The 57,671-nt window shown below is 43.3% G+C and carries 63 protein-coding genes and 2 other annotated features (1 of these 65 running past the window's edge); of the genes, 3 read left to right on the forward strand and 60 right to left on the reverse strand.

Annotated features, from left to right (window positions below; all coding sequences use genetic code 11):
- From GLW00_RS15015 to GLW00_RS15025, 3 genes are all read right to left on the reverse strand, one after another.
- On the reverse strand, positions 1-332 hold a 332-nt coding region (locus tag GLW00_RS15015; protein WP_160915424.1), incomplete at its 3' end, for a helix-turn-helix domain-containing protein.
- Between the two features lie 203 nt (positions 333-535).
- On the reverse strand, positions 536-1,228 hold the full coding sequence (locus GLW00_RS15020; protein WP_202412525.1) for a DUF421 domain-containing protein: 693 nt from the start codon (positions 1,226-1,228) through the stop codon (positions 536-538).
- 20 nt (positions 1,229-1,248) lie between these two features.
- Positions 1,249-2,535 (reverse strand): ArsB/NhaD family transporter, encoded by a 1,287-nt coding sequence (locus GLW00_RS15025; protein ID WP_160915425.1) that lies wholly within the window; start codon positions 2,533-2,535, stop codon positions 1,249-1,251.
- A gap of 126 nt (positions 2,536-2,661) precedes the next feature.
- On the opposite strand from GLW00_RS15025, the gene GLW00_RS15030 reads away from it, so the two are divergent.
- Positions 2,662-3,045: a TIGR04086 family membrane protein gene (locus tag GLW00_RS15030; protein WP_160915426.1), complete on the forward strand. Its 384-nt coding sequence runs from the start codon at positions 2,662-2,664 to the stop codon at positions 3,043-3,045.
- 48 nt (positions 3,046-3,093) lie between these two features.
- Here GLW00_RS15030 and yajC read toward each other — a convergent pair whose 3' ends face one another.
- The 47 genes from yajC to GLW00_RS15265 form a co-directional block, all read right to left on the reverse strand.
- Complete coding sequence (gene yajC / locus GLW00_RS15035) at positions 3,094-3,351, reverse strand: preprotein translocase subunit YajC (RefSeq protein ID WP_089652641.1); 258 nt, start codon at positions 3,349-3,351, stop codon at positions 3,094-3,096.
- Positions 3,352-3,366: 15 nt separating this feature from the next.
- On the reverse strand, positions 3,367-4,506 hold the full coding sequence (tgt, locus tag GLW00_RS15040; protein ID WP_160915598.1) for a tRNA guanosine(34) transglycosylase Tgt: 1,140 nt from the start codon (positions 4,504-4,506) through the stop codon (positions 3,367-3,369).
- Between the two features lie 31 nt (positions 4,507-4,537).
- Complete coding sequence (queA, locus tag GLW00_RS15045) at positions 4,538-5,563, reverse strand: tRNA preQ1(34) S-adenosylmethionine ribosyltransferase-isomerase QueA (protein ID WP_160915427.1); 1,026 nt, start codon at positions 5,561-5,563, stop codon at positions 4,538-4,540.
- Between the two features lie 28 nt (positions 5,564-5,591).
- Positions 5,592-5,789, reverse strand: a complete 198-nt coding sequence (locus tag GLW00_RS15050) for a DUF2905 domain-containing protein (RefSeq protein ID WP_160915428.1) — start codon at positions 5,787-5,789, stop codon at positions 5,592-5,594.
- The gene (ruvB, locus tag GLW00_RS15055) at positions 5,786-6,787 is read right to left on the reverse strand and encodes a Holliday junction branch migration DNA helicase RuvB (protein WP_160915600.1); all 1,002 of its coding nucleotides are present in this window, start codon (positions 6,785-6,787) and stop codon (positions 5,786-5,788) included. Before ruvB ends, GLW00_RS15050 begins: the two co-directional genes overlap by 4 nt.
- Positions 6,788-6,805: 18 nt before the next feature.
- Positions 6,806-7,423 (reverse strand): Holliday junction branch migration protein RuvA, encoded by a 618-nt coding sequence (gene ruvA, locus GLW00_RS15060; RefSeq protein WP_160915429.1) that lies wholly within the window; start codon positions 7,421-7,423, stop codon positions 6,806-6,808.
- 141 nt (positions 7,424-7,564) lie between these two features.
- Complete coding sequence (locus GLW00_RS15065; RefSeq protein WP_160915430.1) at positions 7,565-8,134, reverse strand: BofC C-terminal domain-containing protein; 570 nt, start codon at positions 8,132-8,134, stop codon at positions 7,565-7,567.
- A 79-nt stretch (positions 8,135-8,213) separates the two neighbouring features.
- Positions 8,214-8,966: a YebC/PmpR family DNA-binding transcriptional regulator gene (locus GLW00_RS15070; RefSeq protein WP_160915431.1), complete on the reverse strand. Its 753-nt coding sequence runs from the start codon at positions 8,964-8,966 to the stop codon at positions 8,214-8,216.
- 123 nt (positions 8,967-9,089) lie between these two features.
- The gene (locus GLW00_RS15075) at positions 9,090-9,635 is read right to left on the reverse strand and encodes a YhcN/YlaJ family sporulation lipoprotein (protein ID WP_160915433.1); all 546 of its coding nucleotides are present in this window, start codon (positions 9,633-9,635) and stop codon (positions 9,090-9,092) included.
- Positions 9,636-9,705: 70 nt separating this feature from the next.
- Positions 9,706-10,443 carry an NAD(+) synthase gene (gene nadE / locus GLW00_RS15080; RefSeq protein ID WP_160915435.1) on the reverse strand — a complete coding sequence of 246 codons (738 nt, stop codon included), beginning with the start codon at positions 10,441-10,443 and terminating at the stop codon, positions 9,706-9,708.
- 35 nt (positions 10,444-10,478) lie between these two features.
- Positions 10,479-11,438, reverse strand: coding sequence for an aminoglycoside phosphotransferase family protein (locus tag GLW00_RS15085; RefSeq protein ID WP_160915437.1), 960 nt, complete (start codon positions 11,436-11,438; stop codon positions 10,479-10,481).
- On the reverse strand, positions 11,428-12,495 hold the full coding sequence (gene safA / locus GLW00_RS20910; protein WP_160915439.1) for a SafA/ExsA family spore coat assembly protein: 1,068 nt from the start codon (positions 12,493-12,495) through the stop codon (positions 11,428-11,430). Before safA ends, GLW00_RS15085 begins: the two co-directional genes overlap by 11 nt.
- A gap of 177 nt (positions 12,496-12,672) precedes the next feature.
- Positions 12,673-13,539, reverse strand: coding sequence for a prephenate dehydratase (gene pheA / locus GLW00_RS15095; protein ID WP_160915441.1), 867 nt, complete (start codon positions 13,537-13,539; stop codon positions 12,673-12,675).
- A 14-nt stretch (positions 13,540-13,553) separates the two neighbouring features.
- Positions 13,554-14,003 carry a transcriptional regulator ThrR gene (thrR, locus tag GLW00_RS15100; protein ID WP_160915442.1) on the reverse strand — a complete coding sequence of 150 codons (450 nt, stop codon included), beginning with the start codon at positions 14,001-14,003 and terminating at the stop codon, positions 13,554-13,556.
- A gap of 15 nt (positions 14,004-14,018) precedes the next feature.
- A complete protein-coding gene (obgE, locus tag GLW00_RS15105; protein WP_160915444.1) occupies positions 14,019-15,302 on the reverse strand; it encodes a GTPase ObgE in 1,284 nt (427 codons plus the stop codon).
- Between the two features lie 14 nt (positions 15,303-15,316).
- Entirely contained in the window at positions 15,317-15,832 is a 516-nt protein-coding gene (locus GLW00_RS15110; protein ID WP_160915446.1) for a Spo0B domain-containing protein, read from the reverse strand.
- A gap of 333 nt (positions 15,833-16,165) precedes the next feature.
- Positions 16,166-16,456, reverse strand: coding sequence for a 50S ribosomal protein L27 (gene rpmA, locus GLW00_RS15115; protein ID WP_035509352.1), 291 nt, complete (start codon positions 16,454-16,456; stop codon positions 16,166-16,168).
- A 14-nt stretch (positions 16,457-16,470) separates the two neighbouring features.
- A complete protein-coding gene (locus GLW00_RS15120) occupies positions 16,471-16,800 on the reverse strand; it encodes a ribosomal-processing cysteine protease Prp (protein WP_160915448.1) in 330 nt (109 codons plus the stop codon).
- 12 nt (positions 16,801-16,812) lie between these two features.
- Positions 16,813-17,121: a 50S ribosomal protein L21 gene (gene rplU, locus GLW00_RS15125; protein ID WP_160915400.1), complete on the reverse strand. Its 309-nt coding sequence runs from the start codon at positions 17,119-17,121 to the stop codon at positions 16,813-16,815.
- A gap of 13 nt (positions 17,122-17,134) precedes the next feature.
- Positions 17,135-17,207, reverse strand: a sequence feature (ribosomal protein L21 leader region).
- 36 nt (positions 17,208-17,243) lie between these two features.
- Positions 17,244-18,671: a ribonuclease E/G gene (locus tag GLW00_RS15130; protein ID WP_160915450.1), complete on the reverse strand. Its 1,428-nt coding sequence runs from the start codon at positions 18,669-18,671 to the stop codon at positions 17,244-17,246.
- 11 nt (positions 18,672-18,682) lie between these two features.
- Positions 18,683-19,540 (reverse strand): site-2 protease family protein, encoded by an 858-nt coding sequence (locus GLW00_RS15135; protein WP_160915452.1) that lies wholly within the window; start codon positions 19,538-19,540, stop codon positions 18,683-18,685.
- Positions 19,527-20,294, reverse strand: coding sequence for a peptidoglycan DD-metalloendopeptidase family protein (locus GLW00_RS15140; RefSeq protein WP_160915454.1), 768 nt, complete (start codon positions 20,292-20,294; stop codon positions 19,527-19,529). Before GLW00_RS15140 ends, GLW00_RS15135 begins: the two co-directional genes overlap by 14 nt.
- Before the next feature lie 108 nt (positions 20,295-20,402).
- Positions 20,403-21,200 (reverse strand): septum site-determining protein MinD, encoded by a 798-nt coding sequence (minD, locus tag GLW00_RS15145; RefSeq protein WP_160915456.1) that lies wholly within the window; start codon positions 21,198-21,200, stop codon positions 20,403-20,405.
- Positions 21,193-21,879 (reverse strand): septum site-determining protein MinC, encoded by a 687-nt coding sequence (gene minC, locus GLW00_RS15150; protein WP_160915458.1) that lies wholly within the window; start codon positions 21,877-21,879, stop codon positions 21,193-21,195. The genes minD and minC overlap by 8 nt, the downstream gene beginning before the upstream one ends.
- Positions 21,880-21,917: 38 nt before the next feature.
- Positions 21,918-22,445: a rod shape-determining protein MreD gene (gene mreD, locus GLW00_RS15155; RefSeq protein WP_160915459.1), complete on the reverse strand. Its 528-nt coding sequence runs from the start codon at positions 22,443-22,445 to the stop codon at positions 21,918-21,920.
- On the reverse strand, positions 22,442-23,293 hold the full coding sequence (gene mreC, locus GLW00_RS15160) for a rod shape-determining protein MreC (protein ID WP_326314080.1): 852 nt from the start codon (positions 23,291-23,293) through the stop codon (positions 22,442-22,444). Before mreC ends, mreD begins: the two co-directional genes overlap by 4 nt.
- Before the next feature lie 41 nt (positions 23,294-23,334).
- Entirely contained in the window at positions 23,335-24,375 is a 1,041-nt protein-coding gene (locus GLW00_RS15165; protein ID WP_202412529.1) for a rod shape-determining protein, read from the reverse strand.
- Between the two features lie 162 nt (positions 24,376-24,537).
- Entirely contained in the window at positions 24,538-25,209 is a 672-nt protein-coding gene (radC, locus tag GLW00_RS15170) for a RadC family protein (protein ID WP_160915604.1), read from the reverse strand.
- A 60-nt stretch (positions 25,210-25,269) separates the two neighbouring features.
- Positions 25,270-25,836, reverse strand: a complete 567-nt coding sequence (locus GLW00_RS15175; protein ID WP_160915461.1) for a Maf family protein — start codon at positions 25,834-25,836, stop codon at positions 25,270-25,272.
- Between the two features lie 162 nt (positions 25,837-25,998).
- Positions 25,999-26,811, reverse strand: a complete 813-nt coding sequence (locus GLW00_RS15180) for an SPOR domain-containing protein (protein WP_160915462.1) — start codon at positions 26,809-26,811, stop codon at positions 25,999-26,001.
- A gap of 93 nt (positions 26,812-26,904) precedes the next feature.
- Positions 26,905-27,759: a hypothetical protein gene (locus GLW00_RS15185; RefSeq protein ID WP_160915463.1), complete on the reverse strand. Its 855-nt coding sequence runs from the start codon at positions 27,757-27,759 to the stop codon at positions 26,905-26,907.
- Positions 27,756-28,334, reverse strand: coding sequence for a PilN family protein (locus GLW00_RS15190; protein WP_160915464.1), 579 nt, complete (start codon positions 28,332-28,334; stop codon positions 27,756-27,758). Before GLW00_RS15190 ends, GLW00_RS15185 begins: the two co-directional genes overlap by 4 nt.
- Positions 28,335-28,358: 24 nt before the next feature.
- A complete protein-coding gene (pilM, locus tag GLW00_RS15195; protein WP_160915465.1) occupies positions 28,359-29,324 on the reverse strand; it encodes a type IV pilus biogenesis protein PilM in 966 nt (321 codons plus the stop codon).
- A complete protein-coding gene (locus GLW00_RS15200) occupies positions 29,308-30,096 on the reverse strand; it encodes a prepilin peptidase (protein WP_160915466.1) in 789 nt (262 codons plus the stop codon). Before GLW00_RS15200 ends, pilM begins: the two co-directional genes overlap by 17 nt.
- A gap of 68 nt (positions 30,097-30,164) precedes the next feature.
- A complete protein-coding gene (locus tag GLW00_RS15205) occupies positions 30,165-30,614 on the reverse strand; it encodes a prepilin-type N-terminal cleavage/methylation domain-containing protein (protein WP_160915467.1) in 450 nt (149 codons plus the stop codon).
- A 138-nt stretch (positions 30,615-30,752) separates the two neighbouring features.
- Complete coding sequence (locus GLW00_RS15210; RefSeq protein WP_160915469.1) at positions 30,753-31,961, reverse strand: type II secretion system F family protein; 1,209 nt, start codon at positions 31,959-31,961, stop codon at positions 30,753-30,755.
- Position 31,962: 1 nt separating this feature from the next.
- On the reverse strand, positions 31,963-33,003 hold the full coding sequence (locus GLW00_RS15215; RefSeq protein WP_160915471.1) for a type IV pilus twitching motility protein PilT: 1,041 nt from the start codon (positions 33,001-33,003) through the stop codon (positions 31,963-31,965).
- A gap of 14 nt (positions 33,004-33,017) precedes the next feature.
- Complete coding sequence (locus tag GLW00_RS15220; RefSeq protein ID WP_160915473.1) at positions 33,018-34,640, reverse strand: GspE/PulE family protein; 1,623 nt, start codon at positions 34,638-34,640, stop codon at positions 33,018-33,020.
- A 23-nt stretch (positions 34,641-34,663) separates the two neighbouring features.
- Positions 34,664-35,974, reverse strand: a complete 1,311-nt coding sequence (locus GLW00_RS15225; RefSeq protein ID WP_160915475.1) for a VanW family protein — start codon at positions 35,972-35,974, stop codon at positions 34,664-34,666.
- A gap of 30 nt (positions 35,975-36,004) precedes the next feature.
- Positions 36,005-36,751: a PRC-barrel domain-containing protein gene (locus tag GLW00_RS15230; protein WP_160915477.1), complete on the reverse strand. Its 747-nt coding sequence runs from the start codon at positions 36,749-36,751 to the stop codon at positions 36,005-36,007.
- Between the two features lie 20 nt (positions 36,752-36,771).
- Entirely contained in the window at positions 36,772-38,118 is a 1,347-nt protein-coding gene (locus GLW00_RS15235; RefSeq protein ID WP_160915479.1) for a hypothetical protein, read from the reverse strand.
- A 17-nt stretch (positions 38,119-38,135) separates the two neighbouring features.
- Positions 38,136-39,839, reverse strand: coding sequence for a polymer-forming cytoskeletal protein (locus tag GLW00_RS15240; protein ID WP_160915480.1), 1,704 nt, complete (start codon positions 39,837-39,839; stop codon positions 38,136-38,138).
- A 5-nt stretch (positions 39,840-39,844) separates the two neighbouring features.
- Complete coding sequence (locus tag GLW00_RS15245) at positions 39,845-40,345, reverse strand: PulJ/GspJ family protein (protein WP_160915482.1); 501 nt, start codon at positions 40,343-40,345, stop codon at positions 39,845-39,847.
- Positions 40,342-40,752 carry a PulJ/GspJ family protein gene (locus tag GLW00_RS15250; protein WP_160915483.1) on the reverse strand — a complete coding sequence of 137 codons (411 nt, stop codon included), beginning with the start codon at positions 40,750-40,752 and terminating at the stop codon, positions 40,342-40,344. The genes GLW00_RS15245 and GLW00_RS15250 overlap by 4 nt, the downstream gene beginning before the upstream one ends.
- Before the next feature lie 117 nt (positions 40,753-40,869).
- Positions 40,870-42,603, reverse strand: a complete 1,734-nt coding sequence (locus GLW00_RS15255; protein ID WP_160915484.1) for a sensor domain-containing diguanylate cyclase — start codon at positions 42,601-42,603, stop codon at positions 40,870-40,872.
- A 75-nt stretch (positions 42,604-42,678) separates the two neighbouring features.
- Positions 42,679-43,983 carry a bifunctional folylpolyglutamate synthase/dihydrofolate synthase gene (locus GLW00_RS15260; protein WP_160915485.1) on the reverse strand — a complete coding sequence of 435 codons (1,305 nt, stop codon included), beginning with the start codon at positions 43,981-43,983 and terminating at the stop codon, positions 42,679-42,681.
- A 51-nt stretch (positions 43,984-44,034) separates the two neighbouring features.
- On the reverse strand, positions 44,035-46,677 hold the full coding sequence (locus tag GLW00_RS15265) for a valine--tRNA ligase (RefSeq protein ID WP_160915486.1): 2,643 nt from the start codon (positions 46,675-46,677) through the stop codon (positions 44,035-44,037).
- A 54-nt stretch (positions 46,678-46,731) separates the two neighbouring features.
- Positions 46,732-46,960: a binding site (T-box leader), on the reverse strand.
- A 130-nt stretch (positions 46,961-47,090) separates the two neighbouring features.
- On the opposite strand from GLW00_RS15265, the gene GLW00_RS15270 reads away from it, so the two are divergent.
- Positions 47,091-47,279 (forward strand): YszA family small membrane protein, encoded by a 189-nt coding sequence (locus GLW00_RS15270; RefSeq protein WP_089652686.1) that lies wholly within the window; start codon positions 47,091-47,093, stop codon positions 47,277-47,279.
- Here the strand turns inward: GLW00_RS15270 and spoVID are convergent.
- From spoVID to hemA, 7 genes are all read right to left on the reverse strand, one after another.
- Complete coding sequence (gene spoVID, locus GLW00_RS15275; RefSeq protein WP_160915487.1) at positions 47,276-48,262, reverse strand: stage VI sporulation protein D; 987 nt, start codon at positions 48,260-48,262, stop codon at positions 47,276-47,278. The genes GLW00_RS15270 and spoVID overlap by 4 nt on opposite strands.
- 110 nt (positions 48,263-48,372) lie before the next feature.
- The gene (gene hemL, locus GLW00_RS15280) at positions 48,373-49,665 is read right to left on the reverse strand and encodes a glutamate-1-semialdehyde 2,1-aminomutase (protein WP_160915488.1); all 1,293 of its coding nucleotides are present in this window, start codon (positions 49,663-49,665) and stop codon (positions 48,373-48,375) included.
- Positions 49,666-49,689: 24 nt separating this feature from the next.
- Complete coding sequence (gene hemB / locus GLW00_RS15285; protein ID WP_160915489.1) at positions 49,690-50,667, reverse strand: porphobilinogen synthase; 978 nt, start codon at positions 50,665-50,667, stop codon at positions 49,690-49,692.
- Positions 50,668-50,669: 2 nt separating this feature from the next.
- The gene (locus tag GLW00_RS15290) at positions 50,670-51,434 is read right to left on the reverse strand and encodes a uroporphyrinogen-III synthase (RefSeq protein ID WP_160915490.1); all 765 of its coding nucleotides are present in this window, start codon (positions 51,432-51,434) and stop codon (positions 50,670-50,672) included.
- Positions 51,434-52,363: a hydroxymethylbilane synthase gene (gene hemC / locus GLW00_RS15295; RefSeq protein ID WP_160915492.1), complete on the reverse strand. Its 930-nt coding sequence runs from the start codon at positions 52,361-52,363 to the stop codon at positions 51,434-51,436. Before hemC ends, GLW00_RS15290 begins: the two co-directional genes overlap by 1 nt.
- An 18-nt stretch (positions 52,364-52,381) precedes the next feature.
- Positions 52,382-53,200 carry a cytochrome c biogenesis protein gene (locus GLW00_RS15300; RefSeq protein ID WP_160915494.1) on the reverse strand — a complete coding sequence of 273 codons (819 nt, stop codon included), beginning with the start codon at positions 53,198-53,200 and terminating at the stop codon, positions 52,382-52,384.
- Between the two features lie 12 nt (positions 53,201-53,212).
- Positions 53,213-54,586: a glutamyl-tRNA reductase gene (hemA, locus tag GLW00_RS15305; protein ID WP_160915496.1), complete on the reverse strand. Its 1,374-nt coding sequence runs from the start codon at positions 54,584-54,586 to the stop codon at positions 53,213-53,215.
- Positions 54,587-54,828: 242 nt separating this feature from the next.
- On the opposite strand from hemA, the gene GLW00_RS15310 reads away from it, so the two are divergent.
- Complete coding sequence (locus GLW00_RS15310) at positions 54,829-55,317, forward strand: LiaI-LiaF-like domain-containing protein (RefSeq protein ID WP_335808488.1); 489 nt, start codon at positions 54,829-54,831, stop codon at positions 55,315-55,317.
- Positions 55,318-55,942: 625 nt separating this feature from the next.
- Here GLW00_RS15310 and GLW00_RS15315 read toward each other — a convergent pair.
- From GLW00_RS15315 to GLW00_RS15325, 3 genes are all read right to left on the reverse strand, one after another.
- Entirely contained in the window at positions 55,943-56,665 is a 723-nt protein-coding gene (locus tag GLW00_RS15315; protein WP_160915610.1) for an amino acid ABC transporter ATP-binding protein, read from the reverse strand.
- A 29-nt stretch (positions 56,666-56,694) separates the two neighbouring features.
- Positions 56,695-57,309 (reverse strand): amino acid ABC transporter permease, encoded by a 615-nt coding sequence (locus GLW00_RS15320; RefSeq protein ID WP_160915608.1) that lies wholly within the window; start codon positions 57,307-57,309, stop codon positions 56,695-56,697.
- 137 nt (positions 57,310-57,446) lie between these two features.
- Positions 57,447-57,671, reverse strand: partial view of a transporter substrate-binding domain-containing protein gene (locus GLW00_RS15325; RefSeq protein ID WP_160915498.1) — the 3' portion only. 606 nt of this gene lie beyond the right edge of the window; the window shows 225 of its 831 coding nt (coding positions 607-831); the start codon falls outside the window, past its right edge — the gene reads right to left on this strand; it ends in the stop codon at positions 57,447-57,449.

The raw sequence follows: 57,671 nt of genomic DNA on the forward strand, positions 1-57,671 counted from the left end.
TTGGACGCAAGGGCTCCCATACCGCCATTCTTCCATTTCCTCATCCACCTTCGAACCATGGAATAATCGGGGATATGGAAGAGAGCTGAGGCCTCACGAATGGAATACCCTTCGTCTTCGATACATGTAATTACCTTCAGTTTAAATTCTGAGGAATAGTTTGTATAGGGAGGCGCAAAAGCTTGATCTCCGTGATACTCATATAATTTCACCCAATAACGTAAAGCAGAGTTGTCTACGCCGATTTCTTTAGCTAGATGACGGTAGCTTATGGTTTCATCAAGATATCGATGGACGGCTTGAAATTTGTCTTCATTCGTAAATTTATTCAAGGTGTATCCCCCTTCGGTCAGAGTTAGAAGGTGTCCAACTCTTGGGGGTCACTTCAACGCAGTCCGAGGAGGCTCACCGCGCTCCCGCGGAAAGCGAGTTATTCCCCGCAGCCCCATCCACTCAAAAACATCTCGAAACTGAGTCTTAAAGAAACCTGCCATTTAGTTGAATAACCCCATTCTCTTCTTTTGAGAGAATGGGGTTATTTAAATTCGTTGTTTTGGTCGATTTGGACTTCGCCCTGGTCGTTAATGGTACATAAGGATATTTCATTGAAAGAATGAAACCCCTGCTTTCGCACTTCATTTACGAGCCATTGTTTATTTTTCCGGATTGTTTGAAGACCACTATATTGCACTTCACCATCAGCAATTAAAACAACGGCATAATCAGAGCTGCCATCGTCTTTCTTTTCAAATACCGAAAGCTTTCCTGATGGTTCCAGAATCGCATAAGCGACATCCCCTACTTGTTGAATGCCATGTTCGCGCAATTGCAACAACAGATCATTGAAGTTATAACGCTGACGCTTCATCTCTTTCTCATCTACTTTTCCGTGTTTAATGATGATGGAAGGCTTGCCGTCGAACCAGTTTCTGAATCGCTGGTTTTTCAATGAAATCCATGCACTACCAATTTGGATGGCAAGGAGAACGGCCATAGGCACGATGGCTTTCCAAATAGCCTCACCCGGATTCTCGATAAGGAAGACGGCAATTTCAGCCAGCATGATAAATACGACCAAGTCCATAACACTAAGTTCACCAATTTCTCTTTTCCCCATGAAGCGGAAAACAAGCAGAATGATTAAATAGGTGATAAGTGTGCGAATGATAATGCTGAATACAAGCACTCCGAGCACAACCTTTCCTAAAGGTTTCCCTTTAGTTAACATCACCTATTTTTCCTGTTTTATTAAAGAAATGGAAGCAAATAGCGGAACCAAATATAAATGGATGATACGATTAAAGAAAGGATCAAAACCGGAAAGCCGTACAGTGAAAATTTAATAAAAGGAATGGGTTTATTATGACTGGCTGCAAGGCCCGCCACAACTACATTGGCGGAAGCCCCGACAAGGGTACCGTTCCCTCCAAGGCAGGCCCCAAGAGCCAATGACCACCAGACAGGATCGACGTTCATCATTCCATATCCCTGCAACTCCTGAACCACAGGGATCATAGCGGCAACGAATGGGATGTTGTCGACAACACCTGAAAGGATTCCTGCACTCCAAAGCATCACCATCGAAGTGATAGGCATATCTCCACCTGAGATCCACACCATTCCTCTTGCTAATTCATCAATCACACCTACCGTCTCTAATCCCCCTACAAGCATGAACAAGCCCATAAAGAAAAACAACGTCACCCATTCGACTTCCTGAAAAACATGTTCAACTTCAAGCTCTTTCTCAGACAAAAAGAGCAGCAATAGTGCTCCGCTGACAGCGATCGTCGTTATATCCATATGAATAAATGGATGCATCATGAAACCGCCGATCGTAAGAAGCATGACGGAGATGGATTGAAAGAGCAACGGCGACATTTTCAAATATTCTTTCGCATCTACACTCATTAAGTCCTCCGCTAAGGCATGATCATACGTAAGCCCTTTGCGGAATAGCAGAATGATGCCTAGCGTGACGAGGACAAAAATAATGAATACTACAGGGCCTAGATGATAAAGGAATGATACAAAACTGAAATGGTCCACCGCTTGTCCGATCATAATGTTCGGCGGGTCACCGATGAGCGTAGCCGTACCACCAATATTAGAGCTGAAAATCGTCATGATCAAATAAGGAAATGCGGGAAGTTTCAAACGATCGACGAGAGTCAAAAGGACAGGTACAAATAAGAGAACCGTTGTAACATTATCTAAAAAAGCAGACCCTACCGCTGTAAACAGCGCTGTTACGAGTAAAAGCGGCACAGGTCTTCCTTTGACAAGCTGTGCTAACCAAATAGCTAAAAAAGTGAAAATCCCTGTCTTTTTCGTGATGGACACTAACACCATCATAGAAAAAAGGAGGGCAACGGTTTCCCAGTCTATAAATCCAAAAGCCTGTTCCCATTCATAAATCTTTGTCATTAAAAGAAGTACGCCACCTGCTACAGCTACCAGTGCACGGTTTAACTTCTCCGTCATTATCAGTACATAGCTAGCTACAAAAATGAGTATTGCAAGTACAGTTGACATAGATCTTCCCCTTTTTGGACGGACTTTATTAATACTTATTCAAGTCCAGAGGAAAATATCTGCTTCTATCTATAGAGTTTTCATGCATATAGATAAAAGTGACAAGCATATCAAGGGGGGGATGGGATGAAAAAGTTATTGTCAGGGGTCCTGGGGTATGGAGTCGGATCTATTTTTATCCTAATGATTGTATTTGCAGGCGTGTTAGCACTTTTATTAAGGTTTACTGGAATGGAATATGAAACACTCAATCAGTTAGCTCTAGTTGCAGGGATAAGCATTCTCGCCATCGGTGGCATGCTGGCAGCTTATAAGGGAGAACAGAAAGGCTGGCTCTCTGGAGGGATGACCGGGCTGATCTTCGTCAGTGCGATGATTTTATTTCAAGTCATTTTTGAAAACTCATGGGTATCTCTGCCTCAATTAAGCTATTTCGGAGGGTTGGTTCTTGCGGCCTGGCTTGGTGGAATGATAGGAGTCAACCTGCCACGTAAAACGGTGAGGAGATGACGGTACGTAAAATCCCGCTACAAGATGATGTAGCGGGATTGCATTTGATTAGCTCAATTTTTCACGCACGGATGAACGATCGAATTTAAGTTGAGTACCATCTTGTACAGAAATCACAAGCGTACCTTCATCAATCGCATGAATCGTTCCGTGAAGTCCTCCGATTGTTATAACTCTATCGCCTTTTTGGAGGTCCGACTGCATTTGTTGTACTTGCTTCTGTTTCTTTTGCTGCGGTCGAATCAATAGGAAATAGAAAATGACAAACATTAGAATAATTGGAAGTAAACCTACTAATGTATCCATTTATTTTCCCCCTTTCTAAAAGTTCTTTGCGTTTGGTTTGTTGAAACCATACATTTCAAAGAATTCTTCTCTAAAGTCACCGAGTCGATCTTCTCTAATGGCTTCACGCACTTGCCTCATTAAGTTTAACAGAAAATAAAGATTATGATAAGTCGTAAGTCTGAAACCGAATGTTTCGTTAGCTTTGACTAAATGGCGGATATAAGCACGGCTGTAATTTCTACATGTGTGGCAATCACAATTCTCGTCAATGGGACGGAAATCACGTGCATATTTCGCATTTCTCACAACTAGTCTTCCCTCAGAAGTCATCAGAGTCCCGTTCCTTGCAATTCGTGTTGGGAGCACACAGTCAAACATATCAATCCCCCGAATGCTGCCGTCAATCAAAGAGTCCGGCGAACCGACTCCCATGAGATAACGAGGTTTTTGATCAGGCATCAGAGGTGTGGTGAATTCGAGAACACGATTCATAACATCCTTCGGTTCACCAACAGAAAGCCCTCCGATTGCATAACCCGGAAAGTCCATGGATGTCAGGTCACGAGCACTCTGACGACGTAAATCTTCATACTCTCCACCCTGGATGATTCCAAACAACCCCTGATCATGCGGACGCTTGTGTGCTTCCAAGCAACGCTCAGCCCAACGGCTTGTACGCTCTACCGAGTCCTTCATGTATTTATGCTCGGCTGGATATGGGGGACATTCGTCAAAGGCCATCATAATATCCGGACCAAGGGAGTTTTGGATGTGCATTGCTTTTTCTGGAGATAAGAAAAGCTTCTCTCCACTAATATGGTTCCGGAAATGGACACCCTCTTCTTCAATCTTTCTAAGATCACTCAAACTGAAGACCTGAAAGCCCCCGGAGTCCGTTAAAATAGATCCGTTCCAGTTCATGAACTTGTGGAGACCACCTGCTTCTTCAATGATGTCTTCTCCTGGACGGAGCCACAAGTGGTACGTATTTGAGAGAATGATTTGTGCACCCATCCGCTCCAACTCTTCCGGACTCATTGTCTTAACGGTTGCTAGTGTACCGACAGGCATAAACATCGGTGTTTCAAAAGATCCGTGTGGTGTATGGACCTTTCCCAGACGTGCGCCAGTCTGCTTACATGTTTTAATCAATTCATATGTGATTGCCATGATTTCTACCCTTTCTCACTGTTGATCCTAAAGATCATTTTATGAACATCGCATCTCCAAAACTAAAGAAACGATACCTTTCTTCTACCGCCTGTTTGTAAGCTTCCAAAATAAAGTCTCGTCCTGCAAAGGCACTGACAAGCATGATTAAGGTGGACTTAGGCAAATGGAAGTTAGTAATTAATCCATCGATGGCTTTCAACTTCTGAGGCGGATAAATGAAGATGTCCGTCCAACCGCTTGCCTCTTTAAAAGTCCCGTAATCACGGATGATGGTTTCAAGAGTTCTCGTAGAAGTGGTTCCTACCGATATGATCCTTCGGCCTCGTTCTTTAACTGCATTGAGCTGATTCGCTGTGTCTTCACTCAACTGGTAGAACTCTGCATGCATATCATGTTCCTCCACTTGATCAACACTGACCGGACGGAAAGTACCAAGCCCTACGTGGAGTGTCAAATACGCAAGTTCAATCCCCTTCGACTGCAAATCCTTTAACAGTTCTTCTGTAAAGTGTAATCCAGCGGTTGGGGCAGCGGCTGAACCTTCTTCCTTTGCATAGACAGTCTGATACCGGTTTCTATCTGACAATTGCTCTTTGATATATGGCGGCAAAGGCATCTCTCCCAGAGATTCCAGTACTTCAAGGAAAATACCTTCGTAACTGAATTTCACCTTGCGTCCTCCGTGCTCTTGCAATTCGGTACATTCGGCTACAAGCTTCCCTTCTCCGAATATGATCTTTGTACCAAATTTTACCTTTTTCGCAGGTTTGACCAGCACTTCCCATTCATCCTGGGCTGTTTGATGAAGAAGCAGGACCTCTACTTTCCCACCGGTCCCGTCTTTGGAACCGTACAGCCGTGCAGGCAAAACCTTAGTGTCATTCAAGACAAGGCAGTCACCTTTTTCTAAGTAATCGGTGATTTGAGAAAAATGCTGATGTTCAATGGTTTGTTCTGAACGATCACAAACCATGAGCCGGGAAGCCGTGCGATCTTCTAATGGAACTTGGGCGATCAGCTCCTCCGGTAAATCAAAATCGTATTGCTTAATATCCATGTGAATCCCCTATTCTATGTGTAATCGGTCAAAATTTTCTTATGAAATAGAAAATTAACGAAAGGACAATGCTCACAATAATGGAAGTCATAATGGGAAAATAAAACGTGACGTTTCCTTTTTTAAAGCTGAGATCGCCTGGCAATTTTCCAAATATGCTCCATACTATACCAATCAGTATGAACACAATCCCTATTACAATAAAGATTTTACCAAACCCCGTCAAGAGCCAGGCACCTCCCTGTTGAAGTGAGCGTAGGCTTTAGGTGTGACCACCCGGCCTCTTGGCGTGCGTTGGATATAACCAATTTGCAGCAGGAACGGCTCATAAACATCCTCAATCGTTTGAGGTTCTTCCCCAATGGTTGCGGCTATCGTATCCAATCCCACAGGTCCTCCCTGGAAGCTGTCCATGATCCCTTTCAGCAATTTGTGGTCGATAAAATCAAGACCTTCTGCATCTACTTGAAGCATTTCCAATGCTTCCTGTGTCGTTGCTTTGCTGATGACTGTCTCCCCTTTTACCTGAGCAATATCGCGGACACGCTTCAACAGGCGATTGGCAATCCTCGGTGTTCCTCTCGAACGACGCGCGATTTCAACAGCCGCCGCCCCGTCGATTTCAACAGAAAAGATTTCTGCTGTCCGTTCTACGATGGAACAAAGCGCTTTCGTATCGTAATATTCCAGACGGCTGTGCACACCGAAACGATCTCTGAGAGGCGCGGAAAGCAAACCGGCCCGCGTTGTAGCTCCGACCAGCGTGAAAGGTGGAAGATCAAGTCTTACAGAGCGCGCGCTCGGCCCCGTTCCTACGACAATATCAAGACAGAAATCTTCCATAGCAGGATAGAGAACTTCTTCGACAGAACGTGGAAGGCGATGGATTTCATCAATGAAGAGGACATCCCCTGGTTCCAAAGAAGATAAAATAGCCGCTAAATCCCCGGCTCGCTCAATGGCTGGACCAGCCGTCGTTCGAAACTGGACCCCCATCTCATTAGCAATGATCGAAGCAAGTGTTGTTTTACCTAAACCGGGCGGCCCATACAACAGTGCATGGTCAAGGGGCTCATTCCGCATCTTTGCCGCTTCGATGAAGATGCTAAGGTTATTTTTCACTTGATCCTGACCAATATACTGTTTCAGAGTTTCCGGCCGTAAACTAAGCTCAATCTCCTGGTCGGCGTTCTGTTGTTCTCCGGATATCATGCGATCTTCCAACATTCATCCCTCCTTCCCTTAAGATTTCATAAGTAACTGCAGCCCTTGTCTGACATAATCATCCACGCTGCCATGGTTGGCTTTTTCAAGTTCTGTACGAACCATCTTCACTTCTTTTTCTGTATAACCCAGGGCTTTTAATGCTTCAACCGCGTCGTCCACGAATGCCCGCTTCTCTTTCGAGGTCAGATCATCCTGATAGAATAGAGTGTCCTCATTGTCTTCATCAGGAAGCCAGACAATCAGCTTCCCTTTTAAATCAAGGATCATCTGACGAGCAGTCTTCTTACCGACTCCCGGAAATTTCGTTAAGTATTTATCGTCTTCCTGCTCAATAGCCGATACGAATTCTGGTACACTCACTGTTCCAAGGATTGCAAGTGCTCCTTTTGGTCCAATGCCAGAAACGTTTAGTAACTGAGCAAAAAGCTGTTTGTCTTCTTTTTTCTTGAAACCGAAAAGTGATTGATTATCTTCTCTTATATAGTGGTACGTATGTACTTTGACTTCCTTGCTCATTGAATCTTGAAAATGATATGGATTCGCGCACAGCACTTCGTATCCTATGCCGCCTGTTTCTATAGTGATCGACCCTTCATCGAGTGTCGTCAACTGACCTTTCACGTAACTAATCATTGTAAAATTCCCTCTCTACCCTTTATTGCTATCCTTCCTATTGTAACATACAAGCACATGTTCGCCCATGCTAAAAAGCCGTGGATCCCCTTTGAAACGGCATAAAACAGCCACAATGATTTGTGGCTGTTTTAACGTCTTTCATACTTCATCTTGTTTGGAAAATTGACGTACGACTTGCTCAAAGTGTCGATGATCCTTGATTTTTATGCCCTGTTTTAATTCATTCTCTCTTTTTGTTTCTAACGGCTTTATGGGTACTGGTTTAAAGGATTCTATCACCTTCCCTTGATCAGGAAGACCTTGAAAGACGGCTAGCTCGCCATCCTCTGTCAATCCGAAATACCCCGTCTGTTTTGTCAAAGGAGAGATATCATCGACTTCTCTCTGAAAAACCACCCTGTCCAACTGCTGTTCTTCAACCGTCCATCCCTCGTACGAAGCCCAAAAATCCATCATAGACCATATGGTTTCTTCTTTTTTTGTTGTTTCTGTCACACCATCTATATAATGCTCCTTTAGAATGACCGTCAGTTTCAAAGGTTCCGGCTTCACCAATGTCTCCACGGATTCTATTTGCTCCTGCTTACCCTGGATGACTCTTTGAGGCGTGTTATCTTTAAAGGTTTTCTGTTGAGTTTGATCAATCATCGACCAACTCAATACGGCAACGCCTATGGTTAATCCAACAATCCAGGCCCATCGTTTCATAACAGGATCCCCCCTAAATAAAATAACTTCTGTTTCTAGTGTGTCCAGAAACAGAAGTTATTATCATAGCAAAGGGAGATCACGATAATTTTTCTAGGATCGCTTCATCAGCATCAAGATTGTGATAGACTTCTTGAACATCATCGTTATCCTCCAACATATCAATCAGCTTCAACATTTTTTCTACGCCTTCTTCGCCAAGTTCCGTATAGGTTTCAGGAATCATGGTCACTTCACTTGTAGTAAAGGCATACCCATTTGCTTCCAGGGCCTGTTTCACATCAGAAAAAGATTCAGGATCCGTATAAATTTCAAATTGTTCTTCTGAAGTTTCCATTTCCTCTCCACCGGCTTCAATGACTTCAAGCATCAGTTCTTCTTCATCCGCCTCTGTTGTTTCCCTGTCGATCACAAGATAACCTGAGCGATTGAACATGAAGGAGACACACCCATTCTCCCCTAAGTTTCCATCATTTTTATTGAAAGCATGTCTGACATCTGCAGCTGTACGATTCTTATTGTCCGTCAATACTTTCACCATAACTGCTACCCCGCCAGGACCATATCCTTCATACGTATATTCTTCATAATTGACCCCTTCAAGGTCCCCGGTCGCTTTTTTAATGGCTCGATCAATGTTATCTTTCGGCATATTGTTTGATCTTGCTTTATCTACAGCTATACGCAGCGCAGGATTGGTTTCTTGATCCCCGCCTCCTTGTTTCGCCGCCATGAAAATCTCACGAGCAAGCTTCATGAAGAGTTTTCCGCGTTTCGCATCTTGAGCACCTTTTCGATGCTTGATATTACTCCATTTTGAATGGCCAGCCATTGGACATTCTCCTCTCCCAAACAAATCTTTATCGTCCCTTAGCGTAAGTTTAATCAGCATTGGACTCTACATTCTAATATATCACAATCCCCTTTTTTCTTGAAAGCGAACCGTTATCCCCTGTTATTGATTAAAAAAGTTTTTAAACCTTTCTCTGATTTTATCAGGTGCTTCCCTGTCTCTTGAGTTAAAGTTTTTCATTTCATCCCAGCTGTTGTTATTCGTATAGACAACCAAATCTTTATCCGACACTTGCTTCACCTTAGCTTCTATCTTTTCCGGAATCGTTTCATCTCTCAGATCATATGGATTGATCATGACCGCCACATACATGCGATCATCAGTCGAATAAGCTTGAGCCATCGTGATTTCCTTCAATTCATTCACTTTTTCTACGACAGCCATGGCATCTTCGTTATTGAAATCATTGTCGTGGGAACGGTTGGTTTCACCATACTTCGCATTTCTGAATTCTTCCTCTGCTGTACGTTTAAAGTAACTATCTTTCCCTGTAGGAATTTGCCCTCGGCGTTCAATCGCTCCATCTTGAGCATAACCAAGAGGTTGGTAAGGGGGTGATTCTTCTTCCTTCGGTTCAGCCGTTTCATCCGCCTGACACGCAAACATGAATAAAGTGGTCAACATAAGCATACTAACGATTTTCCACATAAAAACATTCTCCTTTTACCCTTACTATGGGTTCAAGAAGAATGTTTTAGTCTGTCAATATTCGCCAGGCTTATTTCGGTGGTGCAGGAGGCAGCTGGCGCTTGTGGGCGGAACGTTTATGCATCGCTTCGATGATATTACGATCTTCTTCAGGAATTTCCTCACCCTTCAAGTGGCGATCGATCATATCATAACTTGTGCCCATTTCGTTCTCATCTGTCTGGCCTTCCCACAACCCTGCACTCGGTTGTTTATGGATGACTTCATCCGGTACACCTAAATATTCAGCCATTTCCCGCACTTCACCTTTAGTAAGGTTTGCGATTGGTACCAGATCAACGCCTCCATCTCCAAACTTCGTGAAGTAACCTGTGTACCATTCTGCTGCATTATCTGTTCCGACAACTAAGTATTTATGATTAGTGGCGATGGTATAGAGGGTACTCATGCGTAAACGGGCTCTTAAATTAGCATCGGCTAATTTTTCCTGTTCTTCATTGAAAGATCCAGCATCGTTCAATTGCTGTTTAATGGTTGAGAACATAACCTTATGTGTTTCCGTCAAATCAACTGTCATAACCGGTAAGTCACACGCTTCCACAACACTCTTTGCATGGATTTGGTCATCGGATTGACTTTTACAAGGCATGATGACTCCCAGGGAGCGATCAGGGAATGCTTTCTTAATAAGATTAGCTACGACAGCGGAATCGATTCCACCACTGACTCCAACGACTAATCCTTCCACTTTTGCTTCTTTCACTTGTTCCTGAAGCCAGGACACGATTTTTTCAACTTTTTGTTCCACCGGATTGTTCATCCTTTCACACATATGATATCTAATCATAGCATATGCTCAGCATATCGGACAAACTTCTTCCGGTTTTCCCATGCTTTTTCCAACTTTCTCATATGTCGGGTCATTGATGCTTCTTCCCTTAAGCTAAGCCGATATCCATAAAGCCACTCCCTCAAAAGATCAGCGGGGACGAGGACTCCTTTCCACCAGATGTCCTTATCTGAAACGTGAGGAAAATATGGCAGCAAAGTAGATTTCCTAAGTTCCACGTATGGTAAAAAACGTTGAGCTAGTTGAATGTGGTCATATAGACGAGGCCCGGTATGCAAAAGATCAAAATCAATCATTTTTATATTCTTATCCGTGCCTACAATGAAATTATGATGAGCCACATCTCCATGCAGCCATTCGTGTCGGTCCCAGGCTTTCTCCTCCACCTCTCCCCAGGGATGATCAGTAAAGTCTTCTAACCGTTTGCTCATGCAAGCGTGGAGTTCCTGAAACATTTCCCGCTTCCGTAACTCAGTGAATAAATCTTTCGTTTCTTCAAATTGTTCTAAGCGCCTTTCCCATTTGACATATAAAGGGTCCTTAGGAATGGATAATACACCAATACCTTTCGTCGTTCGATGAAAATGGTGCAGAATACGTACCGCTTGTTTTCGATCCTTATGCCGGTTGAAATCTGCGTGCCTTCCTTCCACTCGTTCAAATAAAGCCCAATCACAACCAAGTTTACTGATCGTATAGACACGATCATAAAAAGAATACGGGCTTGCAGCTATTTTGTAGGCATAGTTCCAGTGTTCAAAAAACTCCACTTGTTTTTCAATCACATGAAACCTCCGATACCCCTTCAAAATAAATGGCATGCCTTCATACCTTACTTTGTACACCTTCGGTTTGATGGTCTGTTCATATTCAATGGGAAGCTTTTCCTCTGTTTGCATCCATTGAAAAAGGCGATCCGTGTATGAATCGCCCATTCGGTGTTCAGCTTTCATCTAAATCATCTTCCCTCCAAGGCTGTTGATATCCTTGGCCCATCTGTTGGGGATCCCACTGTCCCATTTGCTGTGGGTATGGTTGGCCCCACCCTTGCTGAGGCTGACCCCATCCCATGTGAGGTGGCTGCTGACCATAACCCATCGGCTGCTGCATCCCACCATATGGTGCCTGCTCCCATGGCTGCTGAGCGCCATATGGAGACGGCCCCCATGGCCCCATCATCGGTCCATATGGCTGCGGTCCTTTTTCTCCTCCGCATCCACAGTCCCCACCGGCTTGCACGCCTTGGACCATATCATCGCTTGATTCATCCCCCATCATATGCATAGGCTGATTCATCGGCATTGGTTGTTGGTACATCGGCATATGCATCGGCATCATCACTGGATAAGGAGGGCAGCAATAATAGTCGGTGTGCATCAACTGCGGCTGCATCGGTTGTTGCATTGGCTGTTGCATCGGTTGTTGCATCGGCTGTTGCATTGGCTGCATCGGTTGATAATACGGCTGCTGTGGCATTGGAGCTTGTTCCGGAGACTTCATCCCTTTCACATCTTCCATTTTTTCTCCTTTTACTTCTTCTTTTAGAGCCTCCTTAGGTGATTCTTCTTTCGGCTGCGGCATCGGCATTTGAGGAAGGTGGAAAGTTGTATAATAATTTTGCATCTGTTGATCAATGCTCGGCATTGTAATCGGCATATTCATGTTAATGGGCTGCATCGGCTTCATCGGTTTTTCCATGACACCTTTAGGTGCCGGTTTCTTCTCATCTTCTTTAATTTTCGGAATCGGCTTTGGTGTTGTATCTTTATATGGTGGTTGTGAAGGCATTTCCTTCTTAGGTGCTGGTGCTTGTTGTTTAGGGGCCTCTTTTTTAGGAGCCTCTTTTTTCACTTGTTTTGTACCTTGAGGGACTTTGATCTTCATACCCGGCATAATCATATCAGGATTGGAAAGCTGGGTATTCATGGATTTCAACTGTTCAAAGTCGACCCCATATTTCTTGGCAATGTTCCAGAGTGTATCTCCTTTTTGTACAATGTGAATTCTCACATCTGCAACTCCCTTCCTGTAATTCTGTAAAAACAATAAGGCAATAATAGCTTCATAACACTCTATGCAACACAAGCCAAAACATTGATGAAAAAGCCTATAATAATTTGAAGAAAAATATAAACAAACCCCTGAATCCCTATTAATAAAGGGGTTCAGGGGTTATGAGGGTCAAGCTTATTTCACAGGGGCCGGCACATCGATCTGGTAACTTGGATACGTTCCGAGCACCTTCAGCTGACAACCTAACGCTTCAAGTTCTGCCTGCACACCAGGAAAAAGCACGTGATCGTATGGTTGATCGACATCTATTAAGAAAAAGTAGTTGCCGAGGCCGGTTTTCATCGGCCTTGATTCGATTTTAGATAAGTTCATTTTTCTCCACGCAAAGGCTGCGAGTACTTGATGGAGGGCTCCTACATAATCTTTAGGCAACGTAACCATAACCGTCGTTTTGTGCTTGGTTACAGGATGATCCTTTACTTTCAAAGTGGTAGGGATCTTCTGGACGACCGCAAACCTTGTATGGTTATTGTCATAATCATGGATGTCCGTATCCATAAACCTCAGACCGTTTTGCTCTGCTGCTAAATGGTTGGCAATGGCAGCGACACCCGGGCCTTCACTTGCTACAACTTCAGCCGCTTTTCCTGTCGATGCGGTGTATTCCACTTCAGCGTTCGGGTACTTAGTGTGCAAGTACTGGTGACACTGGGCAATGGCATGGCTGTGAGAATATACCTTCTTAATTTCCCCATCATGATCAGGATGGACGAGAAGGTGCTGTTTGATGGGGACTGTCAGTTCTGCAATAATTGATTGGTTGACGTGATGGACAAGATAATCAACCGTCAAGTGTACAGAACCTTCAATCGCATTTTCAATGGGGACAACGGCCGTACTGATTTCCCCATCCTCCACAGCATCCAGACAGGCAGGAATGTTCTCGTAGCCCACGAACTCTCCACCTTCAAACAAAGCATCCACTGCCATTTTTGTAAACGTACCCTTTGGTCCTAAATATCCAATCCGTTGTTCCGTCATGATTTCCCCTCCAATTAAGCTCCCGTACTTAAGATCTCTACACGATCTACAAAATCTAACTTGTGCAGTTGCTGCAATAGTTTTTCTATGCTGTCTTCCATTCCGGAAGTATTCAATGAGAGCGTCACATTGGCTTTGCCTTGAAGAGGAATGGTCTGATGAATCGTCAAAACATTACAACCGGACTTAGCAACCGTCATTAACAAATTCGACAACGTTCCTTTACGATCTTCAAGGTGGAAGAACAACGTAATCATCTGCTCTTTAACCATCGCTTGAAAAGGAAAAACAGCATCTCTATATTTATAAAAAGCACTGCGGGATAAGCCCACTTGCTGGACTGCTTCGAAAATGGACTCTACTTTCCCCCGCTCCAGCAGCTCTTTGGCATCAATGGTCTTCATCATAGCTTCAGGAAGAATGTCGCTACGGACTAAATAAAATTTCTCATTATAATCCGCCATGAAAAATCCTCCCCTTTAATCGACAAACTCAAATTCATAATCCATCAATCTTACCGTGTCGCCATCTTTCGCCCCGCGTTTTCTGAGCGCTTCATCCACACCCATACTCCGCATCTGACGAGCGAAACGGTTGATGGACTGGTCATGAGAGAAGTCCGTTCTTTTAAAGAGGGATTCAATCTTCTCTCCATATAAGACATAGGCACCGTCATCATCACGCGTAATCTTAAATGGCGCTTCCTCTTTTTCGAATTTGTAGATGACTCGTTCATCCACTTCCTCGACTTGTTCTTCCTGCTTCGGAATTTGATCCAGTTTATCTGCTACGGCATACAACAACTCATCCAACCCATCCCGTGTAACTGTAGAGACCGAATAGATCGGAATGTCATCGTTGCCAAGCTGCTCCTTGAACCGTTCCAGGTTCTCTTTGGAATCAGGAATATCCATTTTATTTGCTACAATGATTTGAGGACGATTTTCCAACCGTTGATCATAAGATGATAGTTCATTATTGATCGTTATATAGTCTTCATAAGGATCGCGGCCTTCCATTCCAGACATATCAATGACATGGAGCAGTAATCGTGTACGTTCTACATGTCGCAGAAATTGATGACCAAGCCCTACCCCTTCATGCGCTCCTTCGATAAGGCCTGGAAGATCGGCCATTACGAAACTACGATGGTCCTGACTTTCCACTACCCCAAGGTTTGGAGAAAGAGTGGTGAAGTGATAATCCGCAATCTTCGGCTTTGCAGCGGTTACCACCGATAAGAATGTTGATTTACCGACACTCGGAAAACCAACTAATCCGACATCTGCTAACAGCTTTAACTCGACGACGACATCGAGTTCTGCACCCGGTTCCCCATTTTCAGCGATTTCAGGCGCCGGGTTCCTGGCCGTAGCGAAACGAGCATTTCCACGTCCTCCGCGACCACCTTTAGCGATGACCGCTCTTTGTTTATGATCCGTTAAATCAGCGATGACTTTATCTGTCTCTGCATCTTTCACCGTTGTCCCAGGAGGAACACTGACAACCAGTGGATCAGCGTTTTTTCCATGCTGCTTCTGATTCATCCCGTTTTCACCTTTGGCCGCTTTAAAGTGGTGTTGATACCTGAAATCCATCAGCGTGTTGAGACCTTCATCGACTTCAAAAATGACATCACCGCCATTTCCACCATCACCACCAGCAGGTCCACCTCTTGGTACAAATTTTTCACGACGGTAAGCCACAAGACCATTTCCACCGTCTCCACCTTTTACAAATACTTTCACCTGATCGACAAACATGTCTATTCACCTCTTCATTCTATTGTCATTTCAATAGAAAGTTCTTTACTGTCAAAAATCGTGGCAATAAATCCTTCTTTATTCAGCGTCTCTTTCAAACGTTCCGGTTTATGAAATAGCCCTTCCCATTCCCAGCTCAATCCAAGCGTATCCTGCCCACCTACATAGATGGTACATGTACCTTCATAAAGTTCTTCATTTCCAATATGTCCATCCATGATTTCAATCATCCGTTTTCCATAAGCGAACAATGTATGATCATGACGGGATAAATCAACTTCTCCCCTTATGAAATACCGTAGCCGGTAAGTCTTATGTACCCAATTAAAAGAAAGCAGCCATAAAGAAAAATGTAGAGAATGACTATTCAATAATTTCCGTTCTTCTTCTGCCTCTTCTTTTATTTCTTCCATTTGTGACAGCAAGCGATCCTGCTTTCCAAGGGTAGCGTAACCTTGAAGCAATTGAATTTGATTCATCCAGTCATGACGCTTATGCCTGAGCAGCTCAATGATTTCTTTTTCTTCCATCGTTTCAGCTCCCTCGTTCAACCCATAGTAATAAAAAGTATAGCAAAAATTCAAGGAAACAAAAAATTTAAAACATAAGATCAGTTTCGAGGATTTCGCGTGATAGGATTAGTGACTGAAAAAATACTGGAAATGATCTTTATAAGTTTTCCGTTCCTATTAGGAATCATTGCTCTCATGCCAAAACGGAATCCAGACGGGCTGCTTGGACGCGTTCCTGAGAAAAGCGACTCATTACTCTCAATTATTTGCTAAACAGCAAATAAAGGATATAAAAAAAGCCGCGCTTATGCGAAAAGCAAAGCGCGGCTTTTTTGCTGATGGACTATTCGCTTACGCTTCCTGTGCTACAGGATAAACGCTGACTTTTTTACGGTTACGTCCGTAACGCTCGAATTTAACAACACCATCCACTTTCGCGAACAATGTGTCGTCTCCACCACGGCCAACGTTCGCACCAGGGTACACCTTTGTACCGCGTTGACGGTAAAGGATGGAACCAGCAGTTGCTTGTTGTCCGTCTGCACGTTTAGCTCCAAGACGTTTGGACTCAGAGTCACGACCGTTTTTTGTACTACCTACACCCTTCTTCTGGGCGAAAAACTGCAAATCAAGACGTAGCATGAGTCTTCACCTCCTTATCGTTGGGATATTTTCATATATTGATCGTATTCTTGTTCAATCGTTTCCAAGGACACCTGCATGCCTTCCAATAAGGTTTGAGCTTTGACATGAATGGATTCATCCAAATCTTCAGGAAGAGTGATTTTTAAATAACCACCTTCACCACCTTGTTCGACATCAGGTTCGAATCCACAAAGGCTGATTACAGCATTGACAGCACCGAACGAAACAGCCGATACGGCAGCGCAGACGAGATCATGACCATAAGGTCCACTTTCTGCATGTCCGGATATTTCAAAGCCTGTAATTTCTCCTTGCGAGCGAAACATCGATACTTGTATCATCCGATACGAACCTTACGCGTTGATTTCTTCAACGACAAGTTTCGTGTACGGCTGACGATGACCTTGTTTGCGCTTGTAGTTCTTTTTAGGCTTGTATTTGAAGACAGTCAATTTCTTCTGAAGACCTTGTTTTTCAACTTTAGCTGTTACAGAAGCACCATCAACGTAAGGAGCACCAACTTTTGTGTTGCCTCCACCTACGAAAAGAACTTTGTCAAAAGTGATAGACTCACCAGCTTCTACGTCCATTTTTTCAACATAGATCTCCTGGCCTTTTTCTACTTTTACCTGCTTACCACCAGTTTCAATAATTGCGTACATACTTGCACCTCCTCAATATACTCAGACTCGCCATTCAGGTACCGGAAATCGGTTTTAAAACCTGTTCTGTGCGGTTGTAGCAACGGAGTGCTACTAGAATAACAAAACAATGTTACCACAGATCAAAACAAGTTGTCAACATGATATCCGCGACGCTGAACAGCTTCCCGGATCATGTCTAAAGACCCTTCAAGCTCTATTTGATAGTCAGAGATGTCAGCATCCTGCCTAACAAACAGCTCCTGTGGAATTTTACTAGAAATCGACTCAGAAAGCAATCGTTTTTTACAATCCACAATCGTCGGATGAACAGCAACCATCAGGGCCTCCGCCTCTCTCCTTTGCAGAAGTTCTCTTTCTAAACGATATACAGCCGTCTCATCCGTGAATTTCACTTCCTTAGGCTTGATGAATAAGGAAGACAGGCTGGGACTTTCCCTTTTTCTCGTCATTTCTAAAAGTCCTAATCTTGTCATTCCAAACACGTTTGTTTTCATGGGGTCCTCTTTCACAAGCTTTCTCATTTCTGAGACGAGTTGTTTCTCTTTGTTCTCATCCTTCATGGAAATGAAGTCAATAAGAATGATTCCAGATAAATTTCTCAAACGGATCTGCTTTTGAATTTCCCTGGCAGCCAGGATATTAACATCAAGCGCTTGAGAATTTGTAAAGGCCCGTCCTTTCACTTTATGGCTATTCACATCAATGACAGTCATCGCTTCCGTTTCTTCGATGACTAAGCTCACACCATTATCCATTTCCACAAGAGGATTGATCATTTGCTCCTGAAGACGTGAAAAGGACACAGGCAGCTTTCCTTCCACATCACTTACCCAGCGGATGCGGTTAGCCAATGAAGGAAATTTTTTCTTCAAACGCTTAGATGTGCTCGCTTCATCAAGGATTACTTCCTGAATCGTTGTCGCCGGAAATTTACGAATGAATGCATCAGGGATACTCGGCTCACTCCATAAAGAGCCGGGTTTATTAATTTCTCTCTTTTCAATCGTTTTCCACTCATTTCGAAGTTCTCTTAATTCTTCCATCATCGTCCCGGGGTCCACGGCTCCCGCTGCTGTTCGTATAATACACCCTTCGGGATTGTTCAATTCCAGTTCCAGCAACGCTTCAAGCTCTGATTTTTTTCCGTCGTCAAGCTTCCGCGAAATCGAAAGTTTCCCTTGAGCAAAAGGCTGATAGATGGTGTACAAGCCAGGGAATGTCACATTTGCGGTCAGTACAGCCCCTTTGTTGCCAACCGGTTCCTTAACGGCTTGTACAATCACTTTCTGCCCTGTACTCAATGCTGTAGATAATTCACCTTCACACCAGGGAACCATTTCCTTCCTAAGAAAACCTGACTTCTCCTCTCCTATGTCAATAAAAGCGGCACCCAAACCCTGATCCACCCGTTCAACTTTCCCCAAAAAAATAGAGCCCGCGAGCTTTTCAGCACCGGGCCGGTCGATAACATATTCATGGATCTCTCCATTTTCAATGACCACTCCCGATTTTTCGGCTGCCTTTGTATGTAAAACTAATTTTCTCATGTCATCCCTCATCATATAGCGATTTCAGCAATGTCCCTTACTTTTAAATGCGGCTTCTTTTGTTCAAAAAAAGCCCGGAGACACTCTTGTTCATCTACTATATAGAAAGGATTCGTATGTTTCAATACATACTTATGGCGCCGGTTGGAGTGGATGTTCTTCAGCACATCACGGACGAGCGTCTCTTGATGAACGTTTACATACTTAGTTTTTAATGATTCCCTGTTCTGATACGTGCAATATAGAAGATAACGCATCATCGTATAAGACTTCCGCTTCCATTCGAGAACGTTTTCAATGAATAAAAAGGCGGTCAGGAGGATGGCGGCTAACGTCCAGCGCCCGCCTGTAAACATCCAAAATCCAGCAAATATCATAAACAGAAGGGATAAACTAAGGGCTACTGCCAGACTCACCCTGAAGGCAAAGAAGCGATTTAAAAGATAAAAAAGCAATTTCCCACCATCTAAAGGCCAAACCGGCAGCATGTTAAACAGAAAGATCACTCCATTATAGAAGAAGGCAGCATCTAATAAAGGATGTACGCCTATTATGGATTGAAGAGTCATGAGCAAAACAAAGATCCATAGATGCTGAAAAGGGCCAGCGATGACCACAAGCATCTGCTCTCGAAAAGGCCTTGTGTTGTGCTCTTCACTCACGACAGCCCCCCCGAACAGCCAAATCTCCATTCTTTCTACACGCCACCCAAACCGTTTTGCCATAAGGAAATGGCCCAGTTCATGAGCAATGACTATGGAAAACAGAACGATGAAATCATAAATAGCCCCGGTCAGCAGAGCGGACAAAGCAAGCAAAAAGAAGAGGGGGTGGATATGGATATGGTCGTGGAATTTAAGGACCTTCATTCACTTTGATCACCTGTACTGGATCTAAAAAAGTATTGTCTTTTTCAATGGCGAAGAAGAATTCCGCTGCCTGCCCCTCTTCCGCTTTCACGGATCCCAAATCCTTTTGCGATTGGACATGTTCATATAAATGGACATCAATGGATGATAAATAACCGTAAGTGGTTTCCGTTCCATCCTCATGCTGTAAAACTACAGCCTTCCCAAACTCAGGATCATTTCCGGCAAATATGACGGTTCCTTCCCGAACCGCTTTTACTTGAGAGCCATTTTCCGTTGTTAAAATAATCCCTTTGCCATCATTTTGAAAAGGAGTCGTCACCGTTCCATTCACAGGCATTGCGAGAGGTTCTTGATCCGTTCTACCCTCAGACTGGATGACCTGTAATGGATCTCCAAAACGGTCACTGTACCAGGCTGTCACTTTAGCAAAAGGGAATTCTTCCTGCATTTGGCTCACTGCCCAATCACTTGGAACTTTCGCAATAGCCAGGTCTGTATTTTTCCCCGCAGCTACGAGGGCAAACAATAAAATAGCGAAGAATACTTGCATGCCTAAACGACTTGTCGCATTTGACTGACTCTCCTTTTTCACTGGTTTATGACCGTAATCATTAACCAGAGGGGGAAAGCCATGCATTTCTTCATCTTGAGGTGGGGAGAAAACTCCAGGAGGGCTCGTCCCCTGACGATGCATCTTTCTTTTTTTTCGATCGGCTATATTCTTGCGTACATCATGAATGTTCTTCTTCACAACCAAACCCCTCTCTACGCCTTTTTCTATCAGTCTATGGGACAAGGAGGAGGTTTATTAATTGAAAATAAAAAAACCTGCCACAGAATGTGGCAGGTGAAACGATGGTTATGTGCGCATGCCGAAGAATTTCTTGACTTTCGCCAGAACGCCCCGGTCTTCATCGAGCTTCATAAGGGGTACCGTTTCGCCAAGAATTCTCCTAGCAATGTTTCTGTATGCGAGAGAAGCTTTTGAATTCGGCTTCATTGCCACAGGCTCACCACTATTGGATGCTTTAATGACCGCATCATCATCAATCACGATTCCCAATAGATCGATAGACAGGACATTGACGATTTCATCAACATCTAGCATGTCCCCATTTTTCATCATATGATTGCGGATGCGGTTAATGACCAGTTTCGGAGATTCCATTTCTTCCTGTTCCAACAGACCAATAATCCGATCCGCATCCCGGACACTTGATTTCTCAGGAGTTGTGACAACAATCGCCTTGTCCGCACCAGCGACCGCATTTTTATACCCTTGCTCGATCCCCGCCGGACAATCGATGACGATATAATCGTACTCTTGCTTCAGCTCCTGCACAATGGCCTTGACCGCTTCCGGGGTCACTTCAGATTTATCAGATGTTTGAGCGGCAGGGAGCAAATGAAGACAATCAAAACGCTTATCCGTAATCAAGGCTTGTTTTGTCTTGCAGCGCTCGTTTACGACATCGACAATGTCATAGATGATGCGGTTTTCAAGCCCCATCACGACATCTAAATTTCTGAGACCGATATCAGTATCAACGAGACACACCTTTTTCTTCTGCAAGGCCAAAGCGGTCCCCAGGTTCGCAGTAGTCGTGGTCTTTCCGACCCCTCCCTTTCCAGAGGTAATCACTATCGCTTCACCCATTGATCATTCTCCTTTCAAAACTAACCAGATCCGGTCTCTTTTTTACAACTTCTTGTATTCGATCAATACGTATTTTTTCCATGGACTCATCAATAAATCCACATTCCATATAGACACCCTCTGATTCATAATCAGGGGAGCGGCTCAACTGATCGGCGATTCTTAGTTGACTCGGCTGCATATAGGAAGAGGCGATCACTGCATTCGTATCCCCTTCAAACCCTGCATGCGCAATTCCACGCAAACTTCCCATGACAAAAATATTGCCTGTGGCTTTGATTTGCCCTCCAGGGTTCACATCACCGATCAAAAGCAGGTCTCCTTTGACTTCAACTAACTGTCCCGACCGCACAGTTTTAGCTACAGGGGTGATTTCCGTATTCTCTTTCCACTCAAGAGCTTCCTTTTTCGTCAAAACATCCGACTCGATCTTTTCAACAACGAGCTTCTGCTTTTCCCGGACAACCTCTGTGAGCTTTTCTTTTTGTTCTTCATTCAAATACCTGTTTCCAAGCTTAATCGTCACACGAATCATCGGATGTTCATCTGTTAATCCGTTCATAGACAATTGATTTTGCAATTCTTTTAAAAGGGCTGAGAAGGAACATTGATCATCCAAATGTAATGTCAGACCGTCCCTCGTTCCTTTAATCATCACCTTTTGAACATTAGCAGCCATAGGCTCTTTCACCTCAAACCTCAAACATTTCCATCAGACTAGATATTGCTCGCTTCTTCACCCCAGGCATACACTTTTTCCTTCACGAGTGGATATAAGAGAATGAAGAAGATCATATTCGCCGCCAGGGTCGGCAGCAGCCTCAATAGAGCGTAATCTCCCCAAGTCATGGATGTAATTTGTACGAATGAATAAATGATATACAACATCGTATCAGCTAAAGCCACACCAACAACCGCCAATAAGGACGCCGCAAGAAAATTGGAATGCAGCCATTTGTTTAAACCATGCACCGTATAAATAATCAGGGTATATGTAATCATATATACCCCGAGCACGCCTGTGTAGACAACATCGATCAATAATCCGAAAGCAAGGCCATACCAGACAGCATTGTACGTATCATCCTTGTCATAGAAAATGGCAATGATTAAAAGGAAGATCAATATCCAATGAGGGGTCATAAGCAAATCAGAGTAAACAAGATTAGCCGGCAGCATACTCATGGCCATCCCCTGCATGATCAAGAAAAACAAACATAGGAGTGCAATGAAGTATCGACTCATGATGCTTCTTCCTCCTGTTCAGCTTCAGGATCCACTGTTTCTGCTGTACGATCGACAACCATCACATGATTGATATCAAACAAATCGGCAAACGGTTCTACATAGGCGGTTTGTGTCAGCCCAAATTGATCATTGACGACTTCTTCAACAGTTCCGATTCTCAAGTTACTCGGGAAAACCCCTCCTAAGCCAGATGAAATGACAGTATCTCCCGGCTTGAGCTCTTCGTCCAACTTGATTTCTTCTAGTAATAAGCGCCCGGTTTCATCGTCATAGCCTTCAATCAGACCGAAGGCTTCATCCTGGTCCTCACGAACGACCCAAGCAGAAATTTTGTTGGAACGATCGAACCCACTTAATAGTTGAACCCTTGAATGAAAGGCACCTACTGACTTAATTTTCCCAATCAGACCATCACTGGTCATGACGGCCATATCTTTTTCAACGCCGTGTTCTTCCCCTTTATTGATCGTCATCTGCTCAAACCAACGGTCTGAACTTCTTGCTATAACTGTTGCCTGAACAGGGGAATAATCACTCAAACTATCGGACTTATCCAACGTTTGCTGGAGTTCGCCAATTTCACTGCGAAGTCTTTGGTTTTCCTGAATGACACCCTTGTATTCAGAAAGCCTCGCTTTCAATACTTCGTTCTGTTCATAAACACCGAACATGTCTTGAATATTTTCATAGGTATTGTCCACAAGACTGACCGGTTTATGGAAGACAGTTTGCATCCAACCGATCGAATCCTGCAGGAATTTTTCAGGTGTGCTTAACGAATCACGGTCACGGATTGAAAAGCCGATTAATGCTACGAGTACGATAAATCCTACTAATACAATCATCAGTCTTTTTCTACGAAATAGCGAAGGCATAACGAGCTAAACTACTCCATTTTCGCCCGGCTTGCTACATTCGGCTGAGAACGGAAATGATGGATATACTCCAAAGACTTTCCTGTTCCAACCGCCACACAATCCAGAGGATTATCGGCAATAAATACGGGCATGTTTGTTTCTTCGCTGATGACTGTATCGATATTCCTTAGCAAGGCTCCTCCCCCGGTAAGGACAATCCCGCGTTCCATGATATCCGCCGCAAGTTCTGGGGGTGTTTTTTCCAAGGTGTTTTTGACCGTTTCAATAATTGAATCAATCGTATCTTTCATAGCACTTACAATTTCGTCACTTTGAATCGTAATGGTTTTAGGCAAACCACTGAGCAAATCTCGTCCCCTGATGTCCATTTCGTCAACTTCAGTGACTTCTCCTGCTCCACCTAATTCCATCTTCACTTCTTCAGCCGTACGCTCACCAATCATCAAATTGTATTTTTTGCGTACATGTTGAATGATGTTGTCGTCCATCTCATCCCCTGCAACGCGAATGGACTGACTTGTAACGATGCCACCAAGAGAGATGATGGCGACTTCTGTTGTTCCTCCACCAATATCAACGACCATGCTTCCCGTTGGTTCCCATACAGGAAGTCCTGCACCGATGGCAGCCGCAAATGGTTCCGCAATCGGATAGGCTTCTTTTGCTCCCGCCTGTTTCGTTGCATCAATGACCGCACGCTCTTCCACCATCGTAATGCCAGAGGGTACACAGACCATGACATTTGGTTTACTTGCAAAAGAGGAACGCGTTTTTAACGCTTTTTTTATATAATATTTCATCATTTGAGCTGTTGTATCGTAATCAGCAATCACGCCATCCTTCATCGGTCGGATAACATTTATGTAACCTGGCGTTCGCCCGATCATGTTCCGCGCATCATTTCCGACAGCTTCAATGTCACCTGTTTGTGTATTTTTGGCAACAACAGAAGGCTCTCGCACAATGACCCCTTTACCTTTCAAAAAGACAAGTGTATTGGCAGTGCCCAAATCAATTCCTAAATCTTGAGAGAATCCAAAAATCCCCAATAATATCTTCCTTTCTAGAACCCGTTTTCCTATCAACGGGGGTTAGGCATCTATATAGAATCATGATTAGAAGAAGCGCCTATTTATAAGGAAATCCTATAAATGGCGCTTTTTCTTTTTCATCTATTCAATTATACGAAAAATCCACAAAAATAGATAGTGTTACAAATAGCCTTTTTCTTTAAGACTAATGAATTTACGATCACCGATGACAAGATGGTCCAGTAATTCGATGCCAATCATCTTCCCGCATTCTTTCAACCTGCGTGTGACTTGAATATCTTCTTGGGATGGAGTGGGATCCCCGGAAGGATGGTTATGGGCACAAATGATAGAGGCGGCAGACCTCTTTACCGCTTCTTTGAACACCTCTCTCGGGTGGACAATCGAAGCATTCAAGCTGCCGATAAAGATGGTTTGTCTATGAAGGACCTGGTTCTTCGTATTCAAAAACAAACAGATGAAGTGCTCCTGCTTTAAATCTCTCATTTCTTCCATGATAAAGTCCGCCCCATCTTCCGGACTTCTGATCATATACCGTTCCACAGGTTTCATCTTCTGCATCCGTTTGCCTAATTCGATCGCTGCCAGGAGCAGAACGGCTTTAGCCGCTCCGATCCCACGAATGGCTGTAAGCTCTTCAATGGTTGCATCCTTAAGAAGCATGATCCCTTCAAAATGGACAAGGAGCCGATTGGAGAGCTCCATCACGGACTCGCGTTTCGTTCCACTTCCTAGCAATATAGCAAACAATTCCTGATTTGATAGATGGGAAGCTCCGAGCTCAATCAAGCGCTCTCTCGGCCGGTCCTCCCTCGGAACATCTTTGATCATTATACTCGTCTGGGTCAATGATTCGCATCCTTTCCTTCTATGTCCCCATGAAAGAAGGAATTAACCAGGGAAGATGCCTAACCTCTTAAGTTCCCGTGCGACTCGTGACAGTGGAAGACCCACGACACTGTAATAGTCTCCATGGATTTTTTCAACGAACAAGGATCCTTTCCCCTGGATGCCGTATCCTCCCGCCTTATCCCAGGCCTCTCCCGTCTCGATATAAGCATCGATCTCCTCTTCTGACAACTTGTAAAAGGTGACTTCTGTTTTAACATGGAACATATCCACCGTCCGGTTTGCCTTTAGGCAAACCCCTGTATAAACCTCGTGGGTCGTATCACTTAAAGAACTTAAATACTTCCTTGCTTCCTGCTCACTTTTCGGTTTCCCAAGGATTCCGCCATTGTTAACTACAACAGTATCCGAAGTAAGAAGCACTTCACTTTCCTCGACCTCTACGTTTTCAGCCTTCATCCTAGCTAAATGGAGGACAGCTTCTTCGGGGGACATCCCTTCCTCAATCACCTCATCAGCGTTGGATGGACGGATATCAAACTCATACCCGGCAAGCTCAAGCAGTTCCTTTCTTCTTGGAGACTGTGATCCTAAAACTAAGCGCATCATTCCAATATCATCCTTTCTAAACATGGGGCTCTTCCTATAGTACAAGATTTTTAATGAGCCGAGGATTATAGAAAACATCATTTTCTATAAGAAAAAGATATAAAAAAAGAGTTTTCAATTAAGAAAACTCTCTTTTTCATAGAATATCACGTGCTGTTTTCCTTATTCTAATGACTGAGCAACTTTTAACCAGTTGATATTCGTATCATCCTGGGATTCCCATTCCTTTAAAGCTTGTCCAAGTAATGTACTCTCGCCGACTTCATCCATAAGATTTTTTCTTTCATTCTCAGACAACCCTGTCATTTCATGTGTTTCAATGGCCGTGGTCAACTCTGTGGGGATTTCTTTATCAATCGTTACAACAAAAGGCTTCACATAAGTATCTATGCTTTTTCCGGCAAGGCGCCCAGCAATCTGATCCGCTTCCTGTTTATTCGGAGCACTCCCAACAAACAAGAAATATTGACCATCCCTTTGCCAGACCATCGAGGGCACAAGCAGAGCCGTTAATTTGCTCTGCCACTCATCAGCCTTCCCCTCAGTTGAAAAGGCACCCGCTTGAACGATATACGTCTCAAACGTTTGTGTAGGACCACTCGGGAGATCCGAAACCGCCTCTTCCTGGGAAGTGACCACTTCCGTGTTTGGATTCGCTTCCCCAGACGCAGGTACGGCTTCGGATCCTGTCGTGGATGAATCCGTTAAAGATACAAACATACGAAGAAGCAGGAAACCTAAACCAAGACTGACAAAAAGGGCAGTCAGAGCTGTAGTGATCAACGGCCTGACTGGAGTTTGAGAAAAGCGTTTCTTTTTAAAAGGAATGTGATACACCCGGGTAGCGGGACGTTCATCTTCCTTATCTTCCTCTACGGCAGCGGCTTGTTCCTTTTGTGTCCGAACAACTTCATTTTTCGTTTCCTGCTGATGTTCGTTTCGAAATGAAATGGAGATCTTATTTTTGGAATCCATGGTTTGATCACTCCTGCAAGGTTTGTTCCAACCCTATCACAGCAGTTTTAAAAAGGACGCTGAAATTTGTCAGTAGCCCTTCGACAATTTTGGCTACAACTGGCTCTCAGCTTCTGAATCAGGTGTTTCCTCCTCTTCTTCATCTACAAAGTGCCGCTGTTCTTCAACCGATGTCTTTTCTTCCTCTGTATTTTTAGACACAGATGGACTCATGTTTTCCCATTGTTCCATAGCAAAAGGATCTACCTTATTCGGACTCCCCCCATAATGGTATTGGGGTGCTTCATTAGCGAGTTCGGCATATAATGGCTGATAATAGCTATTCATGACGATGGAATAGCCAAGTTCATTCTCATTTTCAGGAGCGTCAAACTGCACCGACTCAATCTGTACTACTCGTGATAAAGATTGAATCTCTTTTATAAAACCGAGCATTTCATCATAGTTTTCGGACGTCACATCGACTGTGAACTGAAGGGTATGAAGCCCTTCAATCAGTTGCTCCGCCTCATCGTCTATGGGCTTATCAACCTCTGTATCTAAACCTTCTGCCTCCTCGTTATTTCCACCTTTATCTACGAACTCATCTTCTGGTTCTTTTATCGTTAGAGATGACTCTGAATCAGCAATACTAATACTGTTGATCAAGCTTGTTGAAGCATTCTCTGCCCGGTCAAGACCGATCAACAATTGGTCGATGAGAGGAACGACTGGTAATTGTTGCTGAATCGTTCGTGAAGTGAGGATTTGTTCTCTTTTACTTTCTTCCTTGTTACTCTCTATGGCAGAAAGAATTTTTTGTTCCTGCGCTAAACTGTCTTCCTGCTCTGCCACCTGCTCCTTGTAGGGAGTCAGAAAAACTCTTTGACCGAGTATGTAAAACGCAATGATAAGAAAAAAACCTGCCATGATGATCCATAAAATCCGGCGATTCCATTCAATTTTCATTGGATAGACACCCCCTCAGCTGCAAGCGTAGCTTCTTCGAGAACGATATAATAACTGGCAATATACCGCGGTTGATAATCGTACAGGTCCTCTGTATCGTCCACCACATCCGTTTCCACACCTGCTAATTTAACATCAGAGATGAACGATTGTTGAAGGAGTGTATGGGTATATTTCGCCGCATCCTGAATTGTGTCAAACCTTACATTCACGTTAACTTCCGAGGCACTGGTTAAAGCAAAGGATTCAAAAAAACCTCGCTCAGGAAGCAGCGATACAAGTCCTTCCACAACAGGACCCGTAGGTACAACCGTGCTTTTCAGCTCCTGGAGAGAACTTTTCAACTGTTCCCTTTCCGTCCCGTCACCTTCAGATGGGCCGGCCAAGTTTTCCTGTTCCCTCTGCACCTGCAAAATCTGTTCATCCAATCGAGAAGATTCATTAACCAAAGTTGTCTTTTGTGCATGGAACACGATAGCCATAATGAATAAAAGGAGAGCGAAGAAAGCGACAGCTATGTATGGCAGAATATTTCTCTTTTCTTTTTGTTCCAATAAATTAATTTCCACTATCATTTTCTCATCCCCTGCCTTTGTCCTTTATGGCTTAATCGCTAAACCAATGGCATCCATATATTCAGCACTGGAAGTTTGGTTTGATTCCAGGAAAACGTCTGCATCCTTCAAAGCAGCGACCTGTATCCCTTTTTCTTCAAGCAAATCCTTTACCCGTTCATTCTCCGGCCAATCTCCTGTTAGAAGGACCTTAGAAACCGAGGCTTCACCATTCATCACAGAGAATCGATAAAAGTCCATAATTCTTTCCACTTCGTTTATCTGGTCGTAAGTAAATTCAATTGGACCTTCATCATTTCCCTGCCAAAGATAGTGACCGTTTTCCCTTTTCCATAATGTCATGGATAGCGGACTTCTAGTGTGGTTGATAAATGCTGGTACATGTTCGTTAAAGACCGTCAGTACACACCCATCCAAATTCCAGTCAATCAATAGTAAGTGTTCTCCTTCTGAAGTCAATTCCAAATACTCATACAAACGATAAATAGACAGGGCACTAATATCAGCCGCTTTCGTTTTAAGCTTGGCACCATTGAACACCTGATCCAGCATTCGAATCTGCTCTTCCGGAAAAGAGAACAGAAGCAGCTTTTTATACTCCCCCTTTTCACCAAGGACACTATAATCAAAGGCAGGGTCATCGAAAGGGAGATGGAGGGTTTCCCCCAATTGCATATATAAATACCCTTTGATTTCATCGTCCTTCAGATGAACTGGTACATCATAAGGACGGACAACAACCGAGTGATCCGGCACCGTAAAATAAAGTGTTTTTTTGCTCCAGCCCTTATTCTCAACGAAGTTGTCAACGATTCTAGTAAGCTCACTGGCATCTTTGACTTTCCCGTCCTCCATCACGTGAGGAGGAAGAACAATTTCACCCATATCATCCATTTCACCCGCATGGCCGGACTTCGAATACACATAGCGAATGCAATGATTTTTGATTACAAAATTCACTCGACCACTGGTATTAAAAAAACGAAACAATGGTCTCCCCTCCTCCTAAGAAAAATGTTTCAAAATAAAATTGCAGCAAATCAAATCCAAAAAGGTAACTGATGACCGCAGCCATCACAATCGATGGGCCGAAAGGAAAGGGATCTTTCCTTCCTATAACTTTGAAGCTCAACAATGTCAAGCTGACAACCGTACCAATTAAAGTGGCTAAAAATAAAGTTAGCAACGTTAACTTTAAACCCAAAAGGATCCCTAACGTTCCCAAAAGCTTCATATCTCCCGCTCCCATGCCACCTTTACTAAGGACTATAATCACAAAGATGATCCCAAAGCCGGCTAGAGCGCCATATATGGAGTCATACCATGGCTGCAACGGATGGAGTGTTCGGAAGATGATAAAGCTTGGCGCAAAGAATAACAAAAGTTTATTTGGTATAAGCATGTAGTTTATGTCACTCACTGTTACTACAACCGCTAAAGATATCAATAGAATTGCGCCTGCAAATTCCAATGATAAGCCCAGGTTTATGTATGCTAATAAAAACAGGAAGCCCGTAATCAGCTCAATGAGGGGGTATGTAATTGAGATTGAAAGCTGACAATGTCTACATTTACCTTTGGATATGAGGTAAGAAAATAGAGGGATCAGATCTCTTTCTTGTAAAGGAGTGGTACAGTGTGGGCAAGCTGAGCGCGAGGTTGTGAATGGGATGTTTTTTGGTAAGCGTAGACCGACAACGTTTAAGAATGAACCTAGAATAATACCGGTTACAAATATATTTAATGCTTGCAGTAATTCCATATTTTTCTCCTTAATAAATTTGTTAGAGAAGGCCTCAACATAAATTGAGGCCACTATACCTTATTTAATTAATTTGAGCCATTTTCTCCTTCAGTTTCTTCAATTTCCTCAGAACCACCTGTAATTTCTGCTTTGGTCAAACCAGTGATATCAGTATCACCTAAAGTGACAGAATAAGTTAATGATCCATTACCTGCTTCTGCAATGTTAACTGAAGCACTTGAGTAAGCAGAATCAGTTTCTGGATTCAAGGGTACTTCATCCAAATAACCTGCTGTAACTAATGCACTAGCTTGTACATCACCAGTACCGATATCTCCACTAACATGAGCTAACCTTGCTGATTCAATTAGAGACAAAGCGTTAGCATCGTGTGCATCATCTTCTGTATTAGCTATCAAACTTCCAATAGAAGGAATAGCAATAGCAGCAATAATCCCCAAAATAACAATAACAGCCAAAAGCTCAATCAACGTGAAACCTTTCTCATTCTTCAACATTTCTCTTAACTTCTTCATTTTCCCTCTCCTTTTTGTAGTACTTTCGATTTTCTGCTAATGGATATGTGCTACTTTTTTCACTAGCAAAAGGTCCTATGTTCATTATAAAGGATACTTGGTGATCAAACTAGTATTTTTGCACATTCTTACAAATTCTTAATTAATGGTATCGAAGATCGAAAACATCGGCACCGCGATTGCCGCTACAATCCCTCCGACCACGAGTGCGAGGACTAAGATCATTAGTGGCTCAATCAGCGTCTTTAATCGGTCCGTAGTATATTCGAGCTCTGATTCATAGAATTCAGCTACTTTTGAAAGCATGTAATCAAGCGATCCGGTTTCCTCACCTACAGCCATCATTTGGATGACCAGGGGCGGGAAAATGGGGTATTGCCGCAATGGATCGGAAAGGTTGTTTCCTTTTTCCAGCGATTGATAGCTATTCATGATTGCTCGTTCGACCACTTTATTTTCTACGACGTTTTGTGTCACTTGCAGGGACTTTAAGATAGGGACGGAGCTGTTCATCAACGAACTCAATGTACTTGTCATTCGAACTAGAGCGGCTTTTTGGATCAACGGACCGAAAACAGGAATTTTAAGCTTCATTACATCAACGGTATACTGCAGCTTTGGATTCCTGTCTACGACCAGTTTAAAAGTGACCATGAAAAGCGCAGGTAGAAGGACGGCCACATACCAGAAGCTCTGGAAAAACTGGCTCAGGCCAAGTGTAAGCTGAGTAATCCAGGGCAGCTCTCCTCCCATCGTATCGAACATACCTGCAAACCTTGGTACAACGAAGGTTAATAGAAAAATTACAATCCCAATCGCTATTAGACCGACCACAAGCGGGTAGGTTAGAGCAGATATGATTTTCTGCCTTGTGTCGTATTGTTTTTCGTAATAAACAGCTAAACGTTCCAGGATATCATCAAGATTCCCACCAACTTCACCCGCCCGTACCATATTGATGAATAAGTTTGAAAAGATTTTCGAATGAGAGCTTGCTGCGTCAGAAAAAGAACGTCCACTCTCTAATTGCTCACTGATATCATAGAGCGCTTCACTTAACGCCCGGCTATTGGATTGTTTTGCAAGAATTTTAGTCGATTCAAGCAAGGAAATTCCGGCTCTCATGAGCGTTGAAAACTGCCTCAGATAAATGACAAAATCCTTAGACTTTACCGGACTGCCTATTTGGATGTCCTTCAGAAAGATACTATCGATTTCTTTAATCTCCGTGATCGTCATACCCCGGTCTTTTAATGACTTGACGGCTTCTTTTCTGGAATTTGCACGCAGTCTTCCCTTTTGAACTTTGCCAAGCAGACTGCGCCCTCGATAGGAATAGTAAGGCATGCTATAAGCCCCCTTCTCTTAAATATGGAGCCGCATCCCGTTCATCAATGACTTTCTCTTTCAGCAATTCCTGGATTGACATCTCCAAGGTTTGCATTTGCTGTGCCCGGGATGTCTGCATGACATTTTCAATTTGATGAATCTTTTCATTTCGAATCAAATTTTTGACCGCCGGTGTATTTAGCAGAATCTCAACCGCAGCCCGTCTCCCTTTTTTATCCAAACGGCGGAATAAGCGCTGAGAAACGATCGCTTGCAGAACATTTGCGAGCTGTACCCTCACCTGGCCCTGCTGGTTTGGTGGAAAAACATCAATGATTCGATCGATGGTGTCCGGAGCATTGGTCGTATGTAAGGTGCCGAATACAAGATGACCGGTCTCTGCAGCCGTCAGGGCAGTTGAAATCGTCTCAAAATCCCTCAGTTCTCCAACCAGAATGACATCAGGGTCCTGACGTAAACAAGAGCGTAAACCATTGGCAAAATTCCTCGTATCAAACCCGACTTCACGCTGATCCACAATGCAGTTTTTGTGATTATGGGTGTACTCAATCGGGTCTTCCAGGGTAATGATATGCTTGCGGGCGGATTGGTTAATATAATCAACCATGGAAGCGAGTGTTGTAGACTTCCCTGAACCTGTAGGCCCTGTAACAAGTACCAGCCCCTGCGCATAGCTGCTTATTTTTTTCAACACTTGCGGCATGTGCAGATCTTCGATCGTAGGAATCTCCCGTGGTACAATCCTGACAGCCATCGAGAGACAGTTTCTTTGATAGTAAATATTGATACGAAACCTCGAAACTCCCGCAATCCCGTAGGATACATCCACTTCACGGTTGCTGATCAACTGTTTATGTAAATCCTCAGATAAGATCGCCTCCGCCATCCCGTTTGTATCTGCCGGTTTCAGCGGATTTTTTCCGTACTTCCTTAACTGACCATGTATTCTGAAAATCGGAGGCACCCCGACGGTTAAATGAATATCAGAGGCTTCATATTCGTTGGCAACCGTCAGGAGCTGATCAAATGTTTCTTTCATGTCTTACCACCTCGCTAGTCGACTTTTGCGACGCGAAGCACTTCTTCTAACGTCGTCAATCCCTGCTTCACTTTCAACAAACCATCATCCAATAAGAAAAGCATCCCCTGCTTCAATGCGTACCTCCGGACTTGGTCCATACTTCCGTTGTTCATCATCATCGTACGGATTTCATCATCAATGACTAACACTTCCTGAATAGCCATCCGACCTCGATACCCTGTATTTTGACAGCTGTCACAGCCCGCTCCTTTGTATATTGTGTCTGCCGTCATTCCACGTTTTTGAAACTGTTTTTTCTCCATTTCCGTAATGTCGTGGGACCGTCTGCAATCACGGCATATTTTTCTGACTAACCTTTGAGCAACCACACCTGAGAGAGAAGAAACAACGAGATAAGGTTCCACATCCATATCGAACAAACGAGGAATCGTAGCAATAGCACTGTTCGTATGTAACGTACTTAAAACCAAATGCCCGGTCAAAGAAGCTCGAATGGCAATTTCCGCTGTTTCCGAATCCCTGATCTCACCGACCATGACAACGTTAGGGTCCTGACGTAAAATCGAACGGAGTCCTTTCGAGAAAGACAGGCCGATAGATGTATTCACCTGCACCTGGTTCAGCCCTTCGATTTGATACTCTACAGGGTCTTCTACGGTAATAATATTGACATCGTCTGTATTCAAACGATTCAAGGAGGCATATAAAGTAGAAGATTTCCCAGAACCCGTCGGACCTGTAATCAGGATCAGGCCAGAAGGTTGTTCAATCAATTGTTTATATTTTTGAGCATTCAATTTGTTGAATCCGAGGTCTTCGATTGAACTCAAAGCATTTGAAAGATCAAGAATTCGGATCACGATTTTCTCCCCGTACACCGTAGGAAGGATTGAAATTCTCAAATCAACGGGAGACCGATCGACATTCGTCTTGATACGACCGTCCTGCGGCAGGCGGTTTTCTGTAATATTGAGGTTAGCCATAATTTTCACACGGGCAATCAAACTGTTTTGGAAGGACTTGGGTAATGTTCGTTCTGTTCTTAAAACCCCATCAATTCTGTAACGGATTAAAACCCGCGATTCCTGGGGATCGATATGGATGTCGCTTGATTTCAATTGGACACCTGCCTGAAGTAACTGGTCCACTAGTTTAATGGCAGGCGCTTCTTCCGTATCCTCTGCATTTTCCACAAGACTAGTATCATTCAAATTGTAATGACGGTTAACGGCCTGAAGGATCTCATGCTTCGTCGCAATAACCGGGGAAATTTTGAACCCTGTGGAAATCTTCAAATCATCAATCGAAAAATAGTCCATCGGATCCGCCATAGCTACTGTCAGTGCCTCGCCTTTTCGCTGAATAGGAACCAGGAGGTTACGAATAGCAAAGTCTTTGCTTACGATCGTAATCACATGAGGGTCAATGGGAAAATGAAACAAAGAAACATGCGGAATCCCCAGTTGAAATTCCAAGACTTCAATCAGTTGCTTTTCCGTCACATAACCCTTTTCTACAAGAACATCCCCCAGCTTCTGGTCCGGCTTTTTACTATCCAACGCTTCTTGAATCTGGTTCTCTTCAATAATCCCCGCATCTTTTAACAAATCACCTAATCTTTTTCTCTTAATCATGGCCGGCTCACCCTTTTTGTCCATTACTTAGATTCATCTTTAGGAACAACCTCCCAAATGCCATCCTCATTCTTTTGCAAGGATTCGGGATTTTTGGCGTCCCGTTCACTATCATCTTTGTCGGTATCATTTTTTCCATTTTTTGAATGAGAGCTACTTTCTTCTTTTACAGAGTCTGAATCGTCTCCAAGGCCTTCTTCCATACCAGGCGGGTGTTCCTCCACTCTAGCTACCGGCGGGTAATAGTCTTCAGAAATGAACTCCTTCACTTCTTCGGATAAAGATCGATCCACACGATAGACCGAGACAAGCTCGCCATTTTCACCTTCTTGTAAAAGATTGAATGTCCCCCTTTGGACAAGAGAAGAATATTGGATGATTGTTTTAGGAGATATTTCTTCACGTTCTAACACTTGGACATGGTAATCTGAGGCTGTCGGATATCCCATCCATTGAACCTCCACATTTCCAGCTTCTACACTTACCGAAAGTTGATAGTCTCCTGAAAAAGGGTTGTACACTTTCAAATCCTGATCTTGGTTAAGATCCACATTCGCTTCCATGCCAAGTTCTGCGTATTCTGGTAACCGGTGGCTGATATGTCTTTCCTGGATGATCATCCCGGCATTCACACTAGCTCCATAGATGGCAGAGGCCAGTACATCCAGGGAAACTTCATCGTAAACCCCATCATTATTTAACCAATAGTTGAAGGAAAAGACTGCCCCGTCTTCAAGCTCTTTTCCTTCAAATAACTTCTCAGCTCGGTCCATGCTCGTTTCTTGTGGAACGGCGAGCGTCTGTTCACCTATGCTCTCGTAGAGCGAAGCTGTATCCCCTTTTACAAAATCATAGGCGAGATACTCTAAACGGGAATCACCCAATTGTGCTGCATCCCTTTTCACAGTTTCAATGAATTGTTCCTGAGAAAATTCAGAAGCCAGTAAATCATTCATATGAGACTTCATGTCCGACACATAAGACTCATCAATGGTGATTTGCAGATCTCGATTGGTTGTTTGGATAGCTTGTTCAACCGTTTCAACTACATTAAATTGGAGCATTCCCGGATCAACAGCGAGTTCTTTTCCATCCAGTTTCACAATAATCGATTGGTTATCTTTCCAATGCTGTACTTTTTCATCCAACAGTTGTACCGCTTCTTCTTTACTTTTCTTTGATACATTGACGGAAGCAATAACGGTATTCTCCGGGAGGCGTTCTCCGGTAGTGACATATTGAATAGCCGCTGAACTTCCCATCGTAAAAAGAAACATACTCATCCCAACAGCAACTACCAATGAAATCAATTTAAGGTTCGGTATTTGTTTCAATTAGGAACACCTCCTATAAATCCTAAGGAATCACTTCACATTCATGCTCAATTCAACCATGACACTCGGACCGAACCTCTTCAATTGATCAATTCCGTCTTTAGTTAAAACTGCACCTTCTGTGACAACGGTCTCACCCTGGGAGTTCACGATATCTTTTGTTGCCTGTTTCCCTTCCAATAGTTCATCCTGCTTGCGATCAAGATCATCTATACGCTTCTGGTTAGCCGTTGTAGAGAAATGAATGGTTTTCTTTGTTTCCACTTGTGAGGCCTTTTCCTCCACATCGCCAGTTTCCTCTTTTCTTGTTGAAAACTCTTCGTTCAGAATCAACAGGTTTTCACCATAGGTAATGATATATTCAGAAGAAACTTCAAAGTTATCTTGATTACCTGCTCGCACATCTACAGAAGTAATTTGTCCATTCTTTTCATTCACATCGTACTCTGTAATTTCCCCCACTAACTCTCCGACTCGAGTCATGACTTGAGATCCTATAATAGAAACCTTCTTATTAATCAATTGGTTTGCAATGGGAATCTCATTCAAATCCAAAATGGAATGCGTGCTTTCAACCGTAATCGCAAATTTTCCAATCCCGATTATTTTTTGGAATGGAATCGCCTTCACACTCACTTGCCAATCTTCATGCTCCACCGTCAAAAAATCTACCGATCCTTTTTCCGGATTAATAACCATTGACTTCACTCGGCCAATCTCTTCACCGGCAGAGATACTGATAATCGGAAACCCGATAATTTCTACGCTTTTTTTCATGTCATCCTACACACCCATCATTATTTTGTATATTGAACTTGCTGGTGAAGCACATAACTTAACTCTTCGACGAGCAGAGGGTAAGAGGCGAACTTATTAATCAATTCACCTATAAACAGTTCCAGTTCACCTGTTTTCTCGTATTTGATATAATACTTGACCAGGTACTTGGAGACGGAGTAGTATTCAAGATCCGGTAATTGCTCAGATAGATGAGCTTTCACATAATCCTCATACTCTACTCCTGTCATTTGCCCTTCCATATATTCAATCTTCTCAATCAACAACTGTAGCAGCTTCTTCCTTAACGCTCCATCGGCAAACAATTCATCAACTTGACCTTCCTCAAGTGCAAGGCTATCCTCATCATCTTCCTTATCCGCATCCAAATTTTGATATGTGTGTGGGGATAGGATAACTTCCTGATGATCTACAGACATTCCTTCATCCTGATCGCTCATTTCCCGGGTAATATCATTGTCAGAATTTGTTGATTCGTAAATTTCATTTATGATTTCTTCTTCAGATTCTAAATCATCCTCCACAATGCTTTCTTGTGTATCCTCTTTAACACGTGGAAGCTTTTCAGACTTGGAAACTTTATCTTTTGGACCGTGTTCTTCCATATCCAATTGGAGATTTCTTCCCGCCATTAACTCTTCTTCTGTAACCTCTTCGGAATCCTCAAATTTCTCTCCATCTACTACACTTTGTTCTTCCATTCGTAACCGTGAAAGTTCTTCATCTAATAACAAAGATTCATCATCGCCGGCCCATCCGAACACATCTCCCTGCATTTTTACATCTTCTATATAGAAGCCATCATGCGATTCCTCTTCTTGAATGGGCTCTTCATACTCATCCAAGTTATCTTTAGAATCGCTTGATTTTGAACGTTCCACCTCAGTTGTTTCAGGAACGAGAATTCCTTCTTCTTTCTTTTCAGGATTTTCCTGTGGGAAATTCTCATCCTGAACAGGCCCTTTATCCGTCTGTCTCCCTGATAACTCGTCATCTTCTATAAGGTGTTCGTCATCATTGTCGTTACGGTACCGATTCTCATAGTCTTCCATTTGAGGAGGAATCTTTTTCTCATCTGATGATTCTTCTGTAGTCTCTTGTCCGACTGCAAATGCCCGAGGAGCTTTTTCCTGCAGAAATACGGCAAACACAACCCCAAGGACAAGCGCGGCTAGAATTCCCATCCAGAACGTATAGGTGATCGTAGCTAATAGCGCTAATGAACTAATCAATGATCCTGTGAGCCACACGATCATCCGGCCCTTCATAGGCAGGTTCATAGGAATATACCGCAAAACAATCAATGCGACACCAACCGTTACGAACCATACAAGTAGATCTGTCATTCATTTATTTCCTCCCTTCATGGACTGTAAAAGTGTTGATCGATTTCTTTTACTGTGACTTTATCGACCGTAGGTATACCTTCAGGCGGGTTAAGAATAAGCTCCTGAGCATACTCTATGGTCAACCTGGATGATTGAGGACTTAGAGAATCCTGATTCTTCTCTACATACAAGGGGTCACTACTACTTGAGAAATTAGTAGAACCAGCAAAATACTCATCACTGGTGGAACCTTTAACGGCATTTAACGTTACATTCCTTCCATATACACCTCCACGAATTTTCAAGTTAGAGCCAACCCCATAGATATCCAAGTCACTATTCGTATAAAAGAATGCATTGATAACTTTCGGTTCACTGTTATACAAATTATTGTTGGCAATTCTTAATTCTCCTTCACTTACCACAACGAGTGTACCGCCGCTTTCATTAGACAAGTTTTCTATTCGTCCACCCAAACGAGTATAAAGAGTCCCGTTCATATTCAAATCTTCCCTTATATCAACTTCATGATTTGTGTAAAGACTTCCCTGAAAGGTGAGATCACTTATGTAAACCCCGCATTTATTGTTGTGAGAGTTATTTCCATTGCAATTCCCGTTTTTAGGATAGCCATTAATATACATGAATCGATCTTCTGGCAATGTAACCGTTCCAGTTAAGTCCGCATTCTCATGGACATAAATGGAACCATCAACGGTGATAGAAGAATCCTCGTTTCCTTGGGGTTCAATAGTGAGATTACCGTCCACGATTAAATTTCCATCTACCTTCAAATGGGACCCGTGTAATTTCAAATCCCCACGTATATAGGTATCGCCATAAAACCGATCAGGAGCTTTTGGAGATTTCCCCTGTCTTTCATAACCTTTTTTAATAACCTGATAACCATCAATCTCTTTCATGTTGCCAGGATACGCTCTTGATGTGATATCGCCCATTGGATCGTTTCTTTTTCCCCTGATGTAGTCTAATACTTCTAACGGGGCCACATCAGGGTGTTCATCTACTATTCTAGGTTTAATCTCAAAGTAAGAGTCCAAGTCCTGTTCTGATAGTCTCCAATTCCAAAACCACCCCGGGCTCTCATACCGTCCCTTTACCGACAAGTCCCCCTGGATCGATGGGTAGGAGGTATTCGCCCATCGACCATACCCAGAAATGAAATATGCTTGATTATGTAACCTTAAATCATTTCCAACAAATACATCCCCTTTAATAAAAGGAGCTCCGTTTAAGCGCATATTTCCTGGAGTTACAGCTCCGTACCTGAATACATCAGCAATCGTAGAAACCGTAAAAGTGCGGACCAGCGTTTTACTTGAATCTTCTACAGGAACCTCTAGATCAATCCTTTGTAGAAAAACACCGTTCTCGCCATCTTTGAGAATCCTTTTCCTAATAATCCCTTCCTCACCTAACTCGTTCTCAACCTGATGAATCACACGATTAATTCTGCTGATCACTCCACCTAGACCAGGGGTCGCTTCAGTCAAATCATCATTGATTTCATCGATACCTTTCATAATCTGAGCCTTTGATTCCTGCACGGTCATTTCAGCTTCCGCTTTCGTCTCGATAAAATCGGTATTCGCGGAAGAAAACTGCTGAGAACCAATGGTATAGCTCATCAAACTCAAGCCTAAAATACTGAAGATGACGAACATGATAAGAACAGTAACAAGAACATAACCGTCTTCATTTTTACGAAGGTTTCTCATTAACATCACTCCGTCCCTAAGCGGAAGATTTTAACCAGACTGTACGTTTCATCTGTATTTTCTTTAGAAATTTCTAAAAGGACGGTCAGTTTACTGCCATCCAACTCGAACGTTGTATTGGATAAGTCCATATCTTCACTATTTTGTTGAATTCCATCTATAAGTAAATGACCATTCTGAATGGAAACATCTGTTGTTTCATCTATGTAAGTAAACGTTGAATCTTCATCCATGTCACCTAAATGAGTGGAAGTGGCGGTGAAAGCTTGAAAAGTTCCCGTCAGGTTGTTTGTGGGTTCAACCTCATCCACATTCATCAAGTTTTCTTCTAAACTTAAGAGGAGTATATTCGCTTCTTTTCTAATTTCAGTTTTTGCAGAAGAGGTTTCCACGGCACCTGTGACAAAGTAAAAGGCATGATAAGCGGCCACCATAACGATCATTGAGAGACTGACGACTGCAAGGAGCTCTACTAAAGTCATTCCTTTTTCACTTTTCATGTTCATCGTTCCACATATCCTTCTATTTGAGTCTCTTTACGATTTGTCGATACCGTAACGACGATTTTCGTTAAATAGTTACTCAAACCAGTCTTATCAGGTTCTGTCACCAGCACTCGGCCTTCATACTGGTCGATATTTGCAGCAGATGGCAATTCCAGCAGATCAGGGATGTTCACGACCATTTCCCCCTTGCCTTTTTTATCGTCCAAATCTTCCAGAGATTTAGATTGATAGGCTTTCAGTACCCCATCAGCTATTTCCATCGTCGTAAAGTCCTCATTAATCGTATTCGATTGTGTCAGCGTATTCATGACGATTTGTGTCGATACAATGAATATGACAAGCAGCAAGGCCATAGCTACGACCACTTCTACTAGCGAAAATGCTTCTTCCTTCCTGAAATCCGGCATCCGCCTTCTCCTCCAATTGGCATCTATTATCAAAATTATATCGTAAATATAGGACTTTGTCCTGGGATAATTCGACAAATTACCTACGAATCACACAAAAAAACTGTCCAATTCTAATCATTGAACAGTTTGAATCAGTTCTTTATAACTGGCCACGCGATCTCTGCCTTTCTGTTTCGCGCCGATGTACATCGCCCGATCCGCCTGACGAATTAAATCGAAAGCTTCTTCACAATGGTCAGGGCACGTAGCTACTCCTATACTCGCCGTTACGGAAATAGAGACGGGTTCTTGTGAGTCATGCATATGGACAAATGAATCAAAAGGTTTTTCAATAATACCCGCTCGTATGGAATGAGCTACTTCTACTGCTTCATTCTCGGAATAACCCGGCAAAAGCAGGACAAATTCTTCTCCCCCATACCTCGCAAGTGTCCCTCGTCCAGCTGACGCCTCTTGTATTCTCTCCGCCAGCGAAGCAAGGATCTCATTGCCACTTTCATGTCCGTAAGTATCGTTTACACGCTTAAAATGATCAATATCCAATAATACGAGGGAGACGGGATGTCTATTTTTTTGACGCTGATTGATTTCAAAAACGTTCACAATGTAGTCTTCAAAATAACGATAATTGTATAAGCCAGTAAGAGCACAACGCTCACTCTCTGCTTTCGTTTTCTCATAGTGTCTGGCATTATCTATCGCCACACCTAAATAGTTGCCTAGTATATTTAAAATCATGAACTGAAATTGTAAAAAAGCACGCTTTTTAATGGAATAAATGGTAATGATCCCAACAATTTCTCCATTCCTCTCCACGGGTACAGACAAAACGGTTTCAGCACGACCCGGGGTATATTGATTCTCTAAGTGTGACCATTCCGATTTCTTTTTATAGAAGACACTCTTTCCCTCCAACCATGTGTTGCCACTTATGCTTTGTCCTCTGGATAGTTGGATGTTTGGAAAATCGATTTCTCCCGATCGATCAAAGAAACGGATCAGCTCCATCCGTTTCTTTTTATTCACATCATAAACATAGATATAGTCCACCGGAAGGAGTTCGCTCAATCGATCGACGAAAATATCCAGCACTTCTTTCACTCCGAGCTTTCCTGTCAGCTCATGGCCGATGATACTCGTCTTTTTTAAATAGGTATTCACTTGATTGCTGTTATGGTAAAGCATCAGCATGCCGGAAATAAAAATAAAAGGAATGCCGACAAAGAAAATCCCACTGATACCAAATTCTGAAAAAACCATATAAAGGATAAAGCCGACAGGCAGGACAAGACTTGATGTTAACACTTCCCAGGCAAAACCTTTATCGAGCCATTTCATCTCTTTACGATAAAGAACTTTGGCTACGAAAGTTATGGAAAACTGGTTGAGAATAATTTGTGAGAGTGCATAACTCACAATAGGAAGTGCATCGCCTATATCATTCACAGCGGAAGGGCCGTGTGTGCCCCCAAGAGCATAATAAAGGCCAGCAGATACTACGGAAATCAGTAGAAACATAAACAAATTGATCGGTAAACGGTGCAGATTGGTTCTTCCAATCCTCATTTTAGCCATCAATGCTAAAATCGCTGTTTGGGAAACGATGATTTCTATGAAAAGTCCGTAATATAAAAAAACGGCAAATGCAATCCCCTGCGTAAAAAAGACGGGGTGGTCTCCGATTTGCAGCGGAAATAAAGCAACGATCGAAGCAAGGATGATAAATGCTGCGATCTCTATTCTGCTTCCTTCAAATACAGGGGATAACCACAAGTACAAGTAAACCAAACCAGCAGGCCAAGTGGATGCCCACACGAACCAAATTGCATATTTCTTTTGCTTTGTCATCCTACCACCCCCGCCCTAAAGACCCTCACAAGAATAAGACCATTTTACCATAAGAATATTCAGAATATCATCATATTACCTTGAATTTTCTTTAATTTCAAAATATTCCCTTATTCGAGAAATGAAATACAAGGAGCCTGTAATGAGCAGAATGCCGTCTTCTCCCACTTGTTCAGAGGCTTGCTGTATGGCTTGTTTATAATCTTCAATAGCGACGGTTTCGGCGATATCTGAGTATTCAGCCAGCTCATGACCTTTCAGAGCCCTCGGAAATTCAAAAGTTGTCATATAAGCTTTGTCGACTACACTTTCCAGTTGTTTCAACATTTTTTTAACAGGCTTGTCTTCTAATGCAGAATAAACGAGCACAACCCTTTGATCCGCGTAATGGCGTTTCACTGTTTCTACAAGAGCGCTCGTCCCCTCTTCATTGTGGGCGCCATCTATAATGGTCAAAGGAGCGTCCATCACTTTCTCAAACCTTGCGGGCCACCGTGTAGACGCAACCCCTTTTCCATAAAGATTTCGATCTATTTGTATTCCAAGAGCTCTTAATACTTCAGCAGACTGAATGGCCAACGATGCATTTTCTACCTGGTGAGGCCCTTTCATTTGACTGACAAACGTTTCAGAATGGAACGTTTCATTATCAAAAACAAAAATTTCTCCATCATCACTACTGGATTGATGAGTGAAATTAAAGTCATGGCCAAGTCTGAACACCTTCGAATGACAGGACTTTGCTTTCTGAGTGATTACTTCTATAGCTTCCTGCTGCTTCACACCAGTAACTACCGGGATTTCAGGTTTGATGATGCCCGCTTTTTCTTCCGCAATTTCTCCTATTGTAGAACCCAGAACATTCATGTGGTCATGTCCGATATTTGTGATGAGGGATAGAACAGGTGTTAGGATGTTGGTAGAGTCAAATCGTCCTCCCAGGCCTGTTTCAATCAACACAAGATCAAGTGGGGTCTCGGAAAAATAAAGCATAGCTACCGCTGTTATGATTTCAAATTCCGTTGGTTCTCCTAAATGCGTCTGCCCTAGTTCTTCAGAGAGAGGTTTAACTCTAAGCACGAATTCAGCTAAATCTTCATCTTGAATGGCTTGACCATCAACACTGATTCGTTCATTGAACTTCTCAATGTAAGGAGAAGTGAAGGTTCCTACAGACATTCCCTGCTGTTGGAGGATATAACGTAGAAAAGAAAGCGTAGAGCCTTTCCCGTTCGTTCCTGCGATATGGACAGACCTGAATTTTTTCTCTGGATGATCAAGCCTCTCCATCATCCACTCCATTCGTTTCAACCCTGGCTTCACTTTGAATTTCTCTCTAGAGTGAATCCAATCAATTGCTTCTTCATACTCCATTTCCATTCCCTCTTTTCAAAAAAGGAGAGTACTCCGTAGAATACCCTCCCCCTTTCTTTATGCTTTTAACTCTTTGATTCGCGCTTCTACTTTAGCACGTTTATCAAGGTAATCTGTTTCTTTTTTACGTTCTTCTTCAACGACATGTTCCGGGGCTTTGCTTACGAAGCCTTCGTTGGAAAGTTTCTTTTGAACACGTGTGACTTCCTGATCCCATTTCTTCCACTCGTTCTCAAGACGTTTGATTTCATCTTCGATGTTGATCAAGCCTGCTAATGGAAGGTATAGTTCAGCTCCAGTAATAACGGCTGACATCGCTTTTTCAGGGGCCTGCAAGTCTGTGGCAATCGTCAGTTCACTTGGGTTACAGAACCTTTCTAGATAATCGCGGTTCTTCTCAAGCTCTTTGACGATGGTATCGTCTTTTGCCTGGATCATCAACTGGATTTCCTTGGACATTGGTGTATCGACTTCTGAACGGATATTACGAACAGAACGGATAATGGATACAAGACGATTCATTTCCTCGACCGCTTCTTCATTATGGAAATCTTCTCTTACTACCGGCCATGAAGCCTGTGTAATAGATTCTCCTTCATGAGGGAGGTGCTGCCAGATTTCTTCCGTGATAAATGGCATGAATGGATGAAGCATGCGCATGGTCTGATCTAGTGTATAGGCGAGGATAGAGCGTGTCGTATGGATACGCGCTTCATCTTCTCCATATAACGGAAGCTTCGCCATTTCGATATACCAATCGCAGAAATCATCCCAAATGAAGTTGTAAAGATGACGGCCAGCTTCACCGAATTCATATTTATCAATGTTTGTCGTCACTTGCTCAATCGTCTGGTTGAGACGAGTCAGAATCCATTGATCGGCTACTGATTTTTCACCTGTGATATCAATGTCTTCATATTTCAAGTCGCCCATGTTCATCAACGCAAAGCGGGAAGCGTTCCAAATCTTATTAGCAAAGTTCCACGTTGACTCTACTTTCTCCCAATGGAAACGCAAGTCCTGACCAGGAGATGAACCAGTAGATAAGAAGTAACGAAGAGAATCCGCTCCGTATTTATCGATGACATCCATAGGGTCGACACCATTACCTAGAGATTTACTCATCTTACGACCTTCAGCATCACGAACTAGACCATGAATAAGGACATCATTGAAAGGACGCTCATTAGTGAACTCTAGAGATTGGAAAATCATACGGCTTACCCAGAATCCGATTATGTCATACCCTGTAACGAGTACGTTTGTCGGGAAGTAGCGCTTATAATCCTCACTATTTTCGTCAGGCCATCCCATTGTCGAGAAAGACCAAAGGGCGGACGAGAACCAAGTATCGAGGACATCTTCATCCTGCTTCCAGTTTTCCGGATCTTTCGGCTCTTCTTTACCGACATGAATTTCTCCCGTTTCTTTATGGTACCAGGCAGGGATACGATGTCCCCACCAAAGTTGTCTCGAAATACACCAATCTCTGGTGTTCTCCATCCAGTGAAGATACGGCTTTTCAAATCGATCAGGAACAAATTGTACTTGATCGTCTCCCTTTTGCAAGTCGATGGACGCATCAGCAAGTGGCTTCATGTCAACGAACCATTGAGTAGAAAGATAAGGTTCAACAACCGCTCCGCTTCGCTCAGAATGTCCAACTGAGTGCATGTGTTCTTCAATTTCAAAAAGGACACCATTCTCCTGAAGGTCCTTTACGATTTGCTTACGACACTCAAAGCGATCCATACCCTTATACTTGCCTGCATTTTCATTCATCGTCCCGTCTTCATTCATAACAAGAATTCGTTCCAGCTTGTGACGGTTTCCAATTTCAAAGTCGTTAGGGTCGTGAGCTGGAGTGATTTTAACAGCCCCTGAACCAAATTCCATATCAACATAATCGTCAGCAACGATTTCAATTTCACGGCCAACAATCGGCAGAATCGCCTTCTTACCAATCAGATGCTTGTAGCGATCGTCTTCAGGATGGACGGCAATGGCTGTATCTCCAAGCATCGTCTCCGGACGCGTGGTCGCAATCTCAATCGTTCCTTCCTCATCTTTCAAAGGGTAACGCATGTGGTAAAACGCACCTTGCACGTCTTTATATTCCACTTCGATATCTGACAAAGCTGTCTGCGTGGCAGGATCCCAGTTGATAATGTATTCCCCACGATAAATCAGGCCTTTTTCATAAAGAGTGACAAACACTTCTTTAACAGCTTCAGACAGACCGTCATCAAGTGTAAAACGTTCACGTGAATAATCAAGTCCAAGTCCAAGCTTTTCCCACTGGGCACGGATGAATTTCGCATACTCATGCTTCCACTCCCAGGATTTTTCGAGGAATTTTTCACGACCGAGATCATGACGCGAAATACCTTCTTCACGAAGTTTTGCGTCTACTTTTGCCTGTGTAGCAATCCCCGCATGGTCCATGCCCGGGAGCCAGAGTACATCATATCCCTGCATCCGCTTCACACGTGTCAGGATATCCTGTAGTGTCGTGTCCCACGCATGGCCGAGGTGCAGCTTCCCTGTTACGTTCGGTGGTGGAATGACGATTGTATAAGGTTCCTTGTTTTTATCTCCTGTAGCTTCAAAAAATTTACCATCCACCCAGTACTGATAGCGGTCCTTTTCAACAGCTGCCGGATCGTACTTAGTGGGCATTGAAAGATCTTGTTGATTCATTGGATCTTCCTCCTTTTATTCTCTTTGTAAATATAAAAAAACCCTTTCATCCTAAAAAAGGACGAAAGGGTTTCATTTCCGTGGTACCACCTTTAATTTACAGGAAATTCTTCCTGTACACTCAAATAAAAAATAACGGCTTCTAACCGGCTTCTTCTACTCTAAGTTCAAAGAAGCTGCATCAAGGGCGACCTTCCATCAACAGGGTTCCTGGAAAACTCTCACCGACTGTTTTCCTCTCTGAAGGAATTGTTCATGTACTCTTCCCTATCTAAGCATTTCACGTATAAAGACTATATTACATATTGTATATAAAAAAGAGGCATTTAGTCAACTACGTCAAAGAAAAAGGCGAAAACCCCTGAGCCGATTGCCCAGGAGCCTATATCCTCCAATGAAAAGAGGTGCCCTTAATGAGTCGTTTGTATCGTTACCGTCTGCCTCCTTGGTGCAGGACATGGTTGTTTGTTATTGAAAAATCTTTGCTTCCCATCGTTATTTTCCAGGCGCTTAGAACCATCATCTTCCCGACTACTTTCGATATCTTCCTCCTCGGCCTGGTCCTCGGTTTGTATCTCGCTTTCAAATATAAATGGATTTAGTTCGGAATATACACAATCTGCCCAGGAGAAACATCGTCTTTATAATCGTTGACTCGTTCTAATTGTTTCACAGATACGTCATACTTTTCCGCAATCGAGGATAATGTTTCTTCTTCCTGGGCGATATACATTTTCATTTGTGTATAGGTGTCCTCTCTGTTCGGGAAGAGGTGTTTGAAGATTTGTTTAATCCCGTCCATACCTCCAGGTGCCTGAGCACTCTCTTGATCGGACTCTTCACTGCTGGATTCTACACTACTGGACTCTTCGATACTGACTTCTCCCCAACTCGCACTATCATAAGAAGGCTCTTCCGGTTTTAACTGACTATTTTCCTGCGCATGACCGAAAAATTCCGGGAAGCTTTGTGATTTTTTATAAAACCAGCGGCCGTCGTCCTCATGCTCACTTTCATCCTCTTTCTCCTCAATCCGGAAAATAGGTGCTTCACGTTCCGGCAGAACCGTCGATTCATTTGGACTTTGTTCTTGGAAATTGACAGGGCCGATCGTTGCTGATTCATCGAACTTCGGTTCATTCGATGCTTCCTGCTGTTTTTCTTCCAGGCCGTTAATATTTACATGAGCATGAAGACGAAGTTGACGATTGGCCGGAAGTTCATAATCAAAACTTTCGATGTCGATCAACACGTCTTCTAAATTCGATACTCTTTCCAAAGGAACAGTGATTTCCACTGGGAAAGAATGCTGGAACGTATGAACCCCTTCTTCAGATGGTTCGACCGAATCCATGGTTCGTACAGAAGCGGCAAGAGGACTTTCATCCAAGGCATCCCCGCTTCCAGTAGGAATGTACTCGCCCGCCAGATCGACCGTTCCTTTCAACCGGACCTCATCTCCAAGTTCTTCAATAGTAATTTCAGGCTCTAGTGATATGCCAATTAACTCGCGTACGCCCTGTCCTTCCTTGAACCATATGGATTCATCTAAGTAAAATGAGAATACATTTTGTTTGTTTTGCAAAGTACGGTCCCCTCCCTAAGGTAATAAACACTTTTCTCTATTATCACCTTATGCGGGAGTTAGAGTAATATACATAACGAAAGCGCATGAGGAGACCCCATGCGCTTTTCTTACTTCGATTTAATTTCTGAAAAGACTTTCTCCGCTGCTTGAATCGTTTTCTCAATATCGTCATCCGTATGTTTGACGGATAAAAACAATCCTTCAAATTGGGAAGGTGGCAAATACACGCCTTCTTCTATCATTCCCTGGAAATAACGCGTGAACATTTCCAAATCCGATTGATTGGCTGTCTCAAAGTTCGTAACGGGTTCGTTTGTGAAGAAGAAACCGACCATTGAACCTGCGCGGTTTACTGTCAGTGAAATGTTGTGTTTTTCAGCGGCTTGCTCGTAACCCTCAATTAAACGGTCTACTTTTTTATTGATGGAAGCATACGCTTCTTCCGTCATAGCCGAAATCGTCTCATAACCGGCTGTCATGGCCAGCGGGTTCCCTGAAAGCGTACCCGCCTGGTAGATGTCACCGACTGGAGCGACCCGTTCCATGATTTCACGCTTTCCGCCATAAGCTCCTACAGGGAGGCCGCCTCCAATTACTTTTCCAAGGCATGTCATGTCAGGAGTCACACCAAAGTGACCCTGGGCACTGTGGTACCCAACTCGGAAACCAGTCATAACTTCATCAAAGATCAAAACCGTTCCATTGTCTTCCGTCAATGTTCTTAGCTCTTGCAGGAATCCTTCGTTTGGCGGAACGACTCCCATGTTTCCTGAGACAGGCTCAATAATGACAGCAGCTAAATCGTCTCCGAATTCTTCAAAGACATAGCGGACGCTTTCTAAGTCATTATAAGGAACGGTAATCGTATTTTGTGCAATAGATTCCGGAACTCCAGGAGAGTCTGGCAGTCCAAGAGTCGCTACACCAGAGCCTGCTTTGATCAGCAAGGAGTCTCCATGGCCATGGTAATTCCCTTCAAATTTCAAAATCTTGTCTCGGCCAGTGTATCCACGAGCCACACGAAGGGCGCTCATCGTGGCTTCTGTGCCTGAATTCACCATACGCAGCATCTCAATAGAAGGCACCCGTTCTCTCACCAGGGACGCCAATGCGTTTTCCATTTCTGTAGGGGCACCGAAGCTTGTTCCATTGGCCGTGGCTTTGGTTAAAGCTTCTGTCACCCTTTCATCGGCATGACCTAAAATTAAGGGGCCAAAACTTAAGACATAATCGATATATTCATTACCATCAAGGTCATACAGTTTTGAACCTGCCCCCTTTTCCATAAAAATCGGGTCCATTTGGACAGATTTAAATGCACGTACTGGAGAGTTCACTCCACCTGGCATTAATTCTACTGCCTTCGTATAGGCTTGTTTTGAACGATCAAATGTTTTCATTCTCCGACACCCTTTCTGTCCTCTTTATTGATTTAACCAACGAGCTGCGTCTTTAGCGAAATAAGTGATAATTAGATCCGCGCCTGCCCGTTTCATAGAGGTCAGTTTTTCAAGTACGATTTCTTCTTCATTGACCCAGCCATTTTGTGCCGCCGCTTTGATCATCGAATATTCACCACTGACATTGTAGGCGACCAGTGGCAAGTTAAAACGATCCTTCACTTCTCGCATGATGTCAAGGTAAGCAAGTGCGGGTTTAACAATCAAAAAGTCTGCCCCTTCTTCTACATCTGACTCAGCCTCTCTTAATGCTTCCAGGCGGTTCGCTGGATCCATCTGGTAGGCACGGCGGTCACCAAATTGAGGAGAACTGTGAGCTGCATCACGGAATGGGCCATAAAAAGATGAAGCATACTTAACCGCGTATGACATCACCGGAATGTGGCTGAACCCTTCTTCATCAAGCCCCTGACGAATAGCTGCAACAAAACCATCCATCATGTTGGATGGGGCAATGACATCGGCACCTGCCTTCGCTTGCGTCACCGCTGTTTTTGTAATGTAAGTCAAAGACTCATCGTTGGCAATATCCCCGTCACGGACAATTCCACAATGGCCATGATCGGTATATTGACATAGACAAGTATCGGCCACCACGGTTAGAGAAGGAAAGTTTTCTTTAATTTGACCGATCGCACGCTGCACAATCCCCTCCTCGTGATAGGCTTGACTTCCTACGTCATCTTTTTCTGCAGGAACACCAAAGACAATCACAGACTTAATGTCCAGCCGTACAAGCTCATCCATTTCCTCATTCAAATGATCAAGGGAAACTTGGTGGACGCCTGGCATCGAACCCACTGGATTTTTGATGTTTTCTCCTTCTACCACAAAAATCGGATAGATTAAATCTTCTGTACGAAGATGAGTCTCTCTTACAAGCGCTCTCATGGAATCCGTTCGGCGCAAGCGACGGTGGCGTTTGAACTGCAAATCTTTCATATTTATCTTTTCCCTTCGTTAGAAAAATAGTAAGTCATCTGTTTTAACATATGGGTGATGGTGAACTGTTCCGGGACGTGAACGTTCGTAAACCCCCATTTTTCTGCTTCCTTGGCTGTCGTCGGACCGATACAAAAACAGGGGATCTCAAGCCCCTTTTCCCCGACCATAGAGACAAAGGCGCGTACGGTCGACGGACTTGTAAAGGTTAATGCATCAATCTTTCGTTCCTGAATCCACGCAAGGAGTTGAGTCTTTTTTTCTTCCACTAGTAGCGTATCATATACAGTCATGGAATGGAAAAATACACCCTTGTCATCAAACATGCGGGGAAGAGCGTCTCTTGAACGATTTCCTCTTATGTACAAAATTGGACCAGGTTGAGGGTAGCGGGCAAGGAATTCTTTTCCCATCGAAGACGCATGGTATTTAGAAGGGATAAAGTCAGCCTTTATTCCAAAACCTTTTAAACGTTTCTCAGTTTTCGATCCAATGATGGAAAATTTAAGGGACGGCGGAACCTCCACCTTATACTTTTTAAGAAGCTCGAAAAAAAACTTCACGCCATTCGCGCTTGTGATAAACACCCAGGAATAGTCGTGAAGTCGTTTCAAAACCTCTTGATGAGATTCAGAATCATTCAATTGGAAGGAGAGAAGGGGAGTGTGATACACACCCCCGCCTTCTGCTTCTATTCTGTCAATAAATGAGCGCGCCTGGGACTGTCCTCTCGTCACGAGAATTCGCTTCCCCTGCAATGGCTGCATTATTGGTCATACTCCTCTTTAGCACGATCCACGATCTCCTGCGCTCCTTGAGCTTTCAAACGATCCGCCGCTTCTTTCCCCACTTCAATTGGATCTGTACCAGAAACCGTTTCATGCAAGATGGTCTTTCCATCAGGCGTTCCGACAAGCGCTGTCAAGACAATTTCCTCTCCCTTACGGTAGGCATAACCACCAATCGGAACTTGACAGCCTCCATTCAAATCATGGAGGAATTTGCGTTCAGCAGAAACCGTTGTTTCGGTGTACTCATGGTTCAATTTTTTTAGGAAATCGCGTAATTCTGAGTCGTTTTCGCGGCATTGAATGGCAAGCGCTCCCTGTCCAACAGCCGGCACACAGACGTCAGGCTCTAAATATTCGGTTACAACATCATCATCCCAGCCCATACGTTTTAGGCCTGCAGCTGCGAGAACAATGGCATCGTAATCCTCTTCCTTACACTTTCGAAGACGTGTGTCTATATTTCCGCGGATCCATTTAATTTCAACGTCCGGGCGTACAGCCTTGATTTGGGACCCACGTCTCAAACTGCTTGTTCCAACGATTGCTCCAGTCGGAAGGTCTTTAAGGGCAACATTGCCATTCGATACAAAAGCATCCCGATGATCTTCACGAATCGGAACAGCCGCCACCATCAAGCCCTCTGCAACAACCGCAGGCATGTCCTTCATACTATGAACAGCCATATCAATTTCACCATCATACATCGCCTGTTCAATCTCTTTGATGAAGAGACCCTTGCCGCCTACTTTAGAAAGGGTCACGTCAAGGATTTGGTCCCCTTTCGTAGAAATACGTTTGATTTCAAAATCATAGGATGGATCGATCTGTTTCAACTGTTCGATTACCCATTCTGTTTGTGTAATCGCTAAATTACTCTTGCGTGATCCGATGACAATTTTTCTCAAAACATTTCCTCCTCGAAACTAAAAATGAAAGTTAGATAATGAACCAAATAAAAAGAAGTTGATCAATAGAAACAGAAATGCTGCTGCATTGAATATGGCGATCGTCCGCCCCTGATAACCTTTTATGACTCTCAGCGTCAAATAAACGACATAGACGACTAGTACAAGTAACGACCCGAGTGTCTTAGAATCATACCAGTAAAACACGGCCGTAGAGACATATCCCCAAACAACCCCTAAAATAATGGCGATTAATAGCAGTGGGACCCCTAATATGATGGAAACATATGAGAAGTGATCCAGCTTCGTCAAATCACCAAGACGAAATAGTTTGGCATCCCATTTCTTTTTCTTTAATAAGCGGTACTGCAGTAAATACATGACAGAAAAGATAAACGATAAGGTAAAGAACCCATAAGAAATGATCGCTAAACTGACATGGATGACAAGAAGCTCATTAACAAGAGCCACTCCCCTGTTTTCCAAGACATTTTGTGCTCTCGTAGAAATGTGGATGATCATAATCAAAAAACCGACCACATTGGTGAAGAATACAAGAAAGTCCACTTTAAAAAGACGATTAATGATGAGGGAGAACGTCACTAAAATCCACGAATAAAAATATAATCCATCATAAACCGTCATAATTGGAAAGTCATCTTTGACAAAAACCTGCGAGAGTAAAAAGAAGGTTTGCAAAACCCAAACCATACTAAGTAACCAGAAGGCAGTTATATTCGCCTTCCGGTTATTTTGTACAAAGTCGATGAAGTATCCAATGATACTCAATCCATATAGAAAAAGGATAAGTTCGTAAACCCATTTGAATTCAAGCATTTCATTTCCACCTTATGAATGGGCTACAGGGCTGATGATGGAGATGGAATCACTGGCCTCTGTATCGTTCTTCACCTTCACGCTGTTCTTTTTTTCTTGTTCTTCCGCCTCTTTTTTCACCTGCTCTTCAATACCAAAGATTTGTGTGAATAAACGCAGGGTTTCCTCTGAATCCGGCTGAGCTGCCATTTCCTTCGCTTGAGAGATCGGTTCTTTCAACATTTGATTGATGATACTCTTTGTGTGCTTACTTAGCACTTTCCGTTCGCGATCGGTAAGCTCGGGCATCTTTCTTTCAATACTCTTCATCGTTTCTGCCTGTATATTCAAAGCTTTTGAGCGAAGAGCGGAAATCACAGGAACCACACCAATCGTCTGCAGCCACTGCTTAAACTCTACAATTTCTGCTTCAATCATAATCTCAATTTCTTTTGCTGCCTGTTTACGAAGAGCAAGATTTGCATCTACGATTCCCTGCAGATCATCAATGTCATACAAGAATACACTTTCCAGAGCTTCCATTGCCGGATCTAAATCTCTTGGAACAGCAATGTCTACAAAGAAGAGAGGCTTCCCTTTTCGTTTTTTATGAATAGGGTCCATCTTTTCCTTTGTAATGACATAATCTGTGGCACCTGTAGAGCTGATGACGATATCAGCATCTTCCAACACACCTTCAAGCTCGTCCATCGTGTGCGGTTGTCCATTGAATTGATCAGCTACGTTTTGAGCTTTAGCCAATGTGCGATTGACGACCGAAACTTTCCGCACACCAGAGCCGTGAAGGTTCTTAGCTGCTAATTCTCCCATTTTTCCTGCACCCAGGATAACGATATGCTTGTGTACAAGATCACCAAAAATCTTCTTAGCAAGCTCTACCGCCGCATAGCTGACAGATACAGCGTTTTCACCGATTTCCGTTTCTTTATGGCCTTTTTTCGCCATCGTTACCGCCTGGCGGAACAACTGATTGAAGATCGTTCCTGTTGTCCCTGCTTCCTGTGCCTGCAGGAATGCCTGCTTCATTTGACCGAGAATTTGAGTTTCTCCAAGAACCATAGAATCCAGTCCTGCCGTGACGCGCAACAGGTGTTCAATCGCTCCGTCGGTTTCATAAATGGAAAGAAAAGGAGAGAACTCTTCTTTGTCGATGTCAAACCAGTCGGCCAGAAACTGTTTGATATAATAACGGCCTGTGTGGATTTGATCCACAACCGCATAGATTTCCGTTCGGTTGCATGTAGAAATAATCACATTTTCCAAAACACTTTTTTGTATGTTGAGGTGCTGCATAGCTTCTGTGAGCTTATCCTCAGAAAATGTGAGCTTCTCGCGAATTTCCACAGGGGCTGTTCTGTAATTAAGACCGATAGCTAAAATGTGCATTTCATCTACCCCCATTAAACGTTCAAGACTTATCACATATCCATTAGTATATCACAAAATCAGATCGATTTTTCGTTCGAAATATGAACAGATTTTGAATCCCTTATGATAGGATAAAATTAGTTGGTATAGAAAATAATAACGATTTATTTAGAAAAACTTTAAATTATAATCCGTTTGTAATATACCAAAACCTACGCATTATCGCAAGGATCCGACATTTTTGTAAAATAGGAAAGGATGTGATTACACTGAATAAACAAAATTCCCTTATTGGACTTTTATTCATCGGGCTGGGCGTTTACTATTTCCTTCGTCATCTCAATATTCCCATACTGGCTCCATTTTACTCATGGCCCACTCTAGTAATTTTCATAGGTATCGCCTTCCTATTACATAGTTATTGGACAAAAGACCATTCTTCCTTGTTCACTGGTGTGATTTTAACTGGTTTCGGTTTGCATTTCATAGCCGTTGATCATGTTCCTTTTTGGCGCGATCATTGGGGTATGTACCTTATTATTCTCGGGGTAGCTTTTCTATTGCATTATAGGAAAACAAAGAATGGACTGATTCCTGCCCTTTTATTTCTCGGCATCGGAATGTTTGCCATGTTCGCTCCTACAAATCCTACATGGTTTCAATGGATCCAGGGCGTTTTCCAATTAATCGAACGCTTCTGGCCACTTGCCCTGGTCGCTTTTGGCTTTTATCTATTAAAAAAGAAATAACCCATCCTCCACTAAAGCTCCCTTTAGTTGAAGACTCAGTTTCGAGACTTTTGTTAGGTGGTTGGGGGCTGCGGGGAATAGCTCGCTTTCCGCGGGAGCGCGGTGAGCCTCCTCGGACTGCGTCCTGTGGGGTCTCACCAAGCACTTTTTTCCCGCAGGAGTCTCGCCATTCCCCTCCGCCCCTTTATCATAAAAGGTTCTCGAAAACACTACGATAAGGACAGCTCATATGATTATTAGAAATGGATGAAAGAACACCTCGCCTAGCACAGAAAAGCCTAATCCAAAGCGCTTCCCCCCCTAACAGTTGGATAGTAGAAGACCATCAAACTTGGTAAAGGGGTTCGTTACACTCCTACATCGAATGGGGTGGTTGGGAAGCTGCGAGACTCCCGCGGGAATGGATTGGCTGGCAAGACCCCACAGTGCGAAGCACGAGGAGGCTTGCCGTCATCCCCGCAGGAAAGCGAGTAGCTTCACAGCCAGCCCTGACGCCCAATAGCTTAACGAACCCCGAAAATATCTCGATACTGAGTCTTCCACAATCCTGTCATTTTCTTTAATAACTTTTTAAATAAGACCAAAACACAACCCCCCCCAGAGGCAGCCTCTGGGGGGGGTGTTTTTATAAAATGGAGCTTAGGAACGCTTGGGTTCTTTCTTCCTGCGGATTTTCGAACAAATCTTTCGGAGCTCCTGACTCTACGATTTTTCCATCATGCATATAAACGACACGGTCGGCGACTTCTCTTGCAAATCCCATTTCGTGGGTGACCACGACCATTGTCATTCCTTCTTTCGCGAGGTCTTTCATAGTGGCGAGAACTTCTCCGACAAGTTCAGGGTCAAGCGCTGATGTCGGCTCATCAAACAGCATGATTTCAGGTTTCATCGCAAGTGCCCGAGCAATTGCAACTCTTTGTTTCTGACCACCAGAAAGCCTTGATGGATAATCATTGGCTTTATCCCCAAGGCCCACTTTTTCCAGAAGTTCCTGGCCTTCTTTTTTCGCCTGACTTTTAGAAATTCCTTTGACTTGAGTAGGCGCCTCAATAACATTTCCTAGTACCGTCATATGAGGGAACAGATTAAAATGCTGAAAGACCATTCCGACTTGTTGTCTTACTTTGTTTAAGTTATCTTTTTTAGGATCAATTTGTTCCCCTTTAATAAAGAGCTCTCCGCTGTTCTTCATTTCTAAAAAGTTCAAACAGCGCAGCATTGTACTCTTCCCGGACCCGCTGGCCCCGATGAGTACAACCACTTCACTTTCTTCTACATGAAAATCAATATCTTTCAAGACATGGAGATCCCCAAACGATTTATTCAATTTATTGACTCGAATCATTTGCTCTGACAATTGTGTTTCCTCCTCTGTTAGTCACTCACAGCCATCTTTTTCTCAATCGCACTGACAACTAGCGTCAGTAGGAATACGAGAATCAAATACCATACAGCACTTACGAGCAACCAGGTCATATAGTCGAATGTATTGGCTCCTTGAGTGGTGGCTACAGCAAATATTTCTGATACACCGATGAATGCAGCCAACGATGAATCTTTCAAACCAATAATAAACTGATTCCCAAGCGGAGGCAATGCACGTCTAAAAGCCTGAGGCAGGATGATGCGGCGCATCGTTAAAGTACCGCTCATTCCCAGTGACCGACCAGCTTCTGTCTGACCCTTTCCAATTGATTGGATGGATCCTCGGAAAATCTCTGCAATATAGGCGCCGTTGTGGAAGGCAAGACCTAGCGCTACAGACCAGAATCCACTGATCATCCACACTTCCGTTAAACCATAATAGAACACGAAGATTTGAACAATCAGCGGGGTTCCCCTCACCACATAAATGTACACATTCGCAAGCCATTCCAACGGTTTGATTTTAGATATTTTCATAAAGGCAAACATTAACCCGATGACGATCGCAATTAAAATAGAGACCGCAGTAAGGGCCAGAGTCATTTGAGCGGCTTCAAAAAACATGCCTCGACTATCGATGAGTGCTGTCCAAAAGTTAGCAGAATACAAATACAATTGACTTCAACTCCTCTATAATGTCAAAAAGAGTACGCTCATTGCGCACTCTTCTTAACTTCGGTCTTCAACTGAAAAACGAGCATTTACTCTGGCAAAGTCGTAATATCTTCCCCAAAGTATTCTTTACTAATTTCAGCAAGTGTTCCATCTTCACGAAGTGTTTCTAGAGCTGCATTGATTTCTTCAAGTAAGGCTTCGTTTTCTTTTGCTACAGCAACAGCCTGTTCACTACGCTCAATCATTTCTTTCGATTCAATTTCAAGGCCTTCTCCTGAAGCTTCCTTCCCAGTCAAGAAATCTGTAATTAC

This window comes from Halobacillus litoralis, assembly GCF_009856445.1.
GTDB lineage: Bacteria > Bacillota > Bacilli > Bacillales > Halobacillaceae > Halobacillus > Halobacillus litoralis.

Bases quoted from the DNA above. Each gene is read 5' to 3' on its own strand.
- GLW00_RS15240 (WP_160915480.1), bottom strand. From the start codon at position 39,839: ATGAGAAACCTTCGTAAAAATGAAGACGGTTATGTTCTTGTTACTGTT.
- mreC (WP_326314080.1), bottom strand. From the start codon at position 23,293: ATGATTGTATTAGTAGGATTTATCGTACTCGTAGCATTAATCGGCTTT.
- minC (WP_160915458.1), bottom strand. From the start codon at position 21,879: ATGGCTGCTAATGTTCAAAAGGTGATGATTAAAGGAACGAGGGACGGT.
- mreD (WP_160915459.1), bottom strand. From the start codon at position 22,445: ATGAGTCGATACTTCATTGCACTCCTATGTTTGTTTTTCTTGATCATG.
- GLW00_RS15190 (WP_160915464.1), bottom strand. From the start codon at position 28,334: ATGATAGTGGAAATTAATTTATTGGAACAAAAAGAAAAGAGAAATATT.
- GLW00_RS15265 (WP_160915486.1), bottom strand. From the start codon at position 46,677: ATGAATCAACAAGATCTTTCAATGCCCACTAAGTACGATCCGGCAGCT.
- GLW00_RS15075 (WP_160915433.1), bottom strand. From the start codon at position 9,635: ATGTGGAAAATCGTTAGTATGCTTATGTTGACCACTTTATTCATGTTT.
- rpmA (WP_035509352.1), bottom strand. From the start codon at position 16,456: ATGCTACGTCTTGATTTGCAGTTTTTCGCCCAGAAGAAGGGTGTAGGT.
- GLW00_RS15245 (WP_160915482.1), bottom strand. From the start codon at position 40,345: ATGAACATGAAAAGTGAAAAAGGAATGACTTTAGTAGAGCTCCTTGCA.
- GLW00_RS15085 (WP_160915437.1), bottom strand. From the start codon at position 11,438: ATGAAAGCTGAACACCGAATGGGCGATTCATACACGGATCGCCTTTTT.
- hemL (WP_160915488.1), bottom strand. From the start codon at position 49,665: ATGAAAACATTTGATCGTTCAAAACAAGCCTATACGAAGGCAGTAGAA.
- GLW00_RS15020 (WP_202412525.1), bottom strand. From the start codon at position 1,228: ATGTTAACTAAAGGGAAACCTTTAGGAAAGGTTGTGCTCGGAGTGCTT.
- GLW00_RS15110 (WP_160915446.1), bottom strand. From the start codon at position 15,832: ATGGAAGAAAAAGAAATCATTGAGCTGCTCAGGCATAAGCGTCATGAC.
- yajC (WP_089652641.1), bottom strand. From the start codon at position 3,351: ATGGATACATTAGTAGGTTTACTTCCAATTATTCTAATGTTTGTCATT.
- GLW00_RS15315 (WP_160915610.1), bottom strand. From the start codon at position 56,665: ATGATTCGAGTCAATAAATTGAATAAATCGTTTGGGGATCTCCATGTC.
- minD (WP_160915456.1), bottom strand. From the start codon at position 21,200: ATGGGTGAAGCGATAGTGATTACCTCTGGAAAGGGAGGGGTCGGAAAG.
- rplU (WP_160915400.1), bottom strand. From the start codon at position 17,121: ATGTACGCAATTATTGAAACTGGTGGTAAGCAGGTAAAAGTAGAAAAA.
- GLW00_RS15235 (WP_160915479.1), bottom strand. From the start codon at position 38,118: ATGACAGATCTACTTGTATGGTTCGTAACGGTTGGTGTCGCATTGATT.
- obgE (WP_160915444.1), bottom strand. From the start codon at position 15,302: ATGTTTGTCGATCAGGTGAAAGTATTTGTAAAAGGTGGAGACGGTGGA.
- GLW00_RS15270 (WP_089652686.1), top strand. From the start codon at position 47,091: ATGAGTCGTTTGTATCGTTACCGTCTGCCTCCTTGGTGCAGGACATGG.
- radC (WP_160915604.1), bottom strand. From the start codon at position 25,209: ATGATCAAAGATGTTCCGAGGGAGGACCGGCCGAGAGAGCGCTTGATT.
- GLW00_RS15260 (WP_160915485.1), bottom strand. From the start codon at position 43,983: ATGGAAATGGAGTATGAAGAAGCAATTGATTGGATTCACTCTAGAGAG.
- GLW00_RS15255 (WP_160915484.1), bottom strand. From the start codon at position 42,603: ATGACAAAGCAAAAGAAATATGCAATTTGGTTCGTGTGGGCATCCACT.
- GLW00_RS15210 (WP_160915469.1), bottom strand. From the start codon at position 31,961: ATGCCTTACTATTCCTATCGAGGGCGCAGTCTGCTTGGCAAAGTTCAA.
- GLW00_RS15185 (WP_160915463.1), bottom strand. From the start codon at position 27,759: ATGAAAATTGAATGGAATCGCCGGATTTTATGGATCATCATGGCAGGT.
- GLW00_RS15130 (WP_160915450.1), bottom strand. From the start codon at position 18,671: ATGAGAAAATTAGTTTTACATACAAAGGCAGCCGAAAAATCGGGAGTG.
- queA (WP_160915427.1), bottom strand. From the start codon at position 5,563: ATGGATATTAAGCAATACGATTTTGATTTACCGGAGGAGCTGATCGCC.
- GLW00_RS15025 (WP_160915425.1), bottom strand. From the start codon at position 2,535: ATGTCAACTGTACTTGCAATACTCATTTTTGTAGCTAGCTATGTACTG.
- GLW00_RS15220 (WP_160915473.1), bottom strand. From the start codon at position 34,640: ATGATTAAGAGAAAAAGATTAGGTGATTTGTTAAAAGATGCGGGGATT.
- thrR (WP_160915442.1), bottom strand. From the start codon at position 14,003: ATGGCGGATTATAATGAGAAATTTTATTTAGTCCGTAGCGACATTCTT.
- GLW00_RS15300 (WP_160915494.1), bottom strand. From the start codon at position 53,200: ATGCTTGAATTCAAATGGGTTTACGAACTTATCCTTTTTCTATATGGA.
- GLW00_RS15120 (WP_160915448.1), bottom strand. From the start codon at position 16,800: ATGATACAAGTATCGATGTTTCGCTCGCAAGGAGAAATTACAGGCTTT.
- GLW00_RS15175 (WP_160915461.1), bottom strand. From the start codon at position 25,836: ATGATGCGCTTAGTTTTAGGATCACAGTCTCCAAGAAGAAAGGAACTG.
- hemA (WP_160915496.1), bottom strand. From the start codon at position 54,586: ATGCACATTTTAGCTATCGGTCTTAATTACAGAACAGCCCCTGTGGAA.
- GLW00_RS15180 (WP_160915462.1), bottom strand. From the start codon at position 26,811: ATGGATTCCAAAAATAAGATCTCCATTTCATTTCGAAACGAACATCAG.
- GLW00_RS15250 (WP_160915483.1), bottom strand. From the start codon at position 40,752: ATGCCGGATTTCAGGAAGGAAGAAGCATTTTCGCTAGTAGAAGTGGTC.
- pheA (WP_160915441.1), bottom strand. From the start codon at position 13,539: ATGACGGAACAACGGATTGGATATTTAGGACCAAAGGGTACGTTTACA.
- GLW00_RS15205 (WP_160915467.1), bottom strand. From the start codon at position 30,614: ATGAAGAAGTTAAGAGAAATGTTGAAGAATGAGAAAGGTTTCACGTTG.
- GLW00_RS15030 (WP_160915426.1), top strand. From the start codon at position 2,662: ATGAAAAAGTTATTGTCAGGGGTCCTGGGGTATGGAGTCGGATCTATT.
- GLW00_RS15215 (WP_160915471.1), bottom strand. From the start codon at position 33,003: ATGAAAGAAACATTTGATCAGCTCCTGACGGTTGCCAACGAATATGAA.
- GLW00_RS15200 (WP_160915466.1), bottom strand. From the start codon at position 30,096: ATGGAATTACTGCAAGCATTAAATATATTTGTAACCGGTATTATTCTA.
- GLW00_RS15135 (WP_160915452.1), bottom strand. From the start codon at position 19,540: ATGAAGGTCCTTAAATTCCACGACCATATCCATATCCACCCCCTCTTC.
- GLW00_RS15320 (WP_160915608.1), bottom strand. From the start codon at position 57,309: ATGTTTTTTGAAGCCGCTCAAATGACTCTGGCCCTTACTGCGGTCTCT.
- GLW00_RS15065 (WP_160915430.1), bottom strand. From the start codon at position 8,134: ATGAAACGATGGGCCTGGATTGTTGGATTAACCATAGGCGTTGCCGTA.
- GLW00_RS15070 (WP_160915431.1), bottom strand. From the start codon at position 8,966: ATGGCTGGCCATTCAAAATGGAGTAATATCAAGCATCGAAAAGGTGCT.
- hemB (WP_160915489.1), bottom strand. From the start codon at position 50,667: ATGAAAGATTTGCAGTTCAAACGCCACCGTCGCTTGCGCCGAACGGAT.
- GLW00_RS15230 (WP_160915477.1), bottom strand. From the start codon at position 36,751: ATGAAAAAAAGCGTAGAAATTATCGGGTTTCCGATTATCAGTATCTCT.
- GLW00_RS15290 (WP_160915490.1), bottom strand. From the start codon at position 51,434: ATGCAGCCATTGCAGGGGAAGCGAATTCTCGTGACGAGAGGACAGTCC.
- ruvA (WP_160915429.1), bottom strand. From the start codon at position 7,423: ATGATTAGTTACGTGAAAGGTCAGTTGACGACACTCGATGAAGGGTCG.